Source organism: Pseudomonas sp. P2S-1, from assembly GCF_057197725.1.
In genome coordinates this window covers 3,569,015-3,624,719 of the sequence record NZ_CM170068.1, presented here as the reverse complement: position 1 = coordinate 3,624,719, position 55,705 = coordinate 3,569,015, and the positions used below count along the sequence as shown (strand labels likewise).

Genomic DNA, 55,705 nt, shown 5'->3' with positions numbered 1-55,705 from the left:
TCCCCGAGTGAGTGCCATGTCCAGCTTGAGGACGTCCGGCTGAAATTCTGCAAGGAGATTCAGCCCTGAGTAACCCGAGCCGAAGTCGTCTATCGCAGTGGTGAAGCCTTGTCGGTCGTATTCCTTGAAGATGGCTTTCAAGTGCTCGGTATCTTCGATTCGCTCGCCCTCGGTCACTTCGAACATGAGCCGACTGGCCGGGAAGTCGAAGGTCCGTGTGGCCTCCAGGGTCGCGCGGATACAGGTACTGGGACGGTAGACGGCGTTGGGCAGGAAGTTGATGCTCAACTTGCAGTCTGCCTGCTGTCCCAAGCCCAGCGCAGACGCTTGCTCGATGGCCTTGACTCGACAGGCCTGGTCGAAGCGGTACAGATTATCGGGTGTTACCTGGGCGAGAACTTCCGCAGCGCTTTGACCGTTCAGACCACGAACCAGTGCTTCATAGGCGTACGGCCTGCCTGAAGGAACATGAACTATGGGCTGGAAGGCCATCGTAATGTCGAAACCCAGGCTCGCGAGGTCGCGACATTGCGAGCAGCCAAGCGCTTCAAATGGCTGGGGAAAAACGGGCTTGCTCATGGGATATCGCCAAGGTACAGGAGTGCGGCCGTTCAGAATGCTTGAATCGGCACCATAAAGAAAAGGCTCGCCTGATGTGCGAGCCTTTTTTCACTGAGTGCGCAGGTCGGTATCTACCTCAAGCGCTATTGATGCAACCCCGAATTCGCCATCAATGTAAACAACCTCAAATTCCTGGCCATGGGATTCTCCACCGTTGCCGGGAACATCTGCAGCAGCATCCCGTTGTTGAACCGGTCCAGGCTGGTGGTGGGCATGAATTTCCCCGGCTCTGGCTTGTCGTTCGTGCTGAACCGCAGAGGCTCGTGGTTCCCTGTCATGGTGTAAGTCAGCCGCTTAGTCGTGCCTGGTTGGTCCATGACCAGCGTCCTGGTTTGCGGGTCATAGCTGGAGTTGCCAGCCTCCTGCACGAGCAGGACTTTATTGGTCTCCGGGCTGTACCAGAGGATATGCACCTGTCCGCCGTGCAGGTAAACAAACTGCAGGGCGTTCATCTGCCGGTCCACGACGCCACGGCTCAAGTAAAGCCCGTCGACGGGAGTAAACAGTTCCAGCTCAAGGAAGTCCGTCGCGGCCCCAGGTTCCTGACCGAACTTCGCGTACAGGTCCGGCATGATTCCCTTGATTGGCACCCACAGAGAGTTTTCCAGTGTGTCGCCATCAAATTTGACAATGCCGTCTTTGGCCGTAGTCAGGTCAATCGAGTACGTCAGGCTTTCCCGTGGTGGAATGGATGAGCAACTGTCACGGTGCTCGACGACGAAGTCGTCTGCCGCTTCGTAGCCACCCTGTTCCCATGCCTTGGCGAGCTGTTTGGCGGAGGCCGGGTTGCTGCAGTTCATGATGCCTTCTACCTGATCGATACCTTCGACCATTTCTATCCTGGCTGCCATGGCGTTCGTGGATAGCGCGGCGAACAGGCCCAGAAGCATAAAACTGCGTTTCATCGAGTGTCGTCCTTCAGTGTCGGTAGCCTGGTATCGGCGAGCAGGCCAGTGGCTTTAACGGCCGTCCAAGGGGGACCGACCGGTCTGCACGAAGCCGTGATGCACGGTTGCAGTACGTGTTGAGCGGCGCGAACGAAGCGCAGCCAGAGAAGTTTCACGCTGCCTCAATCGCAACATGCTCCCGACAAATCAGCTCAACATCGCTCCCCTTCAACGGCTCCTGCGTCAAACCACAAAACGGCATTCCATCCCGCTGCTGGTGAAACCGACAACTCTTGCACAACCCAAACCCCGGCACATCTTCCTCACGCTGAATCTGCCGCAACAGCTCCCCGAACAACACCTCCAACGCCTGCGCTCGCTCCCCCATCCCCGCCAGTGCCGTGGTCAGGAACTGTGGCGGCGCCACCGCCTCCAGCAACGAGCGCGCCGGCGCAGTCAGTTGCAAATGCACACTGCGTCGATCCAGCGGGTCTTGCCGCTTCTCGATCAGGCCCTTGGCCTCCAGCGCCTTGAGCGACTGCGACACCGTGCCCTTGGTCAGCCCCAGGTATTCGGTGACCGCCAGCGGCGTGTCCGAGTAGCGGTTGCAGCGCGACAGGTAAATCAACGCACTGACCTGAATCGGCTGCAACTCGGCCAGCAGCGGGTGCTGGCGGTTCCAGATGCGCATGAGGCTGGTCAGGCGTTCGAGCAGGTCGTAGAAAGTGGTCGCGGTCATGTCATCACTCCAGTCGAAACATAGTATCGACTAAAAACCATATTGACAAAGCGCAATGCTGGAGTAGTCTTCGATTCAGTATCGATTCGATACCAACTCATCGAAGGACATTAGACATGACTACTGCACGCTTCTACCACGCTGGCTGCCCCGTTTGCGTTTCCGCCGAGCAGACCCTGCTCAACCTGTTGGATCCCCAGGTCAAGGTCGAGGTCGTGCACCTCGGCGACCAGCCACAACGAGTGGCCGAAGCCGAGGAGGCCGGCGTCAAGTCGGTGCCGGCGCTGGTGGTCGAGGGGCAGGTGCTGCACCTGAACTTCGGCGCTTCCATCGACGACCTGAAGTAAGGAGGAGGCCGTGAACGTCCAGGTCTTCGATACCCATGTGCGCACGACCGAAGGGGGCTACTTGCACTTCGACGTGCTTATCGAAGGCAACGACCAGGCGCTCGCCGCCCGCTATGCCCGCGACTGGCTTGCCAGCCGCGGTTTAGCCGAGGCGGATGTTTCACAGAGCCGTTGCCAGTTTTGTCACAGCCAACCGGCCCATCCGGAGGTCGCGACCGCGATTGCCCGGCAGGGCTACTACATCATTCCGTTGCAAGGTTTTTAGGAGAAGGCGTCATGACCACGTACCAGCCCCTGAACTGCGATCTGCACGACTTTCTAGAGATTGCCTGCATGTACGGCTACCGCCTGCAGGTCGAGCTGCTCGAAGGCCCGGGCTTCGTCGCCAGGGCGCTGGATACGCGCACGGCGCCGAGCAAGGAGGAGTTTCTTGTGCTGCTAGGCGAGGAGGGGAAGCAGGAAGTACGCCTTGACCGTCTGCTGGCAATAACTCCGCTGGATGCTGGTGCGCGGTTTGGACGTATCGAGTTGGCCGGCAACGTCTGCGTGTTTTAACTGAAGTGAAGGAGGCGTATGAAAGCTAGCCGTTTTCCACTTGTGGCAACGCGGCTTTCGAGATAACGCTTACCAGGCAATTGGCTTTCGCCCAACGTTTCCGGGACGTTGGACGAAAATTTTAAAGATAATGCGTCGGCCCACTAGAGATAATGTCTAGTGGGCCGTCCCGAATTACCCACCCAACTTCATATGCAACAACGGAAACGGCCGCCCCTCACCATCCAGCGGCGAGCGCCCGGTCTGGACAAACCCGTAATGCAGATAGAACCCCACTGCCTCCGGGTTCTGCTCATTCACATCGACACTCAGCTCACCGCGTGAACCACGGGCATGATCGAGCAACGCGCGCCCGATCCCTTTGCCCCGCAGATCCGGCTCGATAAAGAGCATTTCAACGTGTTGTTCATTAAGCCCGATAAAGCCCAGCGGGCGATCCTGCTCATCCACCGCAACCCACAACTCGACAGCGGGCAGGTAGACATCCCGAAGCTGCGGAAGCAGCGCATCGATATCGGACGGTTGCAGAAAGTGGTGGGTGGCGCGAACGGAGCGCAGCCAAATGTCGAGCAGCAGTGGGTGGTCGGCGTTGGTAGCCTGACGAATGATCATGGAGACATCCTTAGAACACTTGATATGGAAATCAGGCCCGCTGGGAAACAGCGGACATCAGTGTCGGCAACCTTGAATGCCCGCTTCGCGAGTTAACGCCTGGGCGGTGCACGGCGGAGGTGGCCGGAAAGGAGGGAGGCGGGACGATACTGAGGTGGGCGGTAGGGTGTCAATAAAAATTGACGGTCGGGAGCGTCACGTCTCGACAAATTTCCAGGGCCTTTATTGCCGCTCGCTTCAATCGAGAGCCGAGTAGATCTCGTCGAGTATCTTATGTGGATCAACCTCAAGGCTCCTCGCAACCTCGAGAAACTCGATCACATCCAGCCGTCGTTCCCCACGTTCGAACTTGGAAACATACGACTGCGGCCTTCCTAGCCGGTCCGACAACTCCCGTTGAGTGAGCTCCGCTTCCTTCCGTGCGTTGACCAGCAGGAGAAGGAATCGTTGATAAGCAGCAGTGTGAATCGTCTTCATCGTGGTGTGCCGGTTAAAAAGCCGACCTACCTAATAAACCTGAAACAGGTTTATCCCAAAACGGGTTTTTGCTAGGCTCTGAACCTTCACCAAGGAAGAGGTCGATGCTCACCATGAATTCCCAAATGAATTCCAGCCCGGTAAACACTACCGCCGGTATCGTTACGTTCAGTAAGTGCACGGCAGTCAGTGATCCGTTGTTCCGTGTAAATCCTGGCGTTCCGAGCGCCGAAGCCCTGGCCCAAGCCTCCGTCCTGATGGATTGCATCAACCGCCTGACTCTTATCGGTGGCGTGGATGACGAAGGCGGAGCCCCGGTCTGGGCCGCCCACTATCTAGGTGAGCAAGTGAAGGCGCTCATCGATGATGTGGGCATGGGACTCCGCGATGGGCGAGGGTTGGAAGGGGAGTGAGGCGGTCCAACTGACTGACCATGTCCACCAGCTTGTGGCCATCTGGAGTGGCGCTCACAGGTTTCGTTCAACCGGAGGTCTGGTAGTGCTGCTATCACTGCATAGGTATCTACATATCTCAGGTTCAAGACTGGCGCGGGCCAGGTAGGAGCGTGGCTTGCCCGCGAAGGACCGCGCTAGCGGTCCCCAAGCCTGTCTCGCCGAGTCTCTGGATAAATACGATCAACCAGGCGGTGAATCCACAGCACTGTAAGAGCCATAACTCGTGCTGGATGGTTTTGGGACCGCTGGAGCGGTCCTTCGCGGGCAAGCCACGCTCCTACTTGAACGTGCCATTACAGTAGTGAGTTCACCGGCGTAATCGCGGGTGACCCGCTCCCACAGGGTCCGCGTACTGCTTTAGAACTGTTCTATGCGCTGTTGCCTCACCGCGAAGCCACCAACCAGGCCCCACCCACCAGCAACACCACCCCCACCACGGAAGACACCGCAACCCCACCCGACCTCACCGCATCCACCCCCAGCCCCACCACCAGTTGGCTGGCAATCAACACCGAAATCGTCGCCGCCGCCCCTAGCCGCTGGTACCCGCAGATACTGGCAAACACGAAAAACGACCCCAGCACCCCGGGCAGCACGCTCCAGTAGCGCAGCGCCCCGATCATCTCGCCAATTCCGGCCAGCCCTGAGCGCCCCAGTAGCAAACCGAGCAGAATGACGAACCCCACCGCCGAGTTGACCAGCAAGGTGATCAGCACCGTCGAGACCGTACTGGTGATCTGCACCATCAGCAGGTTCTGGATGACCAGGGCAGCACCGGCCGCCATCAGCAGCGCAACGATCCAGCCCATGACCTACTCCGGCGCGACGCGCTGATCGAGCTTGAGCTGCAGGAATACCAGGTCCAGCCAGGTGCCGAACTTGGCCCCCACTTCCCGCAAGTGTCCGACGTTCTCGAAGCCGAGCTTTTCATGCAGGCCGATGGAGCCCAGGTTGCCGGCCTCGATACCGGCGACCATGACGTGCTTGCCAATGGCCCGGGCCCGTTCGATCAGGGCGCGCATCAGCTTTTCTCCAAGGCCTTTGCCACGCTGGTCGCCACGTACATACACGGAGTGTTCGACGGTGTGCCGATACCCGTCCCACGCCCGCCAGTCGCCGAAGGAGGCGTAGCCCAGCACTTCGTCCGCGGCGTCGACCACCACCAGCACCGGATACCCGGCCTTTTGCCGATCAGCCAGCCAGGCCAGGCGGTTGGCCGTGTCGACCAGGGTTTCGTTCCAGATCGCCGTGGAGTGGGCGACCGCGTCGTTGTAGATCAGGGTAATGCCGGGAATGTCGTCGGGAACGGCGTCGCGAATGAGCATGGCAAACTCCGGTTGTCACTATGGTGGATAGATAATCCATTATAGTGGACTGTCAGTGCAAGCCCGCTCAACGGCAGTTCAGCAGGGTAATCGCGTACACGCACTGCGCAGCACTGTCATTGCGAAATTCGCAATCCACCGGCGGCCCCAGTTCCAGGCAGTCGCCGGCTTGCATGGCATGGCGCACATCGCCCTCGACGAACACCATTTCCCCCTGCAAGACCCAGATCAACTGGCGCTGGAAGGCATAGGCGGAGGCGGGCATGGGCACGTGCTTGCCGGCGGGGAGGGTAATTTGCAGCAGATCCACGGGCAGGTCGGACTGCGGCGAGACATGTCGGCGCAGGTAGCCGGTTTCCGGGTCCACCCAAACGCTCTGGTCCGCTGCGCGGAGCAGGCGGCCCTGTCGGGTTTCGGCGCGGGCGATCAGGCTGGAGATGCTCAGGCCGAAGGCCCCGGAGAGCTTGCCCAGGAGGTTGGCAGTGGGGCTGCTTTCGCCACGCTCGACCTTGTGGATCATCGCGCGGGAAACCGCGGCGCGTTGCGACAGTTCGGTGAGGGACCAGCCGCGGCTTTCCCGCTCGGTGCGGATGCGCGCGCCAATGCGGGCATCAAGATCGTGTTCGGTAGTCATGCCGTCACTATAGTGGACGCCCGCCGCGTGGCTCAACCCGCACGTCGCGTCTTGCCCCATAACACCCTCGCGGATTTTCAAACACTCGAAAACATCTGTTCGGTCAGCTTTGTAATATTTAGAAACAATTTGGCTGGTCCGACAAATCTGAAGGAAATTTCACTCGACTCCATGCCGTTCGTCAGCTCAAGCCCGCATGCCGTCTCGGTTCCACCCCGCATTTACGGGGATTATCACTAAAGGATTAATACTAAGCGCGTGTACGAATAGTCCGGCGTGGATCCAAGTTTTTGGCTACAAATCACCCCCATCAAGGAACCTGTATTCGCCAGGGTCAGGCAGTTCGACATGCAGTGTGTGTAGTTCCTGAGGGGGACGGCTGGTCAGCCGGCACGCATTCAAAGACGGATTCGCCTGATCCACGAAGGAGACGCTCGTGGACAGAAGAACCGCCAAGAAGACCTTTACCGCTCGTTTTGCTCCATTGCCCCTTGCCGTCAGCATGGCAGCCGCAGGGGTAGCTACCGGTTTCTTCAGCCCACAGGCACAGGCGCTGTGCTCAACGGTTGGCTCCACCATTAGCTGTACGGGCGTGACTGTCGGCCTGGTCAGCTCGACCAGCAACCTGACGGTCAACGTGCAGAATGGTGCACAGATCTATACGGGCGTCGTTGACCCGATCAACGCGATCTCCCTCACCGGCACCGGCATCACCGTCAACAACGCCGGGCGCATTGATCCCGCGCTGCTCCCGGGCCTGGTCTCCCTGGCGTCCGGCCTGAGCCTCTCCAACGCCGCCGGTAGCACGATAACGGTCAATAACCTTTCCACTGGCGAGATCATGGGCACCTCGACCCTGCTCGGCGCCAACCTGCTGAATCTCGGCGGTGTCGGTCTGGTGGTGCAGAACGGGGCGGGGGGCACCACGACAATCGGTAACAGCGGCCTCATCAGCGGCACTCCCTTGCTGGGGGCGGCGGTCCTCGCCGAGGACATCCCGGTGATCGCGCTCCGTGGTGGCGCGCGTAACGTCCTGACCAACAATGCGATGGGCATCATCACGGGCCGGGTGGCCATGCAGGCCTCTACGTCAGGTAACGTCTTCACCAACGCCGGTACGGTCACCGGGAGTATCAACCTGGGGACGGGCACTGCGGGCGTATCCGGGGCCAACACCTTCAACGCCGTGACCGGCTCCCTGGTCAGCGCCGGTGCGGGTGTCGGGATCGACCTTGGGGTACTCGGTGGCCTCGGTATCGCCTACGTCGGAGCTGGCATCGTCAACGGCGGCCTGATCAACAACGGCAACACCCTGAACCTGATGAACGCCATCGGTGGCGGCTCCGGCATCAACGGCACCGGTACCATCAACGGTACCCAATACGTTAACTTCAACAACCTCGTTGTCTCCAGCGGCACCTGGACGATGACCAACCAGTTGTTCAAGTCCGGTACCACCAGCCCGAGCGTCAACCTGAACGGCGGCCGGTTGCGCGTCGACTCCAACGCCCTGCTCGGCGTGTCCTCGCTCACGTCCAACGGCGGCTCCCTGGGCAACGCCAGCGGCACCAACTCTACGGTCAGCAGCAACATCACCCTCGCGGGCAACCTGACGGTGGACAGCGACCTGGGCCTGACCCTAAACGGCGTCGTGAGCGGCGCCGGCACCTTGATCAAGACCGGCACCGGCACCCTGACCCTCAATGGCAACAACACCCTGACCAGCGGCACCACCCTGACCGCCGGTACCCTGTCCCTGGGCAACGCCTCGGGCCTGGGTGTCGGCAGCAACACCCTGAACGTCACCGGTGCCAGTACCCTGAGCAGTACCTCGGCGATGACCGTCGCCAATGGTATCTTGCTCAACGGCGCCAACCTGACCGTCAACAGTACCTCGGCCCTGAACCTGAGCGGTGCGATCAACGGCACCGGTTCGCTGACCAAGACCGGCTCCGCCAACCTGACCCTGAGTGGCGCCAATAACTTCGGCGGCGGCCTCAATATCAACGCCGGCAAGCTGATCCTGGCCAATGCCGGGGCCACCGGCGCGGGCACTATCACCGCGGGGATCGCCGGTGGCGAGCTGGACACCTCCAGCGCCCAGACCCTGACCAACCTGGTCCAGCTAAACGGCAACCTGACCCTGACCGGCAACAATAACCTGACCCTCAACGGGAAGATTTCCGGCAGCGGCGGCCTGATCAAGAACGGCACCAACACCCTGACCCTGACCGGCGCCAACGACTTCACCGGCAACTCGACTCTCGCCGGCGGCAACCTGGTATTGACCAACAATGCCGCCCTGGGCCTCGGCCAACTGACCCTGACCGCCAACTCCAGCCTGCTGGCCGACGGCCTCAACGTCGGCAACGCCATCAACCTGGGCACCCGCGCCCTGACCCTGACCAACACCGCTGCCACTACGCTCAGCGGTGCGCTCGCCGGCACCGGTCAAGTGATCAAGAGCGGAACCGGCGACCTGACACTGAGCGGCAACAGCAACTTCGCCGGGGTCGTGCAGTTGACCAACGGCAAGCTGATCATCGGCAGCAACTCCGCGCTGGGTATCGGCAGCCTGGCGGCGGGCGCCAACACCGTTCTCGACAGCGACGCTGCGCGCACCCTCGCCGTCAATGCGATCAACATTACCGGCAACCTGACCATCGCCGGCAGCAATGACCTGGCGCTGAACGGCCAGATCGCCGGCAACGGCACCCTGACCAAGAACGGCTCGGCGAGCCTGACACTGGGCGGGGCCAACACCACCATCGGCAACACCCTGCTCAACGCCGGCACCCTGATCCTCGGCTCCCCCACGGCGCTGGGCAACCCCAACAACCTGCTGGTCGCCAGCGCCGGCACCACTCTTGATGCCAACACCGCGGTCTCCATCGCCAATGGCGTCACCCTGGGTGCCGGCGGCAACCTGACCATCGGCGGCACCTCCGCCCTGGGCATCAACGGCATCATCAGCGGCGCTCCAGGCGCGGGCCTGGTCAAGAACGGCACCGCCGACCTGATCCTCAACGGCAACAACACCTACACCGGCGATACCCTGCTCAATGCCGGTCGCCTGGTCGTCGGCCACGCCAACGCGCTGGGGCAGAGCACCCTGATTGCCGCAGCCGGCAGCACCCTGGACTCCAACGCGTCGATCAACCTGGGCAATGCCATCACCCTCAATGGTGCCGTCAACGTCGGCGGGACCTCCAACCTGACCCTCAGCGGCCTGATCAGCGGCGGTACCCTGGTCAAGGTCGGCGGGACCAACCTGACCCTGACCGGCGTCAACACCTACAGCGATACCACCCTGCTCGGCGGTGTCCTGGCCCTGACCAATGCCGGCGCCATCGGCAGCGGCGATATCACCGTCGGCGGTGCATCGACCCTGGCCGGTACCGTTCCGCTGACCCTGGCCAACAATATCCACCTGAATTCCGCCCTGGCCACGCCGGTCGGCGGTACCAATGCCCTGACCCTCAACGGCGTCATCGACGGCGCCGGCAGCCTGAGCAAGTCCGGCAACGGCACCCTGACCCTGAATGGCGTCAACAACTACAGCGGCGGCACCGCGCTGGTAGCTGGCACCCTGTTGCTGGGCAATGGCAGCGCGCTCGGTACCGGTACCCTGAGCACCGCCGGTGGCGCTACCCTCGACACCGCCAGCGCGATGACCCTCGGCAACGCCCTGAGCGTCACCGGCCAACTGAACCTGACCGGCAACAACGCCCTGACCCTGACCGGCAACATCACCGGCTCCGGTGGCCTGAACAAGAACGGCGCCAGCGCCCTGACCCTGAGCGGCGTGGGCAGCAACTACTCCGGGCAGACCAACCTCAATGCTGGCACCCTGATCCTCGGCAGCAACAACGCCCTCGGCACCAGCGTGCTGAATGCCGCCGGTGGCACCGTGCTGGACGCCACCACCGGCGCGAATGCCTCCAACCAGATCAACCTGGCCGGCAACCTCGCCATCGGCGGCAGTGCCGACCTCGGCCTGAGCGGCCTGGTCACCGGCACCGGCAGCCTGACCAAGAACGGCGCCAGTGTCCTGGGCCTGAGTGGCAACAACACCTTCCAGGGCGGCGTCGTGCTCAATGCCGGCGGCCTGGTGGTGGGCAGCAACACTGCCCTGGGCCTTGGCACCCTGACCGTAGCCGGCGCTTCGATACTCGACAGCAGTGCCTCGATCATTCTTGCCAACCAGGTCGCCCTCAACAGCGACCTGACCATCGGCGGCAGCAACAACCTGGGGCTGAGCGGCACCCTCACCGGCACCGGCAACCTGATCAAGAACGGCGCGGGCAACCTGCTGCTGAACGGCACCAACACCGGCTTTACCGGCAATACCACACTCAACGCCGGTCGTATCGTGGTCGGCACCAACAGCGCCCTGGGTTCGGGCACCGTGACTGCGGCCGACGGCACTGCGCTTGATGCGGCGGGTGCGGTCAACCTCGCCAATGCGATCACCGTCAATGGCGCGTTGTCCCTGGGCGGCACCGGCAACCTCGGCCTGACCGGCGCCATCACCGGCGCCGGCAGCCTGGTCAAGACCGGCAACGCCACCCTGACCCTGTCCGGCAACAACAACTACGCCGGCGGCACCACGCTCAACGCCGGTGCCCTGAACATCGGCAGCGCCACCGCCATCGGCGCGGGCGACCTGACCGTCGGCGGCGCAGCCAGCCTGACCACCACGGGCGCGCAGAGTCTCGCCAACGCCGTGCACCTGAATGCCGACCTGACCCTGCCTGGCAGCGCCAACCTGACCCTCAACGGCCTGCTCGACGGCATCGGCGGCCTGATCAAGACCGGTACCGGCACCGTCACCCTGAACGGCGCCAACACCTACAGCGGCGCCACCCTCCTGTCCGGTGGCACCCTGGTGGCAGGTTCCAATACGGCCTTCGGCAGCGGCATCCTGACGGCTGGCGCTGGCACTTCGCTGGACGCCAACAAGGCCGTGAGCCTGGCCAACAGCGTGGTGCTCACCGGCAACGTCAATGTGCTGGGCAGCAGCGACCTGGCCCTGACCGGCGACATCGCCGGCGCTGGTGGCCTGACCAAGACCGGCAGCGCCAAGCTGACCCTCTCCGGCAACAACACCTTCACCGGACCGGTCAACCTCAGCGGCGGCACCCTGAGCGTGGGCAGCAATACCGCCCTCGGCCTCGGCGCGCTGAATGCCAGCGGCAATGCGATCCTCCAGGCCGCCACTGCCGCCAGCCTCAACAACCTGATCAACCTGAACGGTGGCCTGGTTCTGGGGGGCAGCGCCGCGCTGTCGCTGAACGGCCTGATCACTGGCACCGGTGGCCTGACCAAGCAAGGCACCTCGACCGTCACCCTGAACAGCGCCAACACCTACACCGGCACCACCACCCTGGCCAACGGCACCCTGGTGCTTGGCAACAGCCTGGCCCTGGGCAACGGCGCGGTGACCGTAACCGGTCCTGGCACCCTCGACAGCCTCACCGCGATCAACCTGGGCAACAACATCACCCTGAACGGTGCCCTGAGCATGGGCGGCACTGCCGACCAGACCCTCAGCGGCGTGATCAGCGGTGCCGGCAGCCTGACCTCCAATGGGCAGAGCAACCTGACCCTCACCGGGGTCAACACCTACACCGGCGGTACCACCCTTAGCGCCGGTACCCTGACCCTCGGCAATGCCGGCGCCATCGGCAGCGGTCGCCTGAGCGTCACCGGTGCGTCGAGCCTGAACACCAACTCGGCGTTCGCCCTGGCCAACGCCATCACCCTCGGGGCCGGCCTGAACCTCACCGGCCACAGCGACCTGACCCTCAATGGCGTCATCGACGGCGCTGCCGGCCTGACCAAGAGCGGTGCGGGCAACCTGACCCTGAACGGCGTCAACACCTATGTCGGCGGTACCACGCTGGCGGGCGGCACCCTGACCCTCGGCAACGGCAGCGCCCTGGGCAACGGCGCCCTGAGCGTGACCGGCGCGGCGACCCTGGACAACAGCGCGGCCTTCGCCCTGGGCAATGCCATCGCCCTCGGCGCCGACCTGACCCTGGCCGGCACCAACGCCCTCAACCTGGGCGGGGTGATCAGCGGGACCGGCGGCCTGGTCAAGACCGGCGCGGCCGACCTGATCCTCGCTGGCGCCAACACCTTCAGCGGCGCGGTGGACATTCTCTCCGGCAGCCTGACCACCCTGAACACCGGCTCCCTGGGCAATACCTCGGGCGTCAACGTCGCCACCGGCGCGCTGCTCAACCTCGGTGCCAGTTCCGCCATCGGCGGCCTGAACGGCGGCGGTGCGGTCGCCCTGGGCAACAACACCAGCCTGAGCGTCGGCGGCAGCAACCTCAGCAGCCTGTTCAACGGCGTGATCTCCGGCAACGGCAGCCTGGTCAAGGCCGGCAGCGGCAGCCTGACCCTGGCGGGTAGCAACACCTACACCGGCAACACCCAGGTCAACGGCGGCACGCTGAATGTCAGCGGCGCCCTGGCCGGCGGCCAAGTCCAGGTGAATACCGGCGCGACCCTGACCGGCGGCGGCTCCATCGCCGGTCCGGTGAACATCGCCGACGGCGGCCACCTGGCGCTGAACAGCGGCTTCAAGCTCAGCACCGGTGCACTGACCCTCAATGGCAACTCGAACCTCGACGTCGGCCTCGGCTCGCCGTCTACCGGCGGCAATGCGCTGCTCGCCGTGGGCGGCAACCTGACCCTCGACGGCAACCTGAATGTCAGCGATATCGGCGGCTTCGGCGCCGGTATCTACCGTCTGATCGACTACACCGGGGCCCTGACCGACAACGGTCTGGTGATCGGCTCCGTACCGGGCAGCGTCCAGCCGAGCGACCTGCAAGTGCAGACCGCGATCGGCGCGCAGGTCAACCTGCTGGTCGGCGGCGCCAACGGCAGCGTGCTGTTCTGGGATGGCAGCAGCACCGTCAGCGACGGCGTGATCCAGGGCGGCAGCGGCACCTGGGATGCGACCACCACCAACTGGACCACGGTCAACGGCACCGGCAACCGTGACTGGAGCAGCAACTTCGCGGTGTTCCAGACCCCGGCTGGCAGCGTCACCGTCAATGGCACCCAGGCGATCACCGGTCTGCAGTTCACCGTGGACGGCTATGTGCTCAACGGTCCTGGCGCCCTGGAACTGGTCAACAACGGCAACGGCACCGCGACCTTCCGGGTCGATCCGAATGCCACCGCGACCCTCAACCTCGGCCTGAGCGGCAGCGGCACGCTGAACAAGGTGGACAGCGGCACCCTGGTGCTCAACGGCGCCAACAGCTACACCGGCGGCACCGTGCTCAATGGCGGCACCCTGGTGCTCGGCAACAACGCGGCATTGGGTAACGGCACCCTGGTCACTGCGGCCAACACCACCCTGGACAGCAACACCGCCATCACCCTGGGCAACAATATCGGCACCTTCGGCGCCCTCAACCTGACCGGCAGCAATGCCCTGACCCTCAACGGTCTGGTCACCGGTGGCGGCAGCCTGGTCAAGAACGGCACCGGCACCCTGACCCTGAATGGCGCCAACGCCTATATCGGCGGTACCACCATCAACAGTGGCGCGCTGGTCCTGGGCAACGACAGCGCCCTCGGCGCGGGCGCCTTGCATGTGGCAGGCACCGGCATCACCCTGGACAACACTCCGGCGCTGGCCCTGGCCAACGCTATCGACCTGGGCAACAGCCTGACCCTGCTGGGCACCAGCGACCTCGCCTTGAACGGCGGGGTCAGCGGCGCCGGTGGCCTGGTCAAGAATGGCCTGGGCAACCTGACCCTGGGCGGCCTCAACACCTACTCCGGGGGCACCACCCTGGCCGCCGGCAGCCTGACCGTCACCAATGGCGCGGCACTGGGTAGCGGCGCGCTGAACGTCACCGGCGTTTCCAGCCTGAACAACTCGGGCGCCGTGACCCTGGGCAACGCCGTCAACCTCGGCGCCGACCTGACCCTGCCAGGCAACGCCAGCCTGACCCTGAACGGCCTGGTCGCCGGTACCGGCGGCCTGAACAAGACCGGCCCCGGCACGCTCACCCTCAACGGCGCCAATACCTACGGGGGCGCTACCAGCCTCGCCGGTGGCACCCTGGTGGTCGGCAACAACACCGCGCTGGGCACCAGTCACCTGACGGCTGCGGACGGCACCGCGCTCGACAGCAGCGCAGCCCTCAGCCTGGCCAACGGCATCACCCTGCTGGGCGGCCTGAACGTCATCGGCAGCAACAACCTGACCCTGAGCGGTGTCATCGATGGCGCTGGCGGCCTGACCAAGAACGGCGCCGGTGTCCTGACCCTGACCGGCAACAACGGCAACACCGGCGCCACCACCCTGAACGGCGGCACCCTGGTGGTCGGCAGCGACACCGCGCTGGGCGCCGGTGCCCTGAACACCGCCGATGGCGTGACCTTGGGCACCCTCGGCACGACGTCGCTGGTCAACGCGCTGAACCTGGGCGGTAACCTCAACCTGATCGGCAATTCCGACCTGACCCTGGCCGGCCTGGTCAGCGGCGCAGGCGGCCTGACCAAGAACGGCAATGGCAACCTGACCCTGCTCGGCGTCAACACCTACACCGGGCCGACCAACCTGAACGGCGGCACCCTGACTATCGGCAACGATGCCGCCATCGGCACTGGCGCCCTGAATGTCGGCGCCGCCTCCAACCTGGCCGGCACCAGCACCTTCAGCCTGGCCAACACCATCAACCTCGGTGCGCTGCTGACCCTCGGTGACAACAACGACATCACCCTGAACGGCAACGTGGCCGGTACCGGCGCACTGCTCAAGGGCGGCGCGGGCACCCTGACCCTGAATGGCGCCAACAGCTACAGCGGTGGCACCACCCTGGCCAATGGCAGCCTGCTGGTCGGCAACAACGCGGCGCTGGGCAGTGGCACGCTGAACATCACCGGGGCCGGGACCTTCCTCGACGCGGCGAACAACACCGGCGTGGCCATTGCCAACGCCATCGCCCTGGGTGCGAACACCCTGACCTATACCGGTAGTAACGCACTGGCCCTGAATGGCAACATCAGCGGCACCGGCAGCCTGCTCAAGAGCGGCCTGGCCACGCTGACCCTGGGTGGCAACAACACCTTCAGCGGTGGCGTGCGCCTGAACGCCGGGGTCCTGGTTCTGGCCTCGGCCACCGGCCTGGGCAGCGGCGCCCTGACCGCAGCGGGCGGCTTGCTCAACAACACCGTCAGCGCCAGCCTGAACAACGCCGTGCACCTGCTCGGCACCCTGACCCTGACCGGCGCCCAGAGCCTGGCGCTCAACGGCGTGATCGACGGCAGCGCCAACCTGGCCAAGACCGGCATCGGCAACCTGCTCCTGACCGGCAACAACACCTACACCGGCAACACCTTCCTGCTCGGTGGCACCACCACCGTCGGCAGCAACACCGCCTTCGGTACCGGCAACATCACCACCGGCAGTGCTGGCCTGGACAGCTCCACCGCGGTGGCCCTGGCCAACAACTTCAGCGTGCTCGGTACCCTGGTCATCGGCGGTACCTCCGACCTGACCCTGAACGGCGCGCTGACTGGCGCAGGCGGCAGCCTGATCAAGAACGGCGCGGGTACCCTGACCCTGAACGGCAGCAACAACTTCGCCGCCGGCGTCACGCTCAATGCCGGTACCCTGGCCGTCGGCCAGAATGGCTCGCTGGGTTCCGGCAACCTGACCGTCGCAGGCTCGTCCACCCTGGTGGCAGCCAACAACGGCGTGGCCCTGACCAACGGCATCCAGACGGACAGCCGCCTGACCGTCGGTGGCGCCAACAACCTGACCCTGAACAGTGTCATCAGCGGCAACGGCAGCCTGATCAAGACCGGCACCAGCACCCTGACCCTGACCGGCGCCAACACCTACAACAACGGCACCACCCTCAACGGCGGCGTTGTGGTGGTCGGCAACAACAGCGCCTTCGGTACCGGTTCGGTGGTTGCCAACGCCGGCAACACCGCGACCACCGTGCGCAACACCGTGCTTCGCACCCTCAGCAACACCTTCGTGGTCGACGGCAACATGACCCTGGATACCCCTGCCGAGCTCCGGTTCACGGGCGCGCTCAATGGCAGCGGCACCCTGACCAAGACCGGCAGCAACGAAGTGCTGCTGCTCTCCGCCGGCAACTTCAACGGTGACATCGATGTACTGGCCGGTTACGTCACCGCAGTCGTTACCAATGCCCTCGGCGACCTGAGGTCCGCCAGCCTGGCGGCAGGGTCCGGGCTGACCGTCGATGGCAATATCAACATCGGCAGCCTGACCGGCCAAGGCGTCATGCGCATCACCAACGGCAATGTCAGCGTCGGTGGCAACAACCTCGATGGCGTGTTCGCCGGTACGGTGACCCAAAGCGGCGGCTTGAACAAGGTCGGCGCCGGGGTGCTGGAACTGACCGGCACCAGCGACAACACCGGGCTCAACACCGTCAGCGCCGGTACCCTGAAAGTCACCGGCAGCCTGAGTGGCAGCGGCGGCCTGAACGTCGACCCCGGTGCAACCCTGACCGGTAGCGGTAGCATCGGCGGCACCACCACCATCGCCGACGGCGCCACCCTGGTGGGCTACAGCGGCCAGAAGCTGACCTTCGACAACCTGGTGCTCTCGCAGGCCAGCAACGTCGACTTCAACCTGGGCTCGTTGACCACCAGCGCTGATGCGCTGTTCAACGTGAACAGCGACCTGACCATGGCGGGTACCTTCAACATCGCCGACTTCGGTGGCCTGGGCAACGGTGTCTATCGCCTGTTCGATTACGGCGGCGTCCTGATCGACAACGGCATGACCTTCGGCGACCTGCCCACGGGTGTGACGTACAGCGATCTGACCCTGCTCACGGGTACGAATAGCCAGGTCAACCTGATGGTGAGCTCCCCGAACCTGGTCATCCAGTTCTGGGATGGTGTCGATACCACCAGCAATGGCCTGGTCGAAGGCGGCAGCGGCGTGTGGGACAACACCACCGCCAACTGGGCCGAGTACGACGGCTTCGGCAACCTCGACTGGCAGGGCCAGTTCGCGGTGTTCCAGGGTGCTACCGGCACCGTTACCGTGGACGGCCAGCAGAACATCAACGGCATGCAGTTCATGACCGACGGCTACCAGTTGGTCTCCGGGACCAACGGCTCGCTGAACATCAGCAACCGTAACGGCTCCTACTTCGCCGTGCGGGTGGACAATGGCGTCACCGCCACCCTCGACCTGCCCCTGGAAGGCGACGGCATCCTGACCAAGCTGGACGTCGGCACCCTGGTGCTCAACGGCGTCAACAGCTACACCGGCGGCACCGCGCTGAACGGCGGCACCCTGGTGCTAGGCAATGACAGCGCCCTGGGCCAAGGTGCTCTGACCACCGCGGCCGGCACCACCCTGGACAGCAACCAGGCCGTGTCGATCGTCAACGACGTTACCGTGAACGGTGCGCTCAATCTGGCCGGCAGCAACGACCTGACCCTCAACGGCGCGGTCGGCGGCAATGGCAGCCTGGTCAAGAACGGCAACGGCTTCCTGACCCTGAACAACGTCAACACCTTCCTGGGTGGTCTCAACCTGAATGCCGGTCGCCTGATCCTGGGCGCCAACGGAGCACTGGGCGCTGGCGCCCTGACCGCTGCCAACGGCACCTCGCTGGACAACTCCAGCGCGCTGACCCTGGGCAACACCGTCAACCTGGCCGGCAACCTGCTGCTCGTCGGCAACAACGACCTGACCCTGAACGGTCCGGTCAACGGTGTCGGCAGCCTGACCAAGCAAGGCATCAGCACCCTGACCCTGAACGCCGTCAACGCCTTCACCGGCGGCACGAACCTGGCGGCCGGCAAGCTGAAACTGGGCAATGCCGCCGCGCTGGGCAGCGGCGCCCTGACCGTGAGTGGTGCGTCCGAGCTGGACACCAGCAGCGCCATGAGCCTGGCCAACAACATGCTGCTGAACGCCGCCCTGACCCTCGACGGCACGACCGACCTGGCGCTGGATGGTGCGATTTCCGGCGGCGGTAGCCTGATCAAGAACGGTCTGGGCAACCTGACCCTGAATGGCGTCAACGGCTTCGGCGGCGGCCTGACCCTGAACAGCGGCAACCTGACCCTGGGCAATGCGGGTGCGCTGGGTACTGGCCAACTGCGCGTTACCAGCAACTCGCGGCTGAGCAACACCAGCGCCATGGTGCTGGGCAACGATGTGGATATCAGCGGTACCCTGGCGATCGCCGGCAACAGCGACCTGACCCTGAACGGCGTACTCAGCGGCGTCGGCACCCTGGACAAGAACGGCCTGGCCACCCTGACCCTGGGCGGTACCAACACCTTCACCGGTATCTTCAACGTCCTGGCCGGTACCCTGAGAACCACCAGCAGCGGCGCCCTGGGCAACCCGACGCAGCTCAATGTCAGCAGCGGTGCCAACCTCGACCTGGGCGGCAACCTGGCGCTGACCAACCTGACGGGCAGCGGTGGCGTGGAAGTCGACAGCGGCGTCACCCTGGCGGTTGCCGGCGGCACCTTCGACGGTGGACTGAGCGGTACCGGCAACCTGAACAAGGTCGGCAACACCACCCTGACCCTGACCGGCACCAACACCATCACCGGTGCCACCACCGTCAGCGGCGGCAACCTGGTGGTTGATGGCAGCCTGGCGAGCAACACCGTCAGCGTCGGCGCCAACACCGGCCTGTCCGGTACCGGCGACCTCGCCGGCGCCGTCACCGTGGCCAACGGCGGCAACCTGAACCTGCAAACCGGCAACACCCTGAATGTCGGTTCGCTGGTGCTGGACAGCGGCTCCAACCTCAATACCAACCTGGGCGTGGCGCTGTCGGGCGATCCTTCGCTGCTGAGCGTGGCTGGCGACCTGACCCTGGGCGGCAACCTCAATGTCAGCGACGGCGGCGGTTTCGGCCGCGGTGTCTATCGCCTGGCCTACTACGCCGGCAACCTGGTCAACAACGGCCTGGTCATCAACTCCCTGCCGGGCACTGTCGATCCGAGCAACGTCGTGTTGCAGACCTCGGTCAGCAACCAGGTCAACCTGGTGGTGGGTGGTACCGACACCGTCTTGTTCTGGGACGGCAACCAGACTTCGGGCAACGGCGCCGTGGATGGTGGCTTCGGTGTCTGGGATAGCACCAACACCAACTGGACCAGCAGCGACGGCAGCATCAACCAGGCCTGGAATAACACCTTCGCGGTGTTCCAGGGCACTGGCGGCACCATCACCGTCAACGGCTCGCACGCCATCACCGGCCTGCAGTTCATGGACAACGGCTACACCCTCAACGGTGGTATCGGTGGCGAGCTGCTCCTTGGCACCAGCGCCGACATCCTGCGGGTCGATACCGGCGTGACCGGGACCCTGGGCCTGGCGGTCAATGGCACCGGGACCCTGAACAAAGAGGGGAACGGCACCCTGGTGCTCAACGGCGCCAATGGCTACACCGGCGGTACCGTCCTCAACGGCGGCACCCTCGTGGTGGGCAACGACGGCGCACTGGGCACGGGCGACCTGACCGCTGCAGCCGGCACCACCCTGGACAGCAACAGCGCGGTCACCCTGGCCAACAATGCCGTGCTCAATGGCGGCCTGACCGTCGCTGGCAGCAACGCCCTGACCCTGAATGGCGTGGTCAGCGGTGCCGGCAGCCTGACCAAGGCCGGCAATGCCAACCTGACCCTGAACGGCGTCAACACCTACACCGGCGGCACCGTGCTCAACGGCGGCAGCGTGACCCTGGGCAACAACGGCGCCCTGAGCAGCGGCACGGTCAGCGTCACCGGCGCCTCGCTGCTGGATAGCACCGGCGCCCTGCAACTGGCCAACGCCCTCAACCTGACCTCGCAACTGACCCTGGCCGGCAGCCAGGACACCACCCTGAGTGGCGTCATCAGCGGCACCGGCAGTCTGGTCAAGAATGGCAACGGTTCCCTGGTTCTGAGCGGTGCCAATGTCTACAGCGGCGGCACCACCATCAACGCGGGTAGCGTGACCGGTGATACCACCAGCCTGCAGGGCGCCATCCTCAACAACGGCGCACTGACCTTCGCGCAGAACGCCGACGGCACCTACAGCGGCGCCCTGACCGGCGCAGGCACCCTGACCAAGTCCGGCACCGGCCAACTGCTGCTCACCGGCAACAGTGGCTTCACCGGCAACACCCTGGTCAGCTCGGGCAGCCTGGTCAACAACGGCACCCTGGCCAGCGCCAACGTGCAGGTCGCCAGCGGCGCCAGCCTCGGTGGCAGCGGCACCTACAGCGGTACCGTGACCATCGCCGACGGGGCCAACCTGAACGCCGGCACTGCGACCGCACCGCTGAGCGTGGGCAACCTCAACCTGTCCTCGGGCAGCAACCTGAACTTCGCCCTCGGCGCGCCAGGCGGTTCCACCACCGTGGTTTCGGTGGCAGGCAACCTGGTTCTGGATGGCACGCTGAACATCAGCAACGCCGGTGGCTTCGGCCAGGGTGTGTACCAGCTGTTCAGCTACGGCGGCAGTGTCACCGACAACGGCCTGGTCTACGGCAGCCTGCCAACCGGTACCACGCTGGCGGACCTGACCCTGCAGACCGCCATCGCCAACCAGATCAACCTGGTGGTGGGTAGCGACCTGCTGTTCTGGAACGGCAGCAAGACCACCGGCGACGGCACCATCAGCGGCGGCACCGGCACCTGGGCCAGCGGCACCACCAACTGGACCAACACCGCCGGTACCGGCAGCAATGCCTGGAACAACACCTTCGCCGTGTTCGGCGGTGATTCCGGTACTGTCACCGTGGCCGGCAAGCAGTCCTTCACCGGCCTGCAGTTCCTCACTGATGGCTATACCGTGCAAGCAGGCACCGGTGGCGAGCTGGAGGCGGTCAACTCCGCCAGCGGTGACCTCGCGGCGGTCCGCGTCGGCACCGGTACCGCAGTCATCTCGGCGCCGCTGGTCGGCACCGGCGGCATCGAGAAACTGGATGCCGGCACCCTGTACCTCACCGGCGCCAACACCTACACCGGCGGCACCACCGTCAGTGGCGGCACGCTGATGGGCAACACCACCAGCCTGCGCGGCAGCATCAGCAACAACGCCAACCTGGTGTTCGCACAAGGCACCAATGGGCAGTTCAGCGGCATCCTCAGCGGCACCGGCACCATCAGCAAGCAAGGTACTGGTGACCTGCTGATCGTTGGCAGCCAGCCCTTCAATGGCGCCTTCAGTGTCGACCAGGGCAGCGTGACCGTCGGCAACGCGGCCAACCCGGGTACGGTGTTCGGCGCCCAGGTCACCGTCGGCAGCGATGGCAGCCTGGCCGGCACCGGCAGCGTCGGTTCGCTGGTCAACAACGGCACCGTGGTCACCGGCCTGGATGGCGGCAACCTCTCTGTAGCCGGCAACTTCAGCAACGCCGGGACCCTGGCCATCAGCCTGGCCCCAAGCCTGACCAACTACCTCAACGTAGGCGGCACGGCGAACCTTGGCGGCACGCTGAACGTGGTCAACCTCGGCTCGTACACCGGCGACAGCCAGTACACCCTGGTCACGGCCACCGGTGGCGTCACCGGCACCTTCGCCAGCAACAACCTGGAGAGCCTGACGTTCCTCGACACCACGCTGAACTACGGCGCCAACAACGTGACCCTGGATGTGGCACGCAACGGCACCTCGTTCGCCAGCGTGGCGCAGACCGACAACCAGCGTGCGGTGGCGAATGCCCTGGACAGCGCCTCGGCGCCGGCCAGCTTGCGCAACACCATCATCAGCTCCACTGCGAGCGATGCGGCGGCGGCCTTCGAAAGCCTGTCCGGCGAGATCTACGCCAGCACCGCGACCGTGCTGATCGAGGACTCGCGCTACGTCCGTGACGCGGTCAACGACCGTATGCGTGATGCCGGTTGCAGCGACGACCAGGATCCACGCCGTGCCCTCACGCCAAGCAGCAACCAGCAGACCACCGGTCGCGGTTGCAGTGGCGAAGGGGTGGGCTGGATCCGTGCCGTGGGCGGCTGGGGTGATTTCGACGGCGGCCACAACGCGGCCAATGTCAAGCGTGACCTGTCCGGTTTCCTGATCGGTTTCGACAACCACCTCAACGACCAGGTGCGTGCCGGTATCGCTGCCGGTTACACCAACAGCAGCATCAGCGCCAAGGGCAAGCCGCAGGACGCCTCGGTGGACAGCTACCACCTGGCGGCCTACATGAGCTACCAGATGGACGCCTTTGCCGCACGTATGGGCGCCGGCTACACCTGGCACGACATCGACAGCAAGCGCTACGTCGAGGCCGGCAGCTACAACGAACGCCTGAAGTCCAGCTACAAGGCGCGTACCGCGCAGGTGTTCGGCGAAGTGGGTTATGCCATCGACGCGGGCGGCGTGGCGCTGGAGCCGTTCGCCGGCCTGGCCTATGTCAACTACGACAGTGACAAGGCCCGCGAGAAAGGTGGGGCAGGGCGCCTGGAGGCGGATACCCAACAGGACAACGTGTTCTCCACCGTCGGCCTGCGTGCTGGCAAGGCGTTCAAGCTGGACAACGGCAGCACCCTGACCCCGCGTGGCAGCATCGGCTGGCGACATGCCTTCGGCGACACCAAGCCGGATGCGGATCTGCGCTTCATCGAAGGCGGTGCCGGGTTCAGCAACACCGGTGTACCGATCGCCAAGGATGCGGCGGTGATCGAGGCCGGTCTGGACCTGAGCGTCGGGGCTGCCGGCAAGGTGGGCGTGGGTTACTCCGGCCAGTTGGCCAGAGAGAGCCGCGACAACGCGGTGACCCTGAACTTCAGCATGGAGTTCTGATCCGCGCCTGACTCGAGGGCCTCATCGCTGGCAAGCCAGCTCCCACAGGTTACGCGAACCCTGTGGGAGCTGGCTTGCCAGCGATGGGGCCCTTAGTCACACCATCAAATTGCTGTATTGTCCTGGTCTCATCTCTCCACCAAGGTCGCCGCATGGCGCGTCTCTACGTCACCCTCAGCCTTCTCCTCTACCTCCTGGCCCTGTGCCTCGACGCCGTGAACCTCAGCGGCGGCAATACGGTCACTGCCCAGCAGGCCCTGTTCCAGGGACCCTGGGGCGTGGTCTTCGGCCTGTTCGGCTGGTTCTCCAATCCCCTGTTCGGTCTCGCCCTGCTGCTGCGTCGGCGGTTGCGCTGGCTGTCGCTGTTCCTCGGGGCCTGGGCGTTCTACCTGGCCGCCATGAGCCATGGCATCGAACGCCTGCCGGACAACATCAACTACAGCTTCCATGACGTCATCGGCTTCGCTCCGGGCTATTACCTCTGGGCCCTGGCGATCGCCGCCTTCTGCATCGGCCAGGCCTGGTGGTGCAGCTGCGGGCGCAATGCCGAGGTGCCGCGCTGGAGCCTGCCGGAAGGCGCGCTGGCGTTGTTGCTGCTGGTGGTGATGGTGATCGGCCTGCGCGATGAAGACCTGCGCTTCGATTTCGACAAGCTGTTCGATATGCCGCCGTCGGTCTGGGAGATGCCGCCTCCAGCCCGGGACGAGTCGATCTGATGAGTCAGCTCACTGCCCAGGCCCTGATCGCGATGGCCATGAAGAACCCGCTCAATACCCGGCTGATGGACATCCTGGTCGGTATGGAGTTGCCGCAGTGCATGCTCACCGCCGGCTGCCTGTTCCAGGCGCTGTGGAACCTGCGCATCGGGCGCGAGCCGGGCTGGGGGGTGAAGGATTATGACGTCATCTACTTCGACCACGACCTCTCATGGGAGGCCGAAGACCGGGTGATCCAGCGGGTCCGCGCGGCCTGTGGGTACTTTGCCGACAAGGTCGAGGTGCGCAACCAGGCGCGGGTGCATCTGTGGTACGAGGAGAAGTTCGGCGTGCCCTATGCGCCGCTGCGCAAGGTGACCGATGGCATTGATCGCTATCTGGTGCGTTCGACTTGCGTGGGCCTTGATGTGCGCAGCGGCGAGCTGTACAGCACCTGGGGGCTGGAGGATCTGCAGCAGGGAGTGCTGCGCAGCAATCCGCTGAATGACCAGCCGGAGATGTTCCGGCGCAAGGCCGAGAGTTATCGTGAGCGCTGGGATTGGTTAAGGATCGAGGAGTGAGGGTGTTCTTTCGGGCCTCATCGCTGGCAAGCCAGCTCCCACAGGTCTCGCGTGCACCGCTGAACCTGTGGGAGCTGGCTTGCCAGCGATAGGGCCATCAGCTACATCACCAGCCTCAAGCCTTGCGCTTGAGCGGCTCAGCCTCGAATTTCACCCCGGCCAGGCCATGGGCGATGAGGGCGCGGATGTTGCCGTGGTCGCTGCCTTCCGGCGTGGCGATTACCGAGCGGTAATGCTCGCCGAACGCCAGCAGTGCTTCCTGGTCGCTCAGGCCTTCCAGCAGGGCCAGGCCCAGGGTCTTGCACGAACCTTCGTTCTGCCCGGCAGTGCTGAGCAGGCCGCCATTGTCGAAGGCAGTCTGCTGGTAGTCATAGTGCTCGGCGACGAACGCCAGGGTGTCGGCGAACAGGTGCTCGCCGCTGGTCAGGCTGGCACGCAGTTGGATCAGGTCAGTCATGGGTTTTTCCTTTGGCGAACGCGGCTTGCTGCTCGGCGCTGGCTTCTTTCTGGTATTGGCTTTTCCACTGGTCATAAGGCATGCCGTAGACCACCTCGCGGGCGTCATCCAGGCTTACCTCGATCTGGCGTTCGTCCGCCGCCGCCTTGTACCACTTGGACAGGCAGTTGCGGCAGAAGCCGGAAAGGTTCATCAGGTCGATGTTCTGCACGTCGGTCCGCTCGCGCAGGTGGCCGACCAGGCGACGGAAGGCCGCCGCTTCGAGTTCGAGTTGTTCTTGCGGGGTCATGGCGTTCTCGTTATCAGGCGATTCGGTTCTTCAGGTGGCGGCCACCGTTGATGACCACGTTGCTGCCGGTGCTGTACTGGCTTTCAAGCAGGAACAGCACCGCGTCGAGCAGCGGCTGGGCGCCGGGTTCGAACTCCAGCAGGGCCTTCTTCAGGGTCTGCTGGCGGTACTGTTCGTCGCCGCCTTCCTTGAGGATCAGCAACCCCGGGAGGATGCCGTTGACCCGCACCGACGGCGCGTACTTCTCGGCGAACGACAGCACCATGTTCTGCAGCGCGGCCTTGGTCGCGGCGTAGCCGATATGGCTCTTGCTGCCGCGGGACGAGGTTTCGTCGCAGATATGGATGATGTCCGACTTGTCCAGCTTCAGCAGTTGCTCGCCCAGGGCCAAGTTCAAGTGGTAGGGCGCCTCGACGTGCAGCTTGAACATCGTGTTCAGGTTGTCGAGGTCATCGTCCAGCCACAGCGAGGCGTTGTGGACGATGGCGCGCAGGCCGTCGTAGTGCGTGCGCAGGTGATCGATCAGCGCTTCGCGGTCGCGTTCGCTGCACAGGTCGGCCTGGAACGGGATGATGTTCGGGTGCGCCGGGGTGGTGATCTTGCTGCGGCTGGCGCTGACCACCGTGTGGCCGGCCTGCGCCAGTCGCGTGGCCAGCGCCAGCCCGACTCGCTGGCTGCCACCGGTAACTAGGATTGGGCTGTTCATATGCGGGGACGATCAACTTTTTCAGGTTCGCGGTCAGTTGCCAGCATACCCGAACTCGCCCGCGTTGGCCGCCCCCGGCCGGTCAGCGGCTTTCCAGGGATTCCCGGCGGTTTTCCCGGGTCGGGGATGGCCGCGCAGGTGCATTCAACCAGCCGGCCAGGCAGCGGGTCGACAGGGGAATGAAGAAATACACCATCAATGGCGTCAGGCCGAGGGTGCTGAGGAGGATGCGCGGCAGCAGGCTCAACTCTGCCAGCCAGTGGCCGAACAGCAGGTTGAAGGCCAGCGACACCGGAAAGAACGCCAGCCAGATCGCCACCGCCTGCTTCCAGCGCGGCGGGCGCTGTGCGGCATGGGCGCCAAACCAGCCTTCGATACCGCTGACGCGCTGCTCGGTGGGCTGCTGGAACAGGCCGTTGCCGCGGGCCAGCCAGGCGCTGCGCGAGGCGGAGAACTCCCAGGCGTGCAGGGTCTTTTCGTCGACGAAGCGGAAGATGATCTGGAATTCATCGCCCTGGGGCGGTGGCGCCAGTACGCCGGAGCCGAGGTAGCCGGGGAAGTCGGTGGCGAGCTGCTCGCCTTCGTGCAACCAGGCGATCATGTCCTGGTAACGACCTTCGGCAACGCGCCGGGCGACCATCAAGGTGACGGGATGGGTAGACATCGTGTATCTCCTGGCAAGCGGGTCGCGGCGGGTAGCCCCGACCCTTGGATGCCACCCGGGGTGTTGGGTGGCGTCCGAAATCAAGCAAGGATTATTCCGTAAATTATGTGACCCGTCAGTGTCAGTTTTTTCTGAAGTTGACCGGGCGGTTGGCTCCCGTCGTTGATCGACGGGTTAGAATGCGGGACTTTTTCCTACAACCCATAGCGTACACGGCGATGATCGAGCTTCCCCCGGCGTCACTCAGCGAACGCGGCCTGGACCACGAGGAACTGTTTCCCATCCGTGAAGTGGCGCGGCTGACCGGCATCAACCCGGTGACCCTGCGCGCCTGGGAGCGCCGTTATGGGTTGGTGCAGCCGACACGCACCGAAAGTGGGCATCGCTTGTACTCCCGCGCCGATATCGACGAGGTCCGCCATATCCTTGGCTGGATCGAGCGCGGCGTGGCGGTGAGCAAGGTTGGCAAGATCCTCGCCCGTGATCGTGCAGCGCATGTTCACCCTCCGGAAGTCGCCCAGCCCGAGGTGGCCAAGGACCACGAGCATTGGCAGCACCTGCTGCGCCAGGCCGTGCAGGGGTTCGACGAAGCGCGGCTGGAGCGGGTCTACGGGCAGGTGTTCGCCAGTTATCCACTGGGCGTGGTATTCCAGGACATCCTCATGCCGCTGTGGCAGGAGCTGCGCATCGCCCATGACGGCTTTGGCCGCCTGAGCGACTGGCTGTTCCTCGATACGTTCCTGCGCGCCCGTGCCTGGCAGCGTCTGCAACTTGCCCGGGAAGAACAGGACACGCGCATCCTCCTGGCCGGATTGCCGGAGCAGTGTCGTGAGCTGGAGTTGCTGGTCTGCGCCCTGTTGCTGAGCAGCAGCGAGGTCGCGGTGTCGGTGCTGGGGACAGGGCAACCGCTGGAGGAGCTCAGCCTGATCTGCGAACGGGTGGCGCCGGACGCCCTGGTGCTGGTCTCCAATCATGCTCCGGCGACTGACCTGCCCAAGCGCCTGGCGCGGCTGGCCCTGGGCCTGGACTGCCCGCTGCTGTTCGCCGGCGAAGCGTCGGAAATGGCCCATGACGCCCTGGTCGGTTCGCAGATCGTCTGTCTGGGCGGGGAAGGGCGCCTGATGCGCCGGCGCTTGCAGCAATGCCTCGACGGGCACCTCGACACCTGATTGAACAACGCGGACCCTGTGGGAGCGGGTTTACCCGCGATAGCGGTAGTGAATTCACTGACGTAATCGCGGGTGAACCCGCTCCCACAAGGTCCGCGTCGTGCTTTAGAGTTTTGAGTGCACTTCAGGATGTGCCCGGCGGTGTTGCTGGAGCATGTACTGGCGCAGCCGCTCGATCTCTTCCGGCTGGCGCTGGCTCAGCTTGTAGGCCGCCAGGCCCTCGGCGGTGATGCGTTGCAGGGTGCCGCGCAGGGCGATCGGGGCGATGCCATCCGGCGCGAACCACAGGCTGAAGGACTTCGGCGCCTTCCTGCCTTCCGGTAGCTCCAGCAGCACACCCTTGAAGGAAATCTCCCGGACTTTCAGGCCGCTGCTCAGGCCCAACTGGTCTTCCAGCATCACCGGCTGCTCCAGGGTCAGCCGCCACGGCCGGACCACCGCACCCTCCTCATAGATGCTCGGCGCGCCCAGTTGCAGGTGCAGGGCATGAAACTCGTCTTCCACCAACTGCAGCGGAAAACTCATCTGCTGATTGTCCAGTTGCGCCTGCACGGTTACCTGCTCGCTGGCCACCAGCCGGGTGAGCAACTGCTGCAGGTCTCTGTGACCATTGAGGCGCAGGCTGGAGATGGCGTCCAGGCGGTTGAGCTGGGGCGAGCGGTGCACGCTCTGGATAAAGTCCAGTTCGTCCTGGGTCAGAAGGGCATCGGCTTGCATGATCGTGGATGCTGCGCGTTTCCGGGGGTGATGAGTGGACCGCGAATCGGTGCCTTTGTTAAGACCGCTGGTCGTTTTCCAGGTCGCGAATTCGCGCCCGGGCGTCGGCCAGTTCCCGCTCCAGCTCCGCGACCCGCTGTTCGGCTTCGACCTGGCGGGTGACATCCTTCTGGATGCCGACGAAATACGTGAGTTGATCGGCCTCGTTGAACACCGGGGTGATCGACAGCTCGTTCCAGAACACGCTGCCGTCCTTGCGGTAATTGCGCAGCACTTCGCGGCACGGCTGGCGGCTGTCCAGGGCCTGGCGGATCCGCGCCCGCGCCGGCTGGTCGCGGTCGTCGCCCTGGAGGAAGCGGCAGTCGCGATAGAGGATGTCGTTGGCCTCGTACCCGCTCAGGCGCTCGAACGCCGGGTTCACATAGATCAGGATGGTGTCTTCGTCGCCTTCCTGTTCGGCGACCACGATACCGTCGTTGGAGGCATCGATCATGCGTTGCAGCAGTGTGGCGTTGATCATCGGGGCAACCGGGGCGGAGACGACTGAGAGCGCGATTCTAGTGCATGTACGGCCAAGGGATAAGGCCTTTTGCCAGCCATCGATGCTAGTATCCTACGCTTTTGCTCAACTACGGAATCCGTCATGAAAGTGGTCATCCTGTCCGGTTCGGTCTATGGCACCGCCGAAGAAGTCGCCCGTCACGCCCAGTCGCTGCTCAAGGCCGAGGGTTTCGAAGCCTGGCACGCCGCCCGGGCCACCCTCGCCGACGTCCAGGCATTCGAGCCCCAGGCGTTCCTGGCCGTGACCTCCACCACCGGCATGGGCGAACTTCCCGACGGGCTGATGCCGCTGTACAGCGAAATCCGCGACATCCTGCCCGCCGCCTGGCGTGGCCTGCCGGGTGCGGTGATCGCCCTGGGCGATTCCAGCTACGGCGACACCTACTGCGGCGGCGGCGAGCAACTGCGTGAGCTGTTCGGCGAACTGGGCGTCAACGAAATCCAGCCGATGCTGCGCCTGGATGCCAGCGAAACCGTGACCCCGGAGGTCGATGCCGAGCCATGGATCGCCGAGTTCGCCGGCAAGCTGCGCGGCTGATTCACTCCGCTGGCTGCGGATATTCCTTCAGCAGTTCCAGCCAGGCCCGGGCCGCCGCCGACAGGTAGGCGCCCCGACGCCAGATAAAGGCGATGTCCCAGCGCAGGTCCTGTGGTTCGCTCAGGGCCAGGCGCACCACCCCGGGGCGTTCCAGCGCCTTGGCCACGATTCTCGGCAACAGCACCACCCCTTGCCCGGCGGCCACCAGCGCGGCGAGGAAGTCCGCCTGGCCGCTGCGGCCGCCTTCCTTCGGGGTAAAGCCCAGGGCCTGGCAGGCACTCAACAAACGGTCGTTGAGCACGAAGCTGCGCTGATAGAGCAGGAAGGGGGTGTCCGCCAGTTCCGCCAGGTGCACGCTGGCCTTGCCGGCCAGTGGATGATCCAGCGGCAGCAGGGCGTCCATCGGCTCGTTGCAGAAGGGTTGCGAATCGAACGCCGGATCGCTCGGGGTCAGGCTGCCACCCAGTTCCAGCTCGCCGCTGAGCACCGCCTGCTCGATGGTGCGGCTGCCGCCTTCGAGCATCTGCACGCTGATATTCGGGTAGCGTCGCCGGTATTCGGCAAACAGGCCGGCGAACAGCGCATCGCTGCCCAGCAAGGGCAAACCCAGGCTGAGTTCGCCACGGGCCAGCTGGCTGAGGTCGTCCAATTCGTTCTGCAGGGCCTGGCGCAGATGCTGCATGGCCTCGCCACGTTCCAGCACCACCTTGCCGGCCGCCGTCAGGTGCAGGCGCGAGGCATGGCGTTCCAGGAGGACCACGCCGAGGTCCTGTTCCAGCTGGGCAACCTGCTTGCTCACCGCCGACTGGCTGATATGCAGGGTCTGCGCGGCCTGGGTAAAGCTACCGCGATGCACCACTTCGATGAAACTGCGCAGTTGCTTGAAGTCCATGGTCTGGATTCCAGTTTGGAATGGAGTCCAGTCTAACAATTCGCTTTTTGCATGCGTGACCGAAATTTTACACTGGGCGCCCCAGAGGACCCCTTCAATGACCTTCGTGAACCTGAAATGCCTTGCGCGCCTGCTTGCCGAGCTGGGCGTGCTGCTGGTGCTTTACCTGCTCGGCGGGCAACTGGCGAGCTGGCTCGGCTGGCCGATCCCCGGTGGCGTAATGGGCCTGGCCCTGCTGTTGGTGCTGTTCGCTTTTGGCTGGCTCAAGCCCACTGCCCTGCAACGCGGCGCCGGGATCCTGATGGCGGAAATGCTGCTGTTCTTCATCCCGGCGCTGATGAGCCTGCTGGACTACGGCGCGCTGATGCGCAACGACGGCTGGCGCATCCTTCTGGTGATCACCGTCAGCACCCTGCTGGTGATGGTGGTCACCGCCTTTACCGTGGAATGGGTCTGCCGCCGGAGCCTGCGCCATGAGTCTTGAGCCGATGCCGCTGTTCTGGCTGGCCCTGACCCTGCTGGCCTACCTCGGCAGCCGCTGGCTGTACCGGCGCACCGGGCGCTACCTGCTGTCGCCGCTGATCCTGGTGCCGACGGTGTTGCTGGCGATCGCCGTACCGCTGCACACCGCCTACGCCGAATACTCCCGGGATACCCACTGGCTGATGGGGGTGCTCGGCCCGGTCACCGTGGCCTTCGCCGTGCCGATCTGGCAGCAGCGGCGCCTGCTGGCGCGGCACTGGAAAGCCCTGTGCCTGGGCATGCTGATGGGCAGCGCGGCGTCCATCGCCAGTTCCTGGGCCCTGGCCCGGCTGCTGGCGCTGGACAGTTCGGTGAGCCTGTCGCTGTTGCCGCGGTCGATCACCACGCCGTTTGCCATGCCGCTGGCCGAGCAACTGGGCGGGGTGCCGGAACTGGCGGCGGTGTTCGTGATGTTCACCGGCGTGCTCGGCGCGGTGTTCGGCGGCGTGCTGCTGCGCTACTTGCCGCTGCGCACGCCGCTGGCCCGGGGCGCGCTGTTCGGCGTCGGCGCCCATGGCGCGGGCGTCAGCCGGGCGCGGGAAGTCGGTGGCGAAGAGGGCTCGGTGGCGGGGCTGGTGATGGTCCTGACCGGCCTGCTCAATCTCTTCGCCGCACCGCTGCTGACGATGCTGCTGTAAGCCGTTCGGCGCGTGACTCGCAAGGTCAGCAAGCTGGCTGCCAAGGCGACTACCGCCGCGCCAGCGGCTGACTATGCTCTCCCACAGAGCACCGACAGGTGCCGACCGTGACCAACACCTAAAACAACCACCAGCCGAGATCTCGCTATGCCTTTGGCAGAGATACCTCTGTGCGTCTGGCGGACACGGAGCCTGGGATTCACGTTCCGCGGCCAGAGCATTCGCTACTGGACGGCAGGGCAAGGAGAGCCACTGCTACTTATTCACGGATTCCCCACCGCCAGTTGGGACTGGCACTACCTTTGGCAACCGCTGGCCCAGCGTTTCCGGGTGATCGCCTGCGACATGCTCGGTTTCGGCGATTCGGCCAAGCCGGCGGAGCACCGCTACAGCCTGCTGGAGCAGGCCGATCTGCAGCAGGCGTTGCTCGCCCACCTGGCTATCCAGGAGCCTGTGCATGTGCTCGCCCATGACTATGGCGGCAGCGTCGCCCAGGAATTGCTGGCCCGCCATCAGGAAGGGCTGGTCGATATCGCCAGTTGCGTATTCCTCAATGCCGGCCTGTTTCCCGAGTGCCATCGCCCGCTGTTGCTCCAGCGTCTGTTGATCAGCCGCCTGGGCTGGCTGGTGGCGCGGATCTTCGATCGCGACGACCTGGTGCGCAATGTCGGGCAGATCTACGGGCCCGGCACCCAGCCCAGCGAAAGCGCGCTGGATGACTGCTGGAGCCTGATCGTGGCCAATCGCGGCAATCGCATCCTGCACCGTCTGTCGGAGTACCTGGTCGAGCGTCAGGCCCATCGCCAGCGCTGGGTGGGGGCCTTGCAGGACGCACGCCTGCCGCTGCGTTTCATCAACGGCGCGGCGGACCCGTTGTCTGGCGCGCACATGGTCGAGCGCTACGAACAGCTGATCCCCGAGCCCGATACCGTGCTGCTCCACGGCATCGGCCACTACCCGCATACCGAATCGCCGGCCCAGGTGCTGCGCCACTACCTGGATTTCCGTCATCAACCGCTGAGCTGGACTCCGCAGAAAGTCGCCTGGAACTGACCGCAGCGTCACTTATCACCTGCCATTCAGCGCCCGCCCGGTTCGTTGCCCGGGGCCGGGCGCTGGCCGACACTGGCCACTCCGTTCCCTGTTCAGTAGGAGTTGAGCCATGACCGATTCGGTGCGCCTGGAAGATAGAGTGGTGATCGTCACGGGGGCCGGTGGCGGCCTCGGCCGGGCCCATGCCCTGTTGTTCGCCCGGCATGGGGCGAAGGTGGTGGTCAACGACCTGGGCGGCTCGACCCACGGCGAAGGGGCCAATGCTTCGGCGGCAGACCGCGTGGTCGCGGAAATACGCGAGGCCGGCGGTGAAGCGGTGGCCAACCATGACTCGGTGACCGATGGCCAGCGCATCGTCGAGCAGGCCCTGGACAGCTTCGGCCGCATCGACGTGGTGGTGAACAACGCCGGGATCCTGCGCGACAAGACCTTCCACAAGATGGAAGACGCTGACTGGGAGCTGGTCTACAAGGTTCATGTCGAGGGTGCCTACAAGGTCACCCGCGCCGCCTGGCCGCACCTGCGCGAGCAGAACTGGGGGCGGGTGATCTTCACCTCGTCCACCTCGGGCATCTACGGCAATTTCGGCCAGGCCAACTACGGCATGGCCAAGCTCGGCCTCTACGGCCTCACGCGCACCCTGGCCCTGGAAGGGCGCAAGAACGGCGTGCTGGTCAACGCCATCGCCCCGACCGGCGGCACGCGCATGACCGAGGGCCTGATCCCGCCGCAGGTGTTCGAACAGCTCAAGCCCGAGCTGATCAGCCCGCTGGTGGTGTACCTGGGTAGCGAGCAATGCCAGGACAGCGGCAATCTCTACGAAGTCGGCGGTGGCTGGATCGGCCAGGTGCGCTGGGAGCGCAGCCTGGGTGCCGGCTTCGATCCGCAGGAAGGCTTCAGTGTCGAGGACGTGGCGGCCAGTTGGGGGCGCATCGGCGACTTCGAGCATGCCGTGCATCCCAAGGACAGCCTTGAGGCCCTGCAGCAGATGATGAGCAACCTGCAACGCTTCGCCCGGCGCTGATTCCGGTGGTGATCGCGAATCTGGCCTAAGCTGGCAGGCCCGTGATCGCGACAAGGAGTGCGCACATGTATGAATCGAAAACCGAAGAGGTCATCTCTACCGGACAGTTTCGCAGCCGGCTGCTGCTGCATGCGCTGGGGGCCGTGTTGCTGCTGCTGGGCTCGATCCTGATTGGTGTGGTCGGGCACCTGCACTTCGAGGAGGGGGTGGCGTGGTATGACGCGGCGTTCAATGCCACTTTGCTGCTGGGCGGAATGGGGCCGGTGGACCTGCCGCAGACGCCAGGCGGCAAGCTGTTCTTTGCGGTGTATGGGTTGTATGTGGGGCTGGTGTTCGTGGCCAGTATCGGGTTGATCCTGGCACCGGTGGCGCATCGGTTGTTGCACCGGTTTCATTGCGACTGAGCTGCAAGCTCCAAGCTGTAAGAGGATCTGCGGGGCACCTGGCTTTTTCTTATGGCTTGCAGCTTCCGGCTTGCAGCTCCAATAAAAAAGGCCGCTGCAATCGCAGCGGCCAACAAGACGCAGATCAAGGAGCTTCAAAATCAACGTCGGTAGAACTGAAGGGTACGCATCGGAACAACAATCGAGAGCACTCTAGGGGGAGAGCATTAACCGACCGTTAAGGGGTCCGAAGCGTCAACTTCGCGCCCTGGCGAACACCGGATCGTCAGGGCAAGAGAAGGATAGTCAGACGCAACCCACGGAAAAATAGCGCTTTCTGACATTCACTGTTGCATCGTTAGCAACAGTGCACCAATTCAGTTCACTGATGGCTGATAGCCCAAGCGCCAACTGATGGCCTGGGCGGTGGCGAGCAGACGCTGCGCCGCCGGGCCCTGTTCGTCGGCGTGGAAGATCGAGGTCGGGCCGACTACGGTGATCACCGCGGCAATCTGGCCCATGGCGTTGAACACCGGCGCCGACAGGGCATCGACGCCCGGCATCAGCAGGCCATGCACATGGTGCAGGCCGTGTTCGCGGATGCTGGCGAACAAGGCCTCGTAATGCGTGAGATCATGCCCGCTCTGCGCCAGCTCGCGGTCCCGCAGTTCCACGGTTTCCCGCGCCGGCAGGTAGGCGCCGAACACCAGCCCGGTGGACGAACTGAGCAGCGGCAGCACCGAGCCGATCTGGGTCACCACGGTTACTGCACGCACCGCCGGCTCGATATTCACCACGGTCGCGCCCTGGTTGCCCCACACCGCGATAAAGCAGCTTTCATTCAATTCGTCGCGCAGCTCCGAGAGCGGCAGTGCCGCCACTTTCAGCACATCCATACCGCCCAGTGCCGCCAGCCCCACGCGCAATGCTTCGCGACCGAGGCCGTAATGGTTGGTGGCCGGGTCCTGCTCGGCGAAACCACTGGCGATCAGCGCCTGCAGGTAACGGTGCACCTTGCTCGCCGGCATCTCCACGTGCTCGGCCAGGCGCGACAGCGAGGTGGCGGGGGAGAGCTCCGCCAGTGCCTTGAGGATATCGGTACCGACCTCCGCCGAACGAACCTTCTGTTTGCCGTTTTCGGCGCTGGACGTGGTCTTGCTCATGGGCGCTGTTTTCTCTGTGGGAGCGAGCTTGCTAAGGACGGCAGCCTTTATAGCTTGACGTCCTCATGCGAGCAAATTACGTTATGCGTAATCCGTTTACGAATTAAAACAACACAGAAGCACTTCCCTCTTGCATGGGCGACAGGGCGGTCAATCTGTCACCCATGGAGGCTCGATGAACATCGACACCCGGTCCGATCTCGCTTACCAAAGCGGTTTCGGCAATGAATTCGCCAGCGAAGCCCTGCCCGGCGCCCTGCCGGTCGGCCAGAACTCCCCGCAAAAAGCCCCTTACGGCCTGTACGCCGAACTGCTCTCCGGTACCGCCTTCACCATGAGCCGCCACCAACAGCGGCGCACCTGGCTGTACCGTATCCGTCCGTCGGCACTGCATCCGGCGTTCGAGCGCCTGGAACGGCAACTGGCCGGTGGTCCGCTGGGCGCGGTGACCCCGAACCGCCTGCGCTGGAGCCCGCTGGACATGCCCGGCGAGCCCACCGATTTCATCGACGGCTGGGTGACCATGGCCGCCAACTCGGCGGGTGAGAAACCGGCCGGTATCAGCATCCACATCTATCGCGCCAACCGCTCCATGGAGCGGGTGTTCTTCAACGCCGATGGCGAGCTATTGCTGGTGCCGCAGCTGGGGCGCCTGCGCCTGGTCACCGAGTTGGGCGTGCTGGAGGTGGAGCCGCTGGAAATCGCAGTCATCCCACGGGGCATGAAATTCCGCGTCGAACTGCCGGACGGCGAGGCCCGCGGCTATATCGCCGAGAACCACGGCGCGCCGCTGCGCATCCCGGACCTCGGCCCAATCGGCAGCAACGGCCTGGCCAACCCGCGTGACTTCCTCGCCCCGGTGGCGCACTACGAAGAGTACGAAGGCCCGGTGTCGCTGGTGCAGAAATTCCTCGGCGAACTCTGGGGCTGCGAGCTGCAGCATTCGCCGCTGGACGTGGTCGCCTGGCATGGCAACAACGTGCCGTACAAGTACGACCTGCGCCGCTTCAACACCATCGGCACGGTCAGCTTCGACCACCCCGACCCGTCGATCTTCACCGTACTGACCTCGCCGACCAGCGTGCCGGGCATGGCCAATATCGACTTCGTGATCTTCCCGCCGCGCTGGATGGTCGCCGAGAAAACCTTCCGCCCGCCGTGGTTCCACCGCAACCTGATGAACGAGTTCATGGGCCTGATCAAGGGCGAATACGACGCCAAGGCCGAAGGCTTCCTGCCCGGCGGCGCCTCGCTGCATGGCTGCATGAGCGCCCACGGCCCGGACGCCGAAACCTGCGCCAAGGCCATCGCCGCCGATCTGGCGCCGAACAAGATCGATAACACCATGGCCTTCATGTTCGAGACCGGCCAGGTGCTGCGTCCGACCCGCCATGCCCTGGACTGCCCACAGTTGCAGAACGACTACGATAGTTGCTGGGCCACGCTGCCGAGCACCTTCACCCCGAACCGGAGACAAGCATGAACCAGACCGCCATTGCCCGCAGTTGGGTCGAACACGCCAACGGGCATAGCGACTTCCCGCTGCAGAACCTGCCGCTGGGCATCTTCAGCCGCGCCGGCGGCGAGCGCCGTAGCGGCGTGGCCATCGGCGACGCCATCCTCGACCTGGACGCGGTGCTGGCTGCCGGCCTGTTCGAAGGCGAAGCCAAGGCTGCCGCCGAAGCGACCCGCGGTGGCGCCTTGAACGCCTTCTTCGCCCTCGGCCGCAGTGCCCGTGTCGCCCTGCGCGAGCGCCTGCTGGCGCTGCTCGGCGAAGGCAGCGAGCACCAGGCCGCACTGAAAGGCGCCCTGTATCCGGCCAGCGACTGCGTACTGCACGTACCGGCGCAGATCGGTGACTACACCGACTTCTACGTCGGCATCCAGCACGCCACCAATGTCGGCAAGCTGTTCCGCCCGGACAACCCGCTGCTGCCCAACTACAAGTACGTGCCGATCGGCTACCACGGCCGTGCCTCGACCATCCGTCCGTCGGGCACCGACGTACGCCGGCCGAAAGGCCAGACCCTGCCGGCCGGGCAGAGCGAGCCGAACTTCGGCCCCTGCGCGCGCCTGGACTACGAGCTGGAGCTGGGTATCTGGATCGGCCAGGGCAACGACATGGGCCAGGCCATCCCGATCGGTGATGCTGCCGAACATATCGCCGGTTTCTGCCTGCTCAACGACTGGTCGGCGCGGGATATCCAGGCCTGGGAATACCAGCCGCTGGGTCCGTTCCTGTCGAAGAGCTTCATTTCCACCATCTCGCCCTGGGTAGTCACCGCCGAGGCGCTGGAACCCTTCCGCTGCGCCCAGCCAGCCCGTCCGAACGGCGACCCGCAACCGCTGTCGTACCTTCTGGACAAGCGTGACCAGGCCGGCGGCGCCTTCGATATCGAACTGGAAGTGCTGCTGATCACCGAGCGCATGCGCGAGCAGAACCTGCCGGCGCACCGCCTGGGCCTGAGCAACACCCTGAGCATGTACTGGACCGTGGCGCAGCTGGTGGCTCACCACAGCGTCAACGGTTGCCAGCTGCAGCCGGGCGACCTGTTCGGTTCCGGCACCTTGTCCGGTGCGGAGCCTGGTCAGTACGGCAGCCTGCTGGAGATCACCGAGGGCGGCAAGCACCCGGTGCAACTGGCGTCTGGCGAGGTGCGCAAGTTCCTCGAGGACGGCGACGAAATCATCCTGCGCGCCCGCGCCACGCGCGACGGCGTGGCCAGCATCGGCTTCGGCGAATGCCGCGGCAAGGTCGTTGCGGCGAACTGAGAGGTCTCTGACGCATGGAACTGTTCACCTATTACCGCTCCACCTCGTCGTACCGGGTGCGGATTGCCCTGGCGTTGAAGCAACTGGAGTTCCAGTCGCTGCCGGTCAACCTGCTCAAGGGCGAACAGCGCGACGAGCATTACCTCGCGCTCAATCCCCAGGGCCGGGTGCCGGCGCTCAAGGCCGATTCCGGCGAACTGCTGGTGCAGTCGCCGGCGATCATCGAGTACCTGGAAGAGGTGTATCCACAGCCGGCGCTGTTGCCCCACGATCCCGTGCAGCGGGCGCGGGTGCGTGGGGTGGCGGCGTTGATCGGCTGCGATATCCATCCGTTGCACAATGTCAGTGTGCTGAATCGCCTGCGCGAGCTGGGGCAGGGCGAGGAGGCGGTGAACCAGTGGATCGCCCACTGGATCGGGCAGGGGCTGGAGGCGGTGGAGCAGTTGATCGGTGACCAGGGCTTCTGTTTCGGCGATGAGCCGGGGCTGGCGGATGTGTACCTGATTCCGCAGGTGTATGCGGCCAGGCGCTTCAATATCGAGCTGGGCGGGTATCCGCGGATCCTGCGGGTGGTGGGGCTGGCGGAGGAGCATCCGGCGTTCGTGCTGGCGCATCCTGCGCGGCAGCCGGATACGCCGGCTGCAGGCTAGTTCCCTGTTGTTCTCTCGGGCCCTATCGCTGGCAAGCCAGCTCCCACAGTGACCGCGTCGATCACAAATCCTGTGGTCAACATAAACCCTGTGGGAGCTGGCTTGCCAGCGATGAGGCCCGAGAGAACAACATCAATGCACTGATCTTTTCCCACTGGGCAAATGCCCCAACCGCTCCGTCAACCGCAAGCGCTGGATCGGATCATCGGTCAGCAGCAGCGCATGCTCCAGGTCATAGCGCTCGGCCTGCGGGCACTCCAGGTGCTGGTACAGGGTGGCCCGGGCCAGGTAGTCACTGGCCAGCGGCGCTCCCAGCTCCATCACCCGCTCGGCATCCTTCAACGCCGCGATATCGTCGCCATGGGTCGAATGCAACTGCCTCAGGTTGCGCGACAGGCGCTGGATCATTTCCCGCGCACTGGCCGTCTTCAGATGCTCCGCCGTCAACGCCACCTGCGGCCCGAACTGGCGCCCGAGCAATTCCCGGCAATCCGCCGGATACAGACGCCGCCCGCCACAAGGATCGAGCAGATGATCCGCCCCCGGCACCCGCAGCAGGAAATGCCCGGGAAAATTCACCCCCTCTAGCGGAATCGACAACCCCCGCGCCAGCTCCAGGCTCAGCAGGGCCAGCGCCAGCGGCTGGCCGCGACGGCGCTGCAGCAGGTGATCGAGCAGGGCAGCCTGGGGCCGCAGCGGGTGGTATTCGTCTTCCTGGAAACCCAGCGAGCACAGCTTGCGCAGCAGCGGCTGGGCCAGTTCGTTCAGTGGCAGCAGCGGCAGGTCATTGCTGACCTCACGCTGCAGGTCCCTGACCTCGCGCATCACCTGCGCCGGATCGACCTTGGCATCGTGCTCGGCAGCGATCCACAAACCGGCCTCGAACAAGGCCGGGGGCGTGCGTTCCAGACAGGCCAGGCAGGCGAGGCGTGGGTTCATGGCGATCTCCGTCAAGAGCTTCTGTTTTAGCCCTGGCACGGCGTTTCGTCCAGTGCTCCGGCAGGCCCGAAGGGGACACCTATACTGGATGCAGCACTGTTCAGGAGGGCCCGCAGATGTTCGCTCTCATGCAAAGCAGCCGTACCGGTTCGCTGCACCTGTGCACCGACCCGGCCACCGGCCTCAAGGCGGTGATCGCGATCCACAACGAGCAATTGGGCCCGGCGCTGGGCGGCTGTCGCTACCTGGCCTACCCGGACGACAACAGCGCCATGACCGACGCCATCCGCCTGGCCCAGGGCATGACCTACAAGGCCGCCCTGGCCGGACTACCGTTGGGCGGCGGCAAGGCAGTGATCATCCGCACCCCCCATGTGGAAAACCGTGCCGCGCTGTTCGAGGCGTTCGGGCGCTTCGTCGAATCCCTCGACGGTCGTTACATCACCGCCATCGACAGTGGCACCTCGACCCTCGACATGGACTGCATCGCCCAATCCACCCGGCACGTCACCAGCACCACCCAGGCCGGCGACCCGTCGCCGCATTCCGCCTTGGGTGTGTTCGCCGGGATCCGCGCCACGTCCATGGCCCGCCTGGGCAGCGACAACCTGGAAGGCTTGCGGGTAGCGGTGCAGGGGCTGGGGAATGTCGGCTATGCCCTGGCCGAACAACTGCATGCGGCGGGGGCCGAATTGCTGGTCAGCGACCACGACCAGGGCCGGGTGCAACTGGCCATGGAACAGTTCGACGCCCAGCCGGTGGCCGCCGAAGCGATGGTGGGCACGCCCTGCGATATCTTCGCGCCTTGCGGCCTGGGGTCGATCCTCACCGGGCAGAGCGTGATGCAACTGCGCTGCGCGGCGGTGGCCGGCTCGGCGAACAACCAGCTGACCAGCCTGCAGGTGGCCGACCAACTGGAGAACCGCGGCATTCTGTATGCCCCGGACTACATCATCAATTCCGGCGGGCTGATCTACGTCGCGCTGATCCATCAAGGGCTCGCGCCCACCGCCATCACCGCGCACCTGGCGCGGATCCCCAGCCGGCTGACCGAGGTCTTTGCCCACGCCCAGGCGGAAAAACGCTCGCCGGCGCGGGTCGCCGAGCAACTGGCCGAGCGGCTGGTATACGGCGGCGGCTGAGGCTTATTCCGCCTCGGCCGGTGCTTCCAGCAGTTCGGACAGGGCGTCCGGCTGGCTCTTGAAGGCCTTGGCGAACACATCGCGGTTCTTCGCCATGTAGATGCCGATATCGTCGAGCTGCTGCTCGTCCAGGGACGGCACGGCTTTCTTCAGGACTTCGGCCAGCATCTCCGCCAGCTCGAGCATCTTGTCGTGACGGTCTGCTTCGGCTTTATCCATGAACAAACGCTCCAGGTCGCGGCTGCTGCGGTACACCACTTCGACGGCCATTCATCACCTCACGCCTTTTTCGAAAATTGATTGAATACGAATACTGGGTATTTATACAGTAATCATCCAGCGTTGGATAGTGGCCTTTTTATAGCCCAGATTTTGCAACCTGATGGCGCGGCAGCGTGCCTTGCGGCAATCGGTCGCCTTCTCAAGCGGGGGCGCTGGCCTTTTTACTGCATGCAGGCATAGCCGTCATATGCCTGCCGCATCCTCTTCCAAGCCGTATCAGGGAATCTGCAACGTGAACATCAAATGGGCTGAAAAACTGCGCAAGGGCCTGCACGGCACTGCCGACTCGCTGGGCAACCTGTGCGTCGAGGCGTTCCACTACCTGGCCCTGTTCGGGATCGGTGCGATCACCGCCTACGCGGCGGTGGCGACCTTCATGGACATGATCAGCAAGGGCGGGGTCAGTGTCGACGATATCCTGCTGCTGTTCATCTACCTCGAACTGGGCGCGATGGTGGGGATCTACTTCAAGACCAACCACATGCCGATCCGCTTCCTGCTGTATGTGGCGATCACCGCGCTGACCCGCCTGCTGATCGGCGATGTATCGCACCACAAGGCGCCGGACGAGGGGCTGCTGTACCTGTGTGGCGGGATTTTGCTGCTGTCGTTCTCGATCCTGGTGGTGCGCTATGCGTCGTCGCGCTATCCGTCGAGCCGGGCGATCGATGCCAATGGCAAGGATGTGGAAGAGGGCCGCTGACCGTTCAGGCTTGCGCGGACCCTGTGGGAGCGGGTTTACCCGCGATGAGGCCCCACCGCCCACCGCCATGCCTCTCGGTCATCGCCGCCAGAATATCCACCGCGCTATGCCCCTGCTCGATGGCAATCCCGAACCTGACGCTGTCGATCAACCGCTCCAGCCGTTTCGGGCAATCCCGTTGTTCACGGCTGATCAAGCGCTTGGCCACCACCCGACCCTGTTCATTGGACAGGGTCAACATGATGCTGCCGTCCAGGCGCTCGATACTGAGGTTGACCCGGTACTCGTCCGAGAAGGCATCGCTGATCTGCTGAAAGGGCTTGTGCATGGTGCTCACCTGACAATGACAGTGCATCGGTTGACTGGGCGTTCGATGGCTAGTTCCACAGGGTTGCAAGGCTCGGGCCGAGTGGTCATGAAATATTCAAGCGAGGTGTGTCGCCCCCACCAGCACCGGACACCCCACCTGATCGATCACCTTCCCGCTCACCGACGGATCCAGCAACCGTCCCAGCCGCGACAGGTGCCGGTGGCCCATGACGATCAGTTCCACATTCAACTCTCGCGCCCTACCGACGATTACCTCTACCGGCCCACCCGCCACAAGGCTCCCGGTGCAATCACCGAACCCGGCCTCGCGCAACGCCCGCACCGCTTCACCCACTGCCCGCTCCGCCAGTTGCTGTTCATCACACGCCGCCGGATATTCCTCCAGCTCGCCCCGGGTATAAGGCGCCGGGTGGTCATGCACCGCGAAGGTGCTGTCGATCGCCAGCAGCACATGCAGCCGGTGCAACTCAGGGCGGCAGTAGCGCCGCGCCAGATCGAGGAGGGCCGTGCAGGCAGGAGAAGCATCGATAGCGATCAGGACCGGACTGGACATGCGAATACCTTGGGGAAAAAAGGACAAGGCATTCTCGGCGCATTCCCCTGCCCTGATAAATGGCCTGCCGTGCACTGGATCGTTGCGTCCGGCGCAATCCACTGAGCTGCTAAGATCGCGTTTCCATCATTCGCCAAAGGGAACCCGGCCATGCAACTCCCGGACATGAACCTGCTCGTCGCCCTCGATGCCCTGCTCGACGAAGGCAGCGTGGTCGGCGCCGCCCAGCGCATGAACCTGAGCCCGGCGGCAATGAGCCGGACCCTGAGCCGGATCCGCGAAGCCCTTGGCGATCCGGTCCTGGTCCGCGCCGGCCGCGGGCTGGTGCCGACCCCACGGGCCCTGGCGTTGCAGGAGCAGGTGCGGGTCCTGGTGGAGCAGGCCGGGCAAGTGTTCCGCGGCGGCGACGAGGTGGACCTGCCCAACCTCGACCGGGCCTTCAATATCCGCACCAACGACCTGTTTATCGCCCTCTATGGCGCGCAACTGCTGCGTGCCATGCACGAACAGGCACCTAACACCGTGCTGCGCTTCGTCCCGGAAAGCGGCGGTGACGACGATGCGGTGCTGCGCGACGGGCGCACCGACCTGATCATCAGTTCGAGCATCGACCTCGGTCCGGAGATCAAGGTGCAGAGCCTGTTCAACACCATCTATGTGGGCCTGGCGCGGCGCGATCATCCGATCTTCGAGGGCGAGATCACACCGGAGAGCTTCGCCGCCTATCCGCAGATCAGCGTGTCGCGCCGCGGCCGGGCCAACGGGCCGATCGATGTGGAACTGGCCAACTACAAGGTGCAGCGGCGGGTAGCGCTGATCACCCCGAGCTTCCACTCGGCGATGTTCTCCCTGCCGGCTTCGGACCTGATCCTGCCGATGCCGGCCAACATCCTCAACAGCGTGCACCGCCTCGGCCTGCCGCTGCGCTCCTTCGAGATTCCGCTGCCGATGGAGCGGGTCACGGTGATGCAGGCCTGGCATCCGCGCTTCCATAACGATCCGGCCCACCGCTGGCTGCGCCAGACCCTGAAAACCTGCTGTGAAGTCGACCCGTGAACCACGGATTGCGTCTGGCGCAATCGTAAACTGCCCATAAGTCAGTTTTCGTCAGTAGTCGGGGTTTTTAAACTCCCTCCAGTCAATTTGTTGCTGGAGATTTCTGATGACTTCCCTGTCCGCGCCCCTTGCCGCGCCAGTCGCCCCCCAGGCGGCCGCCCCCGCGCAGCCGGCGTTCGGCCTGCAGGTGGTGGTCGGGTTGTTCGGCGTGCTGCTGGCGGTGCTCTGCGCCGGGCTCAACGAGATGGTGACCAAGGTCTCCCTGGCGGATATCCGCGGTGCCATGGGCATCGGCGCCGACGAGGGTGCCTGGCTGGTGGCGGTGTATGCCGCCGCCTCGGTGTCGGCCATGGCCTTTGCGCCTTGGCTGGCGACCACCTTCTCCCTGCGGCGCTTCACGCTGTCGGCCATCGGCGTATTCGCCGTGCTCGGCCTGCTCCAGCCCTACGCCCCGGACCTGTACAGCCTGATGCTGCTGCGCATCGTCCAGGGTCTGGCTTCCGGGGCGTTGCCGCCGATGCTGATGAGCGTGGCCCTGCGCTTCCTGCCGCCGGGGATCAAGGTCTACGGCCTGGCCTGCTACGCCCTGACCGCCACCTTCGGCCCCAACCTCGGGACGCCGTTGGCCGGACTGTGGACCGAGTATGTCGGCTGGCAGTGGTCGTTCTGGCAGATCATCGTGCCGTCGCTGCTAGCGATGTTCTGCGTCGGCTGGGGCCTGCCCCAGGACCCGCTGCGCCTGGAACGCTTCCGCCAACTGGACTGGCGCGGTGTGCTGCTCGGCCTGCCGGCGATCAGTTCGCTGGTCCTCGGACTGAGCCTGGGCGACCGCTGGGGCTGGTTCGACTCGCCGCTGATCTGCTGGCTGCTCGGCGGTGGCCTGGTGCTGCTGGTGCTGTTCATGTTCAACGAATGGTCCGAGCCGCTGCCGTTCTTCCAGTTGCGCATGCTGGGTCGGCGCAACCTCAGCTTCGCCCTGGTGACTTTGGCCGGGGTGCTGATCGTGCTGTCGGCGGCGATCAGCATTCCTTCGGCGTACCTGGCTCAGGTCCAGGGCTATCGCCCGGCGCAGACCAGCCCGCTGATGCTGTTGGTGGCCATGCCGCAACTGATCTCGCTGCCGCTGGTGGCGGCGCTGTGCAACATCCGCGCAGTGGACTGCCGCTGGGTTTTGGCCTGTGGTCTCGGCCTGCTGGCCCTGGCCTGCCTCGGCGGCACCCAACTGACCTCGGAATGGATCCGCGACAACTTCTACGTCCTGCAACTGCTCCACGTGTTCGGCCAGCCGATGGCGGTGCTGCCGCTGCTGATGCTCTCCACCAACGGCATGAGCCCGCAGGAAGGGCCGTTCGCCTCGGCCTGGTTCAACACGGTGAAGGGCCTGGCGGCGGTGATCGCCGGCGGCCTGCTGGATGCTCTCGGCACCCTGCGCCGGCATTTCCACTCCACCCACCTCACCGACAGCCTGGGCAACGCCCCCTTGCTCGACGACAACGCCGCGGGCCTGGCCAAGCGCATTCATGAACAGGCCCTTGTACTGACTTCGGCCGACCTCTACCTGGTCATGGCCTGCATTGCCGTGGCCCTGATCTGCCTGATTCCTTTCGTGCCTACACGGGTCTACCCACCGCGCGCGGTGGCCTGAGCCCGGATGAATTCGAGAATTTTCGACATGACCAACACCCGCAAGAACATCCTGATCGGCTCGGTGCTCGCCATCGCCGTCCTCGCTGCCATCGGTGCCCCGCACCTGCTGGGCAACGACCACCGGCAGAGCACCAACGACGCCTACGTCAGCGCCGACTACACCGTGGTCGCGCCGAAGGTGAGCGGTTTCATCAAGGAAGTGCTGGTGGAAGACAACCAGCAAGTCCAGGCCGGGCAACTGCTGGCGACTCTCGATGACCGCGATTACCAGGCCGCCCTCGATGCTGCCCAGGCGCAGTTGCTGGTGGCCCGGGCGCAGAGTGCCGATGCTCGCGCGACCCTCGAGCGCCAGGCCGCGCTGATCGCCCAAGCCGAGGCGGCGGTGAAGGCGGCGCAGGCGGAAGCGGCCTTTGCCGATCATGAAACCACCCGCTACAGCCGCCTGGCCGAGCAGGGTGCCGGCACCGTGCAGAACGCCCAGCAGGCGCGCAGCCGGGTCGACCAGGCCCGCGCCCGCCTGGCCAACGCACAGGCCGCACTGCTGGCGACGCGCAAGCAGGTAGATATCCTCCAGGCCCAGGTGGCCAGCGCCGACGGCCAGCTCAAGCGTGCCGAAGCCGGACTGGAGAAGGCCAACCTGGACCTGTCCTACACGCGCATCCTGGCGCCGGTGGACGGCATGGTCGGCGAGCGTGCATTGCGCGTCGGTGCCTACGTCAACCCGGGTGCCCGCCTGCTTTCGGTGGTGCCGCTCAACCACGCCTACGTCGTCGGCAACTTCCAGGAAACCCAGCTTACCCATGTCCAGCCTGGCCAGCCGGTGAGCATCAGCGTCGATACCTTCTCCGGCGAAACCCTGCGCGGCCACGTGCAGAGCATCGCCCCGGCCACCGGGGTGACCTTCGCTGCCGTCAAGCCGGACAACGCCACCGGCAACTTCACCAAGGTGGTCCAGCGCATTCCGGTGAAGATCGTCTTCGACGCCGACCAGCCGCTGCTGGAGCGCCTGCGGGTGGGCATGTCGGTGGAAGCGGTGATCGATACCCAGGGTGACACCCTCAACGGCAAGGAGATCAGCGCGCGATGAACAGCCTGTTTCGCTTGAGCCCGTTGCTGCTCGGCGTGGTACTCGCCGGCTGTACCCTGGGCCCGGATTTCCAGCGCCCGGACAGCCAGGCGCCGCAGCAGTGGGCCGGGTTGCAGGGCGAGGCGGCTGCCAGCCAGCCGGTTGCCGAGCCGCTGGAACTGCGCTGGTGGGAGAGTTTCCACGATGCCCGTCTCAGCGCCCTGATCGAAAAGGTCGCAGCCAACAACCTCGACCTGCGCATGGCCAGTGCGCGGCTGTTGCAGAGCCGCGCCTTGCGCAGCAGCATCGCCGCCGATGAAACGCCATCGGTGGGCGTCAGCGGTGGCTACAGCCGGGCGCGCAACAGCGCTGAAGGGCTGAGCGATCCGTCCGGGAATTCGGGCAAGGCGGCCTACAACCTGTGGCAGGGTGATCTGGTTGCTGGTTGGGAGCTGGACCTCTGGGGTCGGGTACGGCGTCAGGTCGAAGCGGCCGACGCTTCGGTGGAAGTGGCCGAAAACGACCGCCGTAGCGTGCTCCTGGCGCTGCTGGCGGAAACGGCGGGTGACTATATCCAGCTGCGCGCGGTGCAGCACAGCCTGGCGGTGACCCGCGACAACCTCAAGGTCGCGCAGCACAGCCTGAAACTGTCCAATGACCGTCAGGCCCAAGGGGTTGCCACCCGTCTCGATGTGGCCCAGGCCAGTGCCCAGGTGGCCTCCATCGAGGCGCGCTTGCCGACCCTGGAAGCGCGTCAGGCCGATCTGATCAATGCCATCGGCCTGCTTGCCGCCGAGCCGCCGCGCACGTTGCAAAGCGAGCTGCTGGAAAGCGCCGAACTGCCGGCGCCACAACAGCGCTTTGCGATTGGCGTGCCGTCGCAGCTGGCCGAGCGGCGGCCGGATATCCGTCAGGCTGAAGCGCGCCTGCACGCGGCGACGGCGAGCATCGGCGTGGCCAAGGCGGACTTCTATCCGAGCATCCGCCTGTCCGGCAATTTCGGTTTCCAGGCCATGCAGCTCAGTGATTTCGGCGCCTGGGATGCCCGGCGCTTCGCCATTGGCCCGCAGGTTTCCCTGCCGATCTTCGAGGGCGGGCGCTTGAGTGGTGTGCTTGAGCTGCGTGAGGCGCAGCAGCAGGAAGCGGCGCTGAACTACCGCAAGGTGGTACTCGGCGCCTGGCATGAAATCGACGATGTGCTACGCCTGTACAACGCCAGTCAGTTGCGTCGTGACCATCTGGCCGAGGCGGTCAGGCAGAACCGCATCGCCCTGGAAACGGCGCAGCGGCAGTACGTCGAGGGGGCGGTGGACTTCCTCAATGTGCTGAGTGTGCAGGGGGCGTTGCTGGCCAGTGAAGAGCAGTGGATCGACAGCTCGGCGGCGGTGTCCCAGGCGTTGGTGGGGTTGTACAAGGCGCTGGGGGGCGGCTGGCAGGCGTTCGATCTGGCTGAAACACCCCAAATGGCCCAGCACCACTAAACCCTGTGGGAGCTGGCTTGCCAGCGATTGCATTAGTGAATTCACCATGGCAATCGCTGGCAAGCCAGCTCCCACAGTGACCGCGTTGCTCTTTCGATTGATTTAACTCCAGGAGGCCCACATGCAAATCTCCCTCAACGGCAAGCGCGCCATCGTCAGCGGCTCCACCGCCGGCATTGGCCTGGCCATCGCCATCGGCCTGGCCGAGGCGGGTGCCGAGGTGGTGCTCAACGGTCGCAGCCAGGCTCGGGTCGACCAGGCCCTGAAGCAGGTCCGCGACAAGGTCCCGGCCGCCCGCATCATCGGCGTGGCCGCTGACCTCGGCACTGCCGAAGGCGCCCGCCAACTGTTCGAGCAGGTGCCGCAGACCGATATCCTGGTCAACAACCTCGGCATCTTCGAACCCAAGGGCTTCTTCGAGATCAGCGATGATGAGTGGCAGCGTTTCTTCGAGGTCAATGTGCTCAGTGCAGTGCGCCTGTCACGCCACTACGCGCCGGGGATGAAGGAACGCAACTGGGGGCGGGTGTTGTTCCTGTCCAGCGAATCGGCGCTGCAGATCCCCACCGAGATGGTGCACTACGGCACCACCAAGACCGCACTGCTGGCCGTGTCCCGCGGTCTGGCGGAAACCCTGGCGGGCACCGGGGTGACGGTCAACGCCGTGCTGCCGGGCCCGACCCGCTCGGAAGGCGTGGGTGATTTCTTCGGGCAGATGGCCAGGGACCAGGGCGTGTCGACGGCGGAACTGGAAGCCAGCTTTATCGCCGAGCACCGGCCCAGCTCGATCATCCAGCGTCTGGCGACGGTGGAGGAAGTGGCGAACCTGGTGGTGTACCTGGCGTCGAAGCAGGCCAGTGCGACCACCGGGGCGGCGATGCGGGTGGATGGTGGGGTGGTGCGGTCGATTGCCTGATTGTTTGTGGTGTGCTTGAGGGCCCTATCGCTGGCAAGCCAGCTCCCACAGGGTTTTGTGGAGGGCTTGCCAGTGATGAGGCCCTCGAGGTCACAAGGCTCTGTTGAGTCCGAACTTCTTCTTCAGCACCCACTGCAACAACCGCGAAGGCAGCAGGGTCGCCAGCAACGGCAAGGCCCGGCTGCCATTGCCCAACCTCACCAGCCCCGGCACCGGCGACTTGCCCACCGCGGCCAGTACCCCCGCGGCAAACTCGCTGGCCGGCGTCGGCCTGTCCTGCGACGCGCGAGCCCTCGCCCGAACATGCTCGCGCAACGGCCACCAGGCCGATTCCGCTGTCAGCACCTGCTCGGCCTCATGCCCGGCATTGCTGGCGAAACTCGACTGGATTGCCCCCGGCTGCACTTCCATCACGCGAATACCGAACGGCGCCAGCTCCAGGCGCAGGGCATCGCTCAAGGCATGCACCGCCGCCTTCGATGCGCAGTACGCCCCGGCGAACGGCGTGACCAGCACCCCCGAGACACTGCCGATATTCACCACCAGCCCACGACTGCGCCGCAGCGCCGGGAACAGCGCGCGGGTTACCCCGACGACGGCGAAGACATTGGTTTCGAACTGGCGCTGCATGGCCTCGACCCCGCCATCCAGCAGAGGGCCCATGGCCCCATAGCCGGCGTTGTTGATCAGCAGGTCGAGGCCGCCGTGGGCCGCTTCGACAGCCTCGGCCAGCTGTTGCAGGGCCTGGGCGTCATTGACATCCAGCGGCCAGGCGCGGAACCCGGCGGCGGCGAGTTTTTCCACGTCCCCGGCCTTGCGTGCCGTGGCCCAGACGGTATAGCCGGCATCGCGGAAGGTGTCGGCAAGGGCGCGGCCAATGCCGCTGGAACAACCGGTGATCAGGGCGACAGGCATGCTGGACGGTCCTTCGTGATGAGGGGGAAGGACCGATCATACGGGATGCCGCCCGACTCAGTAGAGATCCTTCAGCGCCTTGCAGATTTCTCCGAGGCTGGTCTTGTTGATCGCCACCGGCGGACGGTTGCTCGGCAAGAGGATCTGCGCGGGCAGACCGTCGGCCTGCCATTCGCTGAGCAGGCGGGTGACGGCGAGGTCCTGGCCGGGAGCGCTGTAGTCGTCGATGTTGAGTTCGTAGAACACGAACTGCGGCAGGGCTGGCGCTCGGGCACGGATGTTGGCTTGCAGTTCGAGGCTCAGCGGACAGGTGGTGGAGCCGACGAGAATCATGCCGGGTGTATCGCGTTCATCGGTTTCCAGTAGTCGGGTCAGTGAGTCGAGTCCTTTCAGGCAACGGACGTCCATGGGCTACCTCCTTGGTGGTGAGCCTTCATGAACTTGATTGAATACCCGGATACGGTTTTGCGCACCTGACAAAAATGCTAGTTCGCAAAGCTTCCTTGCAGATGTTCTGCGCGGAACTCGAGGGTTTGCGGGCGATAGCCGGCGCGCAGTGGTGGCAGCGGCAGGCAGTCGCTCCAGTCGGCGCCGGCCTGGAGTTCGCCGGGGCCGCGGTAGCGTGGCGCGGCGTAGGTGTTCTCGGCGAGGTTGACGCTGTCGCCAGGCGCATAGGCCGCGACCCGCCAGCGCAACTCGGTCAACGGTGCGCTGTTGCCGTTGTTCATCCGCACCCGCAGCGGGCGGCCGGCGGGGCATTCCTGCGGCAGGTAGTCCAGACGCAGTTCAAGGCGGGCCAGCTGGCGGGCCTCACGGGTGTCCAGCCACGCCACCCAGGCGCCGACCATGACCAGCCCGAGCAGCGCCGCCAGCGAGACCGGCAGCGCCTTGGCCGGGTAGCGCAGGAGCAGGATCAGCCAGGTGAGGATAAGCAGGATGCCGATGAGCATGGTGGAAACCCCGGGAAAGACGACTCCACGATCCTAGCGGCAAGGGCCCGACCTGTCATTTTTGCCAGCTGTGCCAGTGCGGGTTTGCGGTTATGTTGCAGCGATCAAAGACCAGCGCAAGGATTCCCGGCATGTCCCTCGCTGTCCATGCATTGACGCCTGTCCTGGTAGTTCGCGATGCCCGCGGCCTGGGGCTGCGCGAGGTGAATTACTGTCGTCGTGCGCCCGCCGATCCGTTGCAGCCGCGCATTCAAGGCAGCCAGTACGATGCCGCTGGACGCCTGCGGGCGTGCCGCGACCCACGCCTGTGGGCGCTGCATGAACAGGACGCCGCGACGCCAGCCAACCTGGGCCAGGTGCATTCCTTGTCTGACCGGGTGGTATGGCGTGAGAGCGTGGACTCGGGAACTGTTTGCAGCCTGTTCGGCGAAGCGGGACAGGTGGTGCGGGCCGAAGATGGCAAGGGCGTTTGCCGTGAGTTCGACTACGACGCGATGCTGCGGCCCACTGCGCTGCATGAGCAGGCCAACGGTCAACCGCGAGCCTGTCGCGAGCGTCTTGGCTATGCCGATGCCGCCCCTGAGCACGCTGCGCAGAATGCCTGCGGGTGCCTGCTGCGCCACGACGACACGGCGGGAACCCGGGAATTGCGGGGTTACGCCCTGAATGGTGAGGTCCGCAGCGAGGTCCGCCGTTTCAGCCGTGATGCGCAATCGCCGGACTGGCCGGTGCCGATTGCGGAGCGGGAGCTGCTGTTGGAGTCTGATACCGCAGCGGTTCTCTATTGTCACGGCCCGCTCGGCGAGGTGCTGGAACAGACGGATGCCAGCGACAATCGCCAGTCGCTCGGCCTGACCCTGTGCGGTGAGCTGCGCGAAATGCGGGTGCAGCTCAAGGATGGTAGCCAGCACATGCTGCTGGTGGCTGCCCGCTACAACGCCTTCGGCCAGATGGAAGAGGAAATCCTGGGCAATGGCGTGCGCCTGCAACGTCTTTATCGCGAGGAAGATGGCCGCCTGTCGCAGCTTGCTGCCCGGCGCAGAAACGGCGACCTGCTGCAGGAGTTGCACTACGAATACGACCCGGCAGGTAATGTGCTGTCCATCGAAGACCGGGCCATGCCGGTGCGCCATTTCGCCAATCAGCAGGTCGAACCGCGTTGCGAGTACGGCTACGACAGCCTTTACCAACTGATCGAGGCGAAAGGCTGGGAAGCCGGCGCGGCCAGCAAGGGACCAGGTTCGCTGCTCGATCCCGGAGCGGTGAGCAATTACCGGCAAAGCTATGAATACGACGCCGGGGGCAACCTCCTGCACCTGGTGCATGCCGGCGCCCAGGCCCACGGTCGCACGCTGGTTGCGGCAAGACACTCCAATCGCTGCCTGCCGGCCAATGAAGACTTCGAGAGAGGCTTCGATGCCAACGGCAATCTGCTGTGCCTGCAACCGGGGCAGACGTTGTCTTGGAACACGCGTAACGAACTGCGCGAAGTCCGGCCGGTGATCCGCGCAGGCGGCTCCGACGATTGGGAGCGGTATCTCTACGACGGTGCCGGCCGGCGCGTACGCAAGCTCGGCAGAGCGCAAGCCGCGAAGCGAATCCACAGCCGCGAGGTGCGGTATCTCCCGGGGTTGGAGCGGCATGACAACGGTAGCGAGCGTCTTGAGGTCATCACGGTCCAGGCCGGGACCTGCGGTGTGCGCATTCTCCACTGGCTGCAAGGGCGGCCTGCCGGCGTGGCGCAGGATCAGGTACGTCATGCGCTTGGCGATCATCTCGGCTCCGTCTGCCTGGAACTGGATGGCGAGGCCGCGCTGCTCGGTCGTGAAGTCTTTCATCCCTTCGGCAGCACCGCCTGGTGGGCGGGGCGCAACGAGGTCGAGGCGGGCTACAAGACGGTACGGTATTCGGGCAAGGAGCGGGATGCGAGTGGGCTGTATTACTACGGTGCCCGATATTACCGGGCCGACTGGCAGCGTTGGTTGAATCCGGATCCGCTAGGAGAGGTGGAGGGTTTGAACCTCTTCCGGTTTGTGCTTAATACGCCGATCGGATGGGTAGACATCGAGGGATATAGTGGTTTTCCATTTCAAGCGATCGAGTCAAGCGAGGTCGTGGCCTTGGCCCGAGCAGGAAATTACCTGGGCGCTCAGGCAGCGGCTCGACGGAAGCCTTCCAGAGACATCAGGGTTATCAACAATTGGATCCTGTCCCAGGTTCCGAGCATCGATTTTCAATCAATGACACTGTTCGACAACCGCCTGAACAATAGCCTCTACAAGGCATCATCGAAAGTTGAAGGCATTGATTTCATCGTAAAGAAAATGCACTCGCCTGAGCGGGCCCAGCGCGAGGAACTGGCTTACCAGATCAGCGAGGCACTCGGTTTCCATGTCGTGCCGCCGGCCAAGGCCCGGGCCAAGTCGTTGGTTCAGCAGATGGTACCGAACATCAAGGATTCCCGGCGAAGCGAGAGGACGCCTTCTGCCCGGGACAGACTGTTCTATTTCCTTATCAACGAGTTTGACGATAACTCCGGTAATCAGCTATGGGATGATTCGGGTGGCGTGCAGTTGATCGACCATGAGGCTGCGTTCAGTACCCGAAAGAATGCCGTGTACAACTTGTCCACTATCGATTTGACCAGCGCCTTCGACTCGAGGAGCTGGGTGCGATTCAAAGCTATCGATGACTTGGAATGGAAATCCATCTTGGGTGGTGATACGCCGAAAATTTCCAAAGTGGAAGCCAAGGCGTTTATCGCACGGATCCACGACACCAAAAAAGCGGTGCAAAAAGGGATCGACAAGGGCGTGATGGGTTTTGCCATGAAGCAAGGTGCATCCCAGGCAATACGCTCAACGACCAGCGCGAGTCTTGCTTGGCGAAACGGTCTCACCAGCCCGTCACGGGGCTGGTGAGACAGCATTTGAACTTACTGCGCAATGGTCTTGATCGAAACCCCACGCTCCACCGGCGTCGAGCGCCCGTAGATATCCTCGAAGCGCTCGATATCGTCCTCGCCGAGGTAGCTGCCGGACTGCACCTCGATGATCTCCAGCGGGATCTTGCCCGGGTTGCGCAGGCGGTGGATCGAGGCGATCGGGATGTAGGTGGACTGGTTCTCGGTGAGCAGGAAGACGTTCTCGTCACAGGTCACTTCGGCGGTGCCGGAGACCACGATCCAGTGCTCGGCGCGGTGGTGGTGCATCTGCAGCGAGAGGCTGGCGCCGGGCTTGACCGTGATGTGCTTGACCTGGAAACGCCCACCCATGTCCACCGAGTCGTAGGAACCCCACGGTCGGTACACCTCGCAGTGGGTCTGGGTCTCGCTGCGGCCCTGGGCATCCAGGGTGTTGACCAGTTGCTTGACCCCCTGAACCTTGTCCTTGTGGGCGATCATCATGGCGTCCTTGGTTTCGACCACGACGATGTTTTCCAGGCCGATCACCGAGACCAGCTTGCCGTTGCCATGGATCATGCAGTTGTGGCTGTCCTGCACCACCACGTCGCCCTTGGTGACGTTGCCGTTGTCGTCCTTGGGGTGCACGTCCCACAGCGACGACCAGCAGCCGACGTCGCTCCAGCCGGCGGTCAGCGGCACCACGCAGGCGCGCTGGGTCTTTTCCATCACCGCGTAGTCGATGGAGTTGTCCGGGCAGCAGGCGAAGGTGGCTTCGTCGATGGTCAGGCTGTCGCCGTCCTCCTGGCTGCGCTCCAGGGTCAGCAGGCAGGTGTCGTAGATGTCCGGGTCGTGCTTTTTCAGCTCTTCGAGGAAGCGGCTGGCGCGGAACAGGAACATGCCGCTGTTCCAGAAGTAACCACCGGCCTGGACGAATTCCCGGGCGCGTTTTTCATCGGGCTTCTCGACGAACTGGGCGACCCGGCTGACGCCCTCGGGCAGCAGCGCGTCCTGGCTGGAGCGGATATAGCCGTAGCCGGTTTCGGGCTTGGTCGCGGGGATGCCGAACAGCACCATCTCGCCGCGCTCGGCCGCCACGGTGGCCAGGGCCAGGGCGCGTTGCAGGGCTTTCTGGTCGTCGATCACATGGTCGGCCGGGAGCACCAGCATCAGCTCGTCGCGGCCTTCGTTGACCAGCTTCATGGCGCTCAGGGCCACCGCCGGCGCGGTGTTGCGGCCGAAGGGCTCCATGAGGATGGCCTGGGTCTCCAGGCTCAGGTTGCCGAGCTGCTCGTTGACGATGAAGCGGTGGTCCTTGTTGCACACCACGATGGGCGCGTCCATGCCTTCGAAGACCAGGCGCGACAGGGTCTGCTGGAACAGGGTGTCGTCACCGGTAAGGGCGAGGAACTGCTTGGGGAACTGTTTGCGCGACAGGGGCCACAGACGCGAACCGTTACCGCCGGACAGGATGACTGGAATCATGGTTGTACTCTCCGAAATATAAAGTTGGGCAGTGGATTAACGGGTCGCTACCGGGCGCTTGACCCAGACCGGGGACAGATTGCTGCCGGAGCCGGTGACGTAGAGCACGGCTGCTTCTCCGCGCTCGAGGGCGACCGGTTTCAGGTCGCTGACTTTCTTGTCGCCTTCGTACAAGGCCAGGTTGACCTTGACCGGGTTGATCTCGCGCTCGCCGCGGCCGGCGGCGGCCACCGGCTTGACCACTTCGGTCTTGCCGTCGGCGGTCTTCAGGGTCAGGGCCTGGTCGCTGAGGTTCTGCACCCGCACCAGGGATTTCTGCTTGTTGCGGAACGGCGGTTCTTCCACCAGCTGCGGCTTGCCGTCGGCGTGGTTGACCAGGGTGTAGTAGTGGTCGGCGGAGAGCTTCACCGGCAGGCTCGC

50 protein-coding genes (2 of these 50 cut by a window edge) are annotated in these 55,705 nt (G+C 64.6%); 25 read left to right on the top strand and 25 right to left on the bottom strand.

The genetic code is table 11. From position 1 onward, the window contains the following. From AC2CQI_RS16005 to AC2CQI_RS15995, 3 genes are all read right to left on the bottom strand, one after another. Window positions 1-579: the 5' portion of an EAL domain-containing protein gene (locus tag AC2CQI_RS16005; RefSeq protein ID WP_484577293.1), read on the bottom strand. The gene continues 210 nt to the left of window position 1, outside the view; the window shows 579 of its 789 coding nt (coding positions 1-579); the start codon lies at window positions 577-579; its stop codon lies beyond the left edge, outside the window. A gap of 125 nt (window positions 580-704) precedes the next feature. Then, window positions 705-1,526 carry a hypothetical protein gene (locus tag AC2CQI_RS16000; RefSeq protein ID WP_484577292.1) on the bottom strand — a complete coding sequence of 274 codons (822 nt, stop codon included), beginning with the start codon at window positions 1,524-1,526 and terminating at the stop codon, window positions 705-707. A 154-nt stretch (window positions 1,527-1,680) separates the two neighbouring features. Next, window positions 1,681-2,247 (bottom strand): MarR family winged helix-turn-helix transcriptional regulator, encoded by a 567-nt coding sequence (locus tag AC2CQI_RS15995; RefSeq protein WP_484577291.1) that lies wholly within the window; start codon window positions 2,245-2,247, stop codon window positions 1,681-1,683. Between the two features lie 116 nt (window positions 2,248-2,363). Between AC2CQI_RS15995 and AC2CQI_RS15990 the strand changes: the two genes are divergently transcribed. From AC2CQI_RS15990 to AC2CQI_RS15980, 3 genes are read left to right on the top strand one after another with little or no spacing between them, the layout of a single operon-like run. Next, entirely contained in the window at window positions 2,364-2,594 is a 231-nt protein-coding gene (locus AC2CQI_RS15990) for a glutaredoxin domain-containing protein (RefSeq protein ID WP_484577290.1), read from the top strand. Window positions 2,595-2,604: 10 nt separating this feature from the next. Further along, window positions 2,605-2,859 carry a DUF2024 family protein gene (locus AC2CQI_RS15985; protein WP_484577289.1) on the top strand — a complete coding sequence of 85 codons (255 nt, stop codon included), beginning with the start codon at window positions 2,605-2,607 and terminating at the stop codon, window positions 2,857-2,859. An 11-nt stretch (window positions 2,860-2,870) separates the two neighbouring features. Next, a complete protein-coding gene (locus AC2CQI_RS15980) occupies window positions 2,871-3,149 on the top strand; it encodes a Rho-binding antiterminator (protein WP_484577288.1) in 279 nt (92 codons plus the stop codon). Window positions 3,150-3,323: 174 nt separating this feature from the next. Here AC2CQI_RS15980 and AC2CQI_RS15975 read toward each other — a convergent pair whose 3' ends face one another. After that, complete coding sequence (locus tag AC2CQI_RS15975; RefSeq protein WP_484577287.1) at window positions 3,324-3,761, bottom strand: acetyltransferase; 438 nt, start codon at window positions 3,759-3,761, stop codon at window positions 3,324-3,326. Window positions 3,762-3,998: 237 nt separating this feature from the next. Next, the gene (locus AC2CQI_RS15970) at window positions 3,999-4,238 is read right to left on the bottom strand and encodes a helix-turn-helix domain-containing protein (RefSeq protein ID WP_484577286.1); all 240 of its coding nucleotides are present in this window, start codon (window positions 4,236-4,238) and stop codon (window positions 3,999-4,001) included. A gap of 125 nt (window positions 4,239-4,363) precedes the next feature. Here AC2CQI_RS15970 and AC2CQI_RS15965 point away from each other — a divergent pair, with 125 nt between their 5' ends. Then, complete coding sequence (locus AC2CQI_RS15965) at window positions 4,364-4,651, top strand: DUF3077 domain-containing protein (protein ID WP_484580628.1); 288 nt, start codon at window positions 4,364-4,366, stop codon at window positions 4,649-4,651. Window positions 4,652-5,076: 425 nt separating this feature from the next. Here the strand turns inward: AC2CQI_RS15965 and AC2CQI_RS15960 are convergent, their stop codons facing one another. The 3 genes from AC2CQI_RS15960 to AC2CQI_RS15950 all read right to left on the bottom strand — a co-directional run bounded on the left by AC2CQI_RS15960 (window position 5,077) and on the right by AC2CQI_RS15950 (window position 6,652). After that, window positions 5,077-5,502: a DMT family transporter gene (locus tag AC2CQI_RS15960; RefSeq protein ID WP_484577285.1), complete on the bottom strand. Its 426-nt coding sequence runs from the start codon at window positions 5,500-5,502 to the stop codon at window positions 5,077-5,079. 3 nt (window positions 5,503-5,505) lie between these two features. Beyond that, complete coding sequence (locus tag AC2CQI_RS15955) at window positions 5,506-6,018, bottom strand: GNAT family N-acetyltransferase (RefSeq protein WP_484577284.1); 513 nt, start codon at window positions 6,016-6,018, stop codon at window positions 5,506-5,508. Window positions 6,019-6,085: 67 nt separating this feature from the next. After that, on the bottom strand, window positions 6,086-6,652 hold the full coding sequence (locus AC2CQI_RS15950) for a helix-turn-helix domain-containing protein (RefSeq protein WP_484577283.1): 567 nt from the start codon (window positions 6,650-6,652) through the stop codon (window positions 6,086-6,088). 502 nt (window positions 6,653-7,154) lie between these two features. On the opposite strand from AC2CQI_RS15950, the gene AC2CQI_RS15945 reads away from it, so the two are divergent. The 3 genes from AC2CQI_RS15945 to AC2CQI_RS15935 all read left to right on the top strand — a co-directional run bounded on the left by AC2CQI_RS15945 (window position 7,155) and on the right by AC2CQI_RS15935 (window position 24,720). Beyond that, window positions 7,155-23,444, top strand: a complete 16,290-nt coding sequence (locus AC2CQI_RS15945) for an autotransporter-associated beta strand repeat-containing protein (RefSeq protein WP_484580627.1) — start codon at window positions 7,155-7,157, stop codon at window positions 23,442-23,444. Between the two features lie 152 nt (window positions 23,445-23,596). Then, window positions 23,597-24,160 (top strand): hypothetical protein, encoded by a 564-nt coding sequence (locus AC2CQI_RS15940; protein WP_484577282.1) that lies wholly within the window; start codon window positions 23,597-23,599, stop codon window positions 24,158-24,160. After that, entirely contained in the window at window positions 24,160-24,720 is a 561-nt protein-coding gene (locus AC2CQI_RS15935) for a nucleotidyltransferase family protein (RefSeq protein ID WP_484577281.1), read from the top strand. Before AC2CQI_RS15940 ends, AC2CQI_RS15935 begins: the two co-directional genes overlap by 1 nt. A 115-nt stretch (window positions 24,721-24,835) precedes the next feature. Here AC2CQI_RS15935 and AC2CQI_RS15930 read toward each other — a convergent pair whose 3' ends face one another. The 4 genes from AC2CQI_RS15930 to AC2CQI_RS15915 all read right to left on the bottom strand — a co-directional run bounded on the left by AC2CQI_RS15930 (window position 24,836) and on the right by AC2CQI_RS15915 (window position 26,836). After that, entirely contained in the window at window positions 24,836-25,177 is a 342-nt protein-coding gene (locus AC2CQI_RS15930; RefSeq protein ID WP_484577280.1) for a HopJ type III effector protein, read from the bottom strand. Further along, window positions 25,170-25,466, bottom strand: a complete 297-nt coding sequence (locus AC2CQI_RS15925; RefSeq protein ID WP_484577279.1) for a DUF1244 domain-containing protein — start codon at window positions 25,464-25,466, stop codon at window positions 25,170-25,172. Before AC2CQI_RS15925 ends, AC2CQI_RS15930 begins: the two co-directional genes overlap by 8 nt. A gap of 13 nt (window positions 25,467-25,479) precedes the next feature. Next, a complete protein-coding gene (gene folM / locus AC2CQI_RS15920; RefSeq protein ID WP_075806352.1) occupies window positions 25,480-26,172 on the bottom strand; it encodes a dihydromonapterin reductase in 693 nt (230 codons plus the stop codon). An 82-nt stretch (window positions 26,173-26,254) separates the two neighbouring features. Continuing rightward, a complete protein-coding gene (locus tag AC2CQI_RS15915; protein WP_484577278.1) occupies window positions 26,255-26,836 on the bottom strand; it encodes an antibiotic biosynthesis monooxygenase in 582 nt (193 codons plus the stop codon). Window positions 26,837-27,054: 218 nt separating this feature from the next. Between AC2CQI_RS15915 and AC2CQI_RS15910 the strand changes: the two genes are divergently transcribed. Then, window positions 27,055-28,005: a MerR family transcriptional regulator gene (locus AC2CQI_RS15910; RefSeq protein ID WP_484577277.1), complete on the top strand. Its 951-nt coding sequence runs from the start codon at window positions 27,055-27,057 to the stop codon at window positions 28,003-28,005. A 105-nt stretch (window positions 28,006-28,110) separates the two neighbouring features. On the opposite strand, the gene AC2CQI_RS15905 is transcribed toward AC2CQI_RS15910, so the two are convergent. Together AC2CQI_RS15905 and AC2CQI_RS15900 are read right to left on the bottom strand one after the other, a co-directional pair. Further along, window positions 28,111-28,722 (bottom strand): hypothetical protein, encoded by a 612-nt coding sequence (locus tag AC2CQI_RS15905; RefSeq protein ID WP_484577276.1) that lies wholly within the window; start codon window positions 28,720-28,722, stop codon window positions 28,111-28,113. Window positions 28,723-28,780: 58 nt separating this feature from the next. Beyond that, window positions 28,781-29,242: a PAS domain S-box protein gene (locus tag AC2CQI_RS15900; protein ID WP_484577275.1), complete on the bottom strand. Its 462-nt coding sequence runs from the start codon at window positions 29,240-29,242 to the stop codon at window positions 28,781-28,783. Window positions 29,243-29,365: 123 nt separating this feature from the next. On the opposite strand from AC2CQI_RS15900, the gene AC2CQI_RS15895 reads away from it, so the two are divergent. After that, a complete protein-coding gene (locus AC2CQI_RS15895) occupies window positions 29,366-29,821 on the top strand; it encodes a flavodoxin (protein ID WP_484577274.1) in 456 nt (151 codons plus the stop codon). A gap of 1 nt (window position 29,822) precedes the next feature. On the opposite strand, the gene AC2CQI_RS15890 is transcribed toward AC2CQI_RS15895, so the two are convergent. Continuing rightward, window positions 29,823-30,713 carry a LysR substrate-binding domain-containing protein gene (locus AC2CQI_RS15890; RefSeq protein ID WP_484577273.1) on the bottom strand — a complete coding sequence of 297 codons (891 nt, stop codon included), beginning with the start codon at window positions 30,711-30,713 and terminating at the stop codon, window positions 29,823-29,825. 97 nt (window positions 30,714-30,810) lie between these two features. On the opposite strand from AC2CQI_RS15890, the gene AC2CQI_RS15885 reads away from it, so the two are divergent. The 5 genes from AC2CQI_RS15885 (at window position 30,811) to AC2CQI_RS15865 (ending at window position 34,354) form a co-directional block, all read left to right on the top strand. Then, window positions 30,811-31,197, top strand: a complete 387-nt coding sequence (locus AC2CQI_RS15885) for a CidA/LrgA family protein (RefSeq protein WP_484577272.1) — start codon at window positions 30,811-30,813, stop codon at window positions 31,195-31,197. Next, a complete protein-coding gene (locus AC2CQI_RS15880) occupies window positions 31,187-31,873 on the top strand; it encodes an LrgB family protein (RefSeq protein WP_484577271.1) in 687 nt (228 codons plus the stop codon). The genes AC2CQI_RS15885 and AC2CQI_RS15880 overlap by 11 nt, the downstream gene beginning before the upstream one ends. A 147-nt stretch (window positions 31,874-32,020) precedes the next feature. Then, window positions 32,021-32,926, top strand: coding sequence for an alpha/beta fold hydrolase (locus AC2CQI_RS15875; RefSeq protein WP_484577270.1), 906 nt, complete (start codon window positions 32,021-32,023; stop codon window positions 32,924-32,926). A gap of 109 nt (window positions 32,927-33,035) precedes the next feature. Continuing rightward, window positions 33,036-33,950, top strand: a complete 915-nt coding sequence (locus tag AC2CQI_RS15870) for an SDR family oxidoreductase (RefSeq protein WP_075806362.1) — start codon at window positions 33,036-33,038, stop codon at window positions 33,948-33,950. Window positions 33,951-34,015: 65 nt separating this feature from the next. After that, complete coding sequence (locus AC2CQI_RS15865; protein WP_484577269.1) at window positions 34,016-34,354, top strand: hypothetical protein; 339 nt, start codon at window positions 34,016-34,018, stop codon at window positions 34,352-34,354. 356 nt (window positions 34,355-34,710) lie between these two features. Here AC2CQI_RS15865 and AC2CQI_RS15860 read toward each other — a convergent pair whose 3' ends face one another. After that, window positions 34,711-35,496 carry an IclR family transcriptional regulator gene (locus AC2CQI_RS15860; protein WP_075806364.1) on the bottom strand — a complete coding sequence of 262 codons (786 nt, stop codon included), beginning with the start codon at window positions 35,494-35,496 and terminating at the stop codon, window positions 34,711-34,713. A 175-nt stretch (window positions 35,497-35,671) separates the two neighbouring features. On the opposite strand from AC2CQI_RS15860, the gene hmgA reads away from it, so the two are divergent. Genes hmgA through maiA form a run of 3 tightly spaced genes read left to right on the top strand, consistent with a single transcriptional unit; the run spans window position 35,672 to window position 38,918 of the window. Next, window positions 35,672-36,979, top strand: coding sequence for a homogentisate 1,2-dioxygenase (gene hmgA / locus AC2CQI_RS15855; RefSeq protein ID WP_484577268.1), 1,308 nt, complete (start codon window positions 35,672-35,674; stop codon window positions 36,977-36,979). Further along, window positions 36,976-38,268 carry a fumarylacetoacetase gene (gene fahA, locus AC2CQI_RS15850; RefSeq protein ID WP_484577267.1) on the top strand — a complete coding sequence of 431 codons (1,293 nt, stop codon included), beginning with the start codon at window positions 36,976-36,978 and terminating at the stop codon, window positions 38,266-38,268. The genes hmgA and fahA overlap by 4 nt, the downstream gene beginning before the upstream one ends. 14 nt (window positions 38,269-38,282) lie before the next feature. Then, window positions 38,283-38,918 (top strand): maleylacetoacetate isomerase, encoded by a 636-nt coding sequence (gene maiA, locus AC2CQI_RS15845; RefSeq protein WP_484577266.1) that lies wholly within the window; start codon window positions 38,283-38,285, stop codon window positions 38,916-38,918. Window positions 38,919-39,050: 132 nt separating this feature from the next. Here the strand turns inward: maiA and AC2CQI_RS15840 are convergent, their stop codons facing one another. Next, complete coding sequence (locus tag AC2CQI_RS15840) at window positions 39,051-39,857, bottom strand: SirB1 family protein (protein WP_484577265.1); 807 nt, start codon at window positions 39,855-39,857, stop codon at window positions 39,051-39,053. A gap of 116 nt (window positions 39,858-39,973) precedes the next feature. On the opposite strand from AC2CQI_RS15840, the gene AC2CQI_RS15835 reads away from it, so the two are divergent. Next, on the top strand, window positions 39,974-40,999 hold the full coding sequence (locus AC2CQI_RS15835; protein WP_484577264.1) for a Leu/Phe/Val dehydrogenase: 1,026 nt from the start codon (window positions 39,974-39,976) through the stop codon (window positions 40,997-40,999). Window positions 41,000-41,002: 3 nt separating this feature from the next. Here the strand turns inward: AC2CQI_RS15835 and AC2CQI_RS15830 are convergent, their stop codons facing one another. Then, the gene (locus tag AC2CQI_RS15830) at window positions 41,003-41,269 is read right to left on the bottom strand and encodes a YebG family protein (RefSeq protein ID WP_075806370.1); all 267 of its coding nucleotides are present in this window, start codon (window positions 41,267-41,269) and stop codon (window positions 41,003-41,005) included. A gap of 244 nt (window positions 41,270-41,513) precedes the next feature. On the opposite strand from AC2CQI_RS15830, the gene AC2CQI_RS15825 reads away from it, so the two are divergent. Continuing rightward, complete coding sequence (locus tag AC2CQI_RS15825) at window positions 41,514-41,984, top strand: phosphate-starvation-inducible protein PsiE (protein WP_075806371.1); 471 nt, start codon at window positions 41,514-41,516, stop codon at window positions 41,982-41,984. 4 nt (window positions 41,985-41,988) lie between these two features. Here the strand turns inward: AC2CQI_RS15825 and AC2CQI_RS15820 are convergent, their stop codons facing one another. Next, a complete protein-coding gene (locus AC2CQI_RS15820; RefSeq protein ID WP_484577263.1) occupies window positions 41,989-42,312 on the bottom strand; it encodes a DUF3509 domain-containing protein in 324 nt (107 codons plus the stop codon). A gap of 96 nt (window positions 42,313-42,408) precedes the next feature. After that, entirely contained in the window at window positions 42,409-42,867 is a 459-nt protein-coding gene (locus AC2CQI_RS15815; protein ID WP_484577262.1) for a universal stress protein, read from the bottom strand. Between the two features lie 150 nt (window positions 42,868-43,017). Between AC2CQI_RS15815 and AC2CQI_RS15810 the strand changes: the two genes are divergently transcribed. From AC2CQI_RS15810 to AC2CQI_RS15790, 5 genes are all read left to right on the top strand, one after another. Next, the gene (locus AC2CQI_RS15810) at window positions 43,018-43,923 is read left to right on the top strand and encodes a LysR family transcriptional regulator (RefSeq protein WP_484577261.1); all 906 of its coding nucleotides are present in this window, start codon (window positions 43,018-43,020) and stop codon (window positions 43,921-43,923) included. A 106-nt stretch (window positions 43,924-44,029) separates the two neighbouring features. Then, entirely contained in the window at window positions 44,030-45,568 is a 1,539-nt protein-coding gene (locus AC2CQI_RS15805) for an MFS transporter (protein WP_484577260.1), read from the top strand. Between the two features lie 27 nt (window positions 45,569-45,595). After that, window positions 45,596-46,657, top strand: a complete 1,062-nt coding sequence (locus AC2CQI_RS15800; RefSeq protein ID WP_075806383.1) for an HlyD family secretion protein — start codon at window positions 45,596-45,598, stop codon at window positions 46,655-46,657. Next, window positions 46,654-48,117 (top strand): efflux transporter outer membrane subunit, encoded by a 1,464-nt coding sequence (locus AC2CQI_RS15795; protein WP_075806384.1) that lies wholly within the window; start codon window positions 46,654-46,656, stop codon window positions 48,115-48,117. Before AC2CQI_RS15800 ends, AC2CQI_RS15795 begins: the two co-directional genes overlap by 4 nt. Before the next feature lie 121 nt (window positions 48,118-48,238). Beyond that, window positions 48,239-49,033 (top strand): SDR family NAD(P)-dependent oxidoreductase, encoded by a 795-nt coding sequence (locus AC2CQI_RS15790; protein WP_484577259.1) that lies wholly within the window; start codon window positions 48,239-48,241, stop codon window positions 49,031-49,033. Between the two features lie 90 nt (window positions 49,034-49,123). Here AC2CQI_RS15790 and AC2CQI_RS15785 read toward each other — a convergent pair whose 3' ends face one another. The 3 genes from AC2CQI_RS15785 to AC2CQI_RS15775 form a co-directional block, all read right to left on the bottom strand. Then, window positions 49,124-49,948 carry an SDR family oxidoreductase gene (locus tag AC2CQI_RS15785; protein WP_075806386.1) on the bottom strand — a complete coding sequence of 275 codons (825 nt, stop codon included), beginning with the start codon at window positions 49,946-49,948 and terminating at the stop codon, window positions 49,124-49,126. A gap of 57 nt (window positions 49,949-50,005) precedes the next feature. Beyond that, window positions 50,006-50,356: a hypothetical protein gene (locus AC2CQI_RS15780; RefSeq protein ID WP_075806387.1), complete on the bottom strand. Its 351-nt coding sequence runs from the start codon at window positions 50,354-50,356 to the stop codon at window positions 50,006-50,008. A gap of 77 nt (window positions 50,357-50,433) precedes the next feature. Then, window positions 50,434-50,898, bottom strand: a complete 465-nt coding sequence (locus AC2CQI_RS15775) for a multidrug transporter (RefSeq protein WP_484577258.1) — start codon at window positions 50,896-50,898, stop codon at window positions 50,434-50,436. A gap of 131 nt (window positions 50,899-51,029) precedes the next feature. Here AC2CQI_RS15775 and AC2CQI_RS15770 point away from each other — a divergent pair, with 131 nt between their 5' ends. Further along, window positions 51,030-53,819, top strand: a complete 2,790-nt coding sequence (locus tag AC2CQI_RS15770; protein WP_484577257.1) for an RHS repeat domain-containing protein — start codon at window positions 51,030-51,032, stop codon at window positions 53,817-53,819. 14 nt (window positions 53,820-53,833) lie between these two features. Here the strand turns inward: AC2CQI_RS15770 and AC2CQI_RS15765 are convergent, their stop codons facing one another. Together AC2CQI_RS15765 and AC2CQI_RS15760 are read right to left on the bottom strand one after the other, a co-directional pair. Next, the gene (locus AC2CQI_RS15765; protein ID WP_075806390.1) at window positions 53,834-55,285 is read right to left on the bottom strand and encodes a mannose-1-phosphate guanylyltransferase/mannose-6-phosphate isomerase; all 1,452 of its coding nucleotides are present in this window, start codon (window positions 55,283-55,285) and stop codon (window positions 53,834-53,836) included. A 36-nt stretch (window positions 55,286-55,321) separates the two neighbouring features. Continuing rightward, a protein-coding gene (locus AC2CQI_RS15760) for an alginate O-acetyltransferase AlgF (protein ID WP_075806391.1) crosses the window boundary here: on the bottom strand, window positions 55,322-55,705 show its 3' portion. It continues 273 nt past the right edge of the window; 384 of the gene's 657 nt are visible here — the last part of the coding sequence; the start codon falls outside the window, past its right edge; its stop codon occupies window positions 55,322-55,324.

What these genes read in the sequence shown, in the direction of transcription:
- AC2CQI_RS15900 (WP_484577275.1), bottom strand. Translation starts at nt 29,242, where the DNA reads ATGATCAACGCCACACTGCTGCAACGCATGATCGATGCCTCCAACGAC.
- maiA (WP_484577266.1), top strand. Translation starts at nt 38,283, where the DNA reads ATGGAACTGTTCACCTATTACCGCTCCACCTCGTCGTACCGGGTGCGG.
- AC2CQI_RS15930 (WP_484577280.1), bottom strand. Translation starts at nt 25,177, where the DNA reads ATGACTGACCTGATCCAACTGCGTGCCAGCCTGACCAGCGGCGAGCAC.
- AC2CQI_RS16000 (WP_484577292.1), bottom strand. Translation starts at nt 1,526, where the DNA reads ATGAAACGCAGTTTTATGCTTCTGGGCCTGTTCGCCGCGCTATCCACG.
- AC2CQI_RS15860 (WP_075806364.1), bottom strand. Translation starts at nt 35,496, where the DNA reads ATGAGCAAGACCACGTCCAGCGCCGAAAACGGCAAACAGAAGGTTCGT.
- AC2CQI_RS15895 (WP_484577274.1), top strand. Translation starts at nt 29,366, where the DNA reads ATGAAAGTGGTCATCCTGTCCGGTTCGGTCTATGGCACCGCCGAAGAA.
- AC2CQI_RS15785 (WP_075806386.1), bottom strand. Translation starts at nt 49,948, where the DNA reads ATGCCTGTCGCCCTGATCACCGGTTGTTCCAGCGGCATTGGCCGCGCC.
- AC2CQI_RS15975 (WP_484577287.1), bottom strand. Translation starts at nt 3,761, where the DNA reads ATGATCATTCGTCAGGCTACCAACGCCGACCACCCACTGCTGCTCGAC.
- AC2CQI_RS15840 (WP_484577265.1), bottom strand. Translation starts at nt 39,857, where the DNA reads ATGAACCCACGCCTCGCCTGCCTGGCCTGTCTGGAACGCACGCCCCCG.
- hmgA (WP_484577268.1), top strand. Translation starts at nt 35,672, where the DNA reads ATGAACATCGACACCCGGTCCGATCTCGCTTACCAAAGCGGTTTCGGC.
- AC2CQI_RS15800 (WP_075806383.1), top strand. Translation starts at nt 45,596, where the DNA reads ATGACCAACACCCGCAAGAACATCCTGATCGGCTCGGTGCTCGCCATC.
- AC2CQI_RS15830 (WP_075806370.1), bottom strand. Translation starts at nt 41,269, where the DNA reads ATGGCCGTCGAAGTGGTGTACCGCAGCAGCCGCGACCTGGAGCGTTTG.
- AC2CQI_RS15925 (WP_484577279.1), bottom strand. Translation starts at nt 25,466, where the DNA reads ATGACCCCGCAAGAACAACTCGAACTCGAAGCGGCGGCCTTCCGTCGC.
- AC2CQI_RS15795 (WP_075806384.1), top strand. Translation starts at nt 46,654, where the DNA reads ATGAACAGCCTGTTTCGCTTGAGCCCGTTGCTGCTCGGCGTGGTACTC.
- AC2CQI_RS15775 (WP_484577258.1), bottom strand. Translation starts at nt 50,898, where the DNA reads ATGCTCATCGGCATCCTGCTTATCCTCACCTGGCTGATCCTGCTCCTG.
- AC2CQI_RS15965 (WP_484580628.1), top strand. Translation starts at nt 4,364, where the DNA reads ATGAATTCCAGCCCGGTAAACACTACCGCCGGTATCGTTACGTTCAGT.
- AC2CQI_RS15765 (WP_075806390.1), bottom strand. Translation starts at nt 55,285, where the DNA reads ATGATTCCAGTCATCCTGTCCGGCGGTAACGGTTCGCGTCTGTGGCCC.
- AC2CQI_RS15870 (WP_075806362.1), top strand. Translation starts at nt 33,036, where the DNA reads ATGACCGATTCGGTGCGCCTGGAAGATAGAGTGGTGATCGTCACGGGG.
- AC2CQI_RS15955 (WP_484577284.1), bottom strand. Translation starts at nt 6,018, where the DNA reads ATGCTCATTCGCGACGCCGTTCCCGACGACATTCCCGGCATTACCCTG.
- AC2CQI_RS15810 (WP_484577261.1), top strand. Translation starts at nt 43,018, where the DNA reads ATGCAACTCCCGGACATGAACCTGCTCGTCGCCCTCGATGCCCTGCTC.
- AC2CQI_RS15990 (WP_484577290.1), top strand. Translation starts at nt 2,364, where the DNA reads ATGACTACTGCACGCTTCTACCACGCTGGCTGCCCCGTTTGCGTTTCC.
- AC2CQI_RS15835 (WP_484577264.1), top strand. Translation starts at nt 39,974, where the DNA reads ATGTTCGCTCTCATGCAAAGCAGCCGTACCGGTTCGCTGCACCTGTGC.
- AC2CQI_RS15970 (WP_484577286.1), bottom strand. Translation starts at nt 4,238, where the DNA reads ATGAAGACGATTCACACTGCTGCTTATCAACGATTCCTTCTCCTGCTG.
- AC2CQI_RS15790 (WP_484577259.1), top strand. Translation starts at nt 48,239, where the DNA reads ATGCAAATCTCCCTCAACGGCAAGCGCGCCATCGTCAGCGGCTCCACC.
- AC2CQI_RS15865 (WP_484577269.1), top strand. Translation starts at nt 34,016, where the DNA reads ATGTATGAATCGAAAACCGAAGAGGTCATCTCTACCGGACAGTTTCGC.
- AC2CQI_RS15890 (WP_484577273.1), bottom strand. Translation starts at nt 30,713, where the DNA reads ATGGACTTCAAGCAACTGCGCAGTTTCATCGAAGTGGTGCATCGCGGT.
- folM (WP_075806352.1), bottom strand. Translation starts at nt 26,172, where the DNA reads ATGAACAGCCCAATCCTAGTTACCGGTGGCAGCCAGCGAGTCGGGCTG.
- AC2CQI_RS15995 (WP_484577291.1), bottom strand. Translation starts at nt 2,247, where the DNA reads ATGACCGCGACCACTTTCTACGACCTGCTCGAACGCCTGACCAGCCTC.
- AC2CQI_RS15805 (WP_484577260.1), top strand. Translation starts at nt 44,030, where the DNA reads ATGACTTCCCTGTCCGCGCCCCTTGCCGCGCCAGTCGCCCCCCAGGCG.
- AC2CQI_RS15885 (WP_484577272.1), top strand. Translation starts at nt 30,811, where the DNA reads ATGACCTTCGTGAACCTGAAATGCCTTGCGCGCCTGCTTGCCGAGCTG.
- fahA (WP_484577267.1), top strand. Translation starts at nt 36,976, where the DNA reads ATGAACCAGACCGCCATTGCCCGCAGTTGGGTCGAACACGCCAACGGG.
- AC2CQI_RS15960 (WP_484577285.1), bottom strand. Translation starts at nt 5,502, where the DNA reads ATGGGCTGGATCGTTGCGCTGCTGATGGCGGCCGGTGCTGCCCTGGTC.
- AC2CQI_RS15950 (WP_484577283.1), bottom strand. Translation starts at nt 6,652, where the DNA reads ATGACTACCGAACACGATCTTGATGCCCGCATTGGCGCGCGCATCCGC.
- AC2CQI_RS15905 (WP_484577276.1), bottom strand. Translation starts at nt 28,722, where the DNA reads ATGCAAGCCGATGCCCTTCTGACCCAGGACGAACTGGACTTTATCCAG.
- AC2CQI_RS15940 (WP_484577282.1), top strand. Translation starts at nt 23,597, where the DNA reads ATGGCGCGTCTCTACGTCACCCTCAGCCTTCTCCTCTACCTCCTGGCC.
- AC2CQI_RS15915 (WP_484577278.1), bottom strand. Translation starts at nt 26,836, where the DNA reads ATGTCTACCCATCCCGTCACCTTGATGGTCGCCCGGCGCGTTGCCGAA.
- AC2CQI_RS15875 (WP_484577270.1), top strand. Translation starts at nt 32,021, where the DNA reads ATGCCTTTGGCAGAGATACCTCTGTGCGTCTGGCGGACACGGAGCCTG.
- AC2CQI_RS15945 (WP_484580627.1), top strand. Translation starts at nt 7,155, where the DNA reads ATGGCAGCCGCAGGGGTAGCTACCGGTTTCTTCAGCCCACAGGCACAG.
- AC2CQI_RS15770 (WP_484577257.1), top strand. Translation starts at nt 51,030, where the DNA reads ATGTCCCTCGCTGTCCATGCATTGACGCCTGTCCTGGTAGTTCGCGAT.
- AC2CQI_RS15910 (WP_484577277.1), top strand. Translation starts at nt 27,055, where the DNA reads ATGATCGAGCTTCCCCCGGCGTCACTCAGCGAACGCGGCCTGGACCAC.
- AC2CQI_RS15980 (WP_484577288.1), top strand. Translation starts at nt 2,871, where the DNA reads ATGACCACGTACCAGCCCCTGAACTGCGATCTGCACGACTTTCTAGAG.
- AC2CQI_RS15815 (WP_484577262.1), bottom strand. Translation starts at nt 42,867, where the DNA reads ATGTCCAGTCCGGTCCTGATCGCTATCGATGCTTCTCCTGCCTGCACG.
- AC2CQI_RS15880 (WP_484577271.1), top strand. Translation starts at nt 31,187, where the DNA reads ATGAGTCTTGAGCCGATGCCGCTGTTCTGGCTGGCCCTGACCCTGCTG.
- AC2CQI_RS15935 (WP_484577281.1), top strand. Translation starts at nt 24,160, where the DNA reads ATGAGTCAGCTCACTGCCCAGGCCCTGATCGCGATGGCCATGAAGAAC.
- AC2CQI_RS15820 (WP_484577263.1), bottom strand. Translation starts at nt 42,312, where the DNA reads ATGCACAAGCCCTTTCAGCAGATCAGCGATGCCTTCTCGGACGAGTAC.
- AC2CQI_RS15780 (WP_075806387.1), bottom strand. Translation starts at nt 50,356, where the DNA reads ATGGACGTCCGTTGCCTGAAAGGACTCGACTCACTGACCCGACTACTG.